The sequence below is a fragment of the Gordonibacter sp. RACS_AR68 genome (assembly GCF_030418485.1).
Lineage (GTDB): Bacteria > Actinomycetota > Coriobacteriia > Coriobacteriales > Eggerthellaceae > Gordonibacter > Gordonibacter urolithinfaciens.
This window is the reverse complement of record NZ_JAIPUP010000010.1, coordinates 1-44009: the sequence shown is the minus strand read 5'-3', so window position 1 is coordinate 44009 and position 44009 is coordinate 1. Positions and strand designations below refer to the sequence as shown.

General features: G+C 69.5%; 44 protein-coding genes and 1 rRNA gene. 41 read left to right on the top strand and 4 right to left on the bottom strand.

Features of this window, described 5'->3' with window-relative positions; all coding sequences use genetic code 11:
• The first annotated feature begins 38 nt into the window (after window positions 1-38).
• From rrf to K9U15_RS14310, 7 genes are all read left to right on the top strand, one after another.
• Window positions 39-153 (top strand): 5S ribosomal RNA (gene rrf / locus K9U15_RS14340).
• Between the two features lie 165 nt (window positions 154-318).
• Window positions 319-603, top strand: coding sequence for a type II toxin-antitoxin system RelB/DinJ family antitoxin (locus tag K9U15_RS14335; protein ID WP_161959788.1), 285 nt, complete (start codon window positions 319-321; stop codon window positions 601-603).
• On the top strand, window positions 596-1027 hold the full coding sequence (locus K9U15_RS14330; protein WP_096228389.1) for a PIN domain-containing protein: 432 nt from the start codon (window positions 596-598) through the stop codon (window positions 1025-1027). Before K9U15_RS14335 ends, K9U15_RS14330 begins: the two co-directional genes overlap by 8 nt.
• A 107-nt stretch (window positions 1028-1134) precedes the next feature.
• The gene (locus K9U15_RS14325) at window positions 1135-2574 is read left to right on the top strand and encodes a DUF512 domain-containing protein (protein ID WP_123674562.1); all 1440 of its coding nucleotides are present in this window, start codon (window positions 1135-1137) and stop codon (window positions 2572-2574) included.
• A gap of 9 nt (window positions 2575-2583) precedes the next feature.
• Complete coding sequence (gene der / locus K9U15_RS14320; protein WP_087192170.1) at window positions 2584-3900, top strand: ribosome biogenesis GTPase Der; 1317 nt, start codon at window positions 2584-2586, stop codon at window positions 3898-3900.
• Between the two features lie 8 nt (window positions 3901-3908).
• The gene (gene plsY, locus K9U15_RS14315) at window positions 3909-4568 is read left to right on the top strand and encodes a glycerol-3-phosphate 1-O-acyltransferase PlsY (protein WP_087192169.1); all 660 of its coding nucleotides are present in this window, start codon (window positions 3909-3911) and stop codon (window positions 4566-4568) included.
• A 7-nt stretch (window positions 4569-4575) separates the two neighbouring features.
• Window positions 4576-5577, top strand: a complete 1002-nt coding sequence (locus tag K9U15_RS14310) for an NAD(P)H-dependent glycerol-3-phosphate dehydrogenase (protein ID WP_096228392.1) — start codon at window positions 4576-4578, stop codon at window positions 5575-5577.
• A gap of 113 nt (window positions 5578-5690) precedes the next feature.
• On the opposite strand, the gene K9U15_RS14305 is transcribed toward K9U15_RS14310, so the two are convergent.
• Entirely contained in the window at window positions 5691-6515 is an 825-nt protein-coding gene (locus K9U15_RS14305; RefSeq protein ID WP_157780592.1) for a class I SAM-dependent methyltransferase, read from the bottom strand.
• A gap of 459 nt (window positions 6516-6974) precedes the next feature.
• On the opposite strand from K9U15_RS14305, the gene K9U15_RS14300 reads away from it, so the two are divergent.
• From K9U15_RS14300 to K9U15_RS14290, 3 genes are all read left to right on the top strand, one after another.
• Complete coding sequence (locus K9U15_RS14300; protein WP_087192166.1) at window positions 6975-7367, top strand: demethoxyubiquinone hydroxylase family protein; 393 nt, start codon at window positions 6975-6977, stop codon at window positions 7365-7367.
• Window positions 7368-7639: 272 nt separating this feature from the next.
• Window positions 7640-8080 carry a DUF3887 domain-containing protein gene (locus K9U15_RS14295; RefSeq protein WP_096228394.1) on the top strand — a complete coding sequence of 147 codons (441 nt, stop codon included), beginning with the start codon at window positions 7640-7642 and terminating at the stop codon, window positions 8078-8080.
• Window positions 8081-8107: 27 nt separating this feature from the next.
• Window positions 8108-8548 carry a DUF3887 domain-containing protein gene (locus K9U15_RS14290; protein WP_096228395.1) on the top strand — a complete coding sequence of 147 codons (441 nt, stop codon included), beginning with the start codon at window positions 8108-8110 and terminating at the stop codon, window positions 8546-8548.
• On the opposite strand, the gene K9U15_RS14285 is transcribed toward K9U15_RS14290, so the two are convergent.
• Complete coding sequence (locus K9U15_RS14285; RefSeq protein WP_301156449.1) at window positions 8545-10581, bottom strand: NAD(P)H-hydrate epimerase; 2037 nt, start codon at window positions 10579-10581, stop codon at window positions 8545-8547. The two genes, K9U15_RS14290 and K9U15_RS14285, sit on opposite strands and share 4 nt — an antisense overlap.
• 216 nt (window positions 10582-10797) lie before the next feature.
• Entirely contained in the window at window positions 10798-11310 is a 513-nt protein-coding gene (locus tag K9U15_RS14280) for a methylated-DNA--[protein]-cysteine S-methyltransferase (protein ID WP_087192162.1), read from the bottom strand.
• 301 nt (window positions 11311-11611) lie between these two features.
• Between K9U15_RS14280 and K9U15_RS14275 the strand changes: the two genes are divergently transcribed.
• The 10 genes from K9U15_RS14275 (at window position 11612) to queD (ending at window position 20623) form a co-directional block, all read left to right on the top strand.
• Complete coding sequence (locus K9U15_RS14275; protein WP_123674565.1) at window positions 11612-12571, top strand: helix-turn-helix transcriptional regulator; 960 nt, start codon at window positions 11612-11614, stop codon at window positions 12569-12571.
• 101 nt (window positions 12572-12672) lie between these two features.
• Window positions 12673-13428: an ABC transporter ATP-binding protein gene (locus K9U15_RS14270; protein ID WP_123674566.1), complete on the top strand. Its 756-nt coding sequence runs from the start codon at window positions 12673-12675 to the stop codon at window positions 13426-13428.
• Window positions 13425-14756, top strand: coding sequence for an FtsX-like permease family protein (locus tag K9U15_RS14265; protein WP_123674567.1), 1332 nt, complete (start codon window positions 13425-13427; stop codon window positions 14754-14756). The genes K9U15_RS14270 and K9U15_RS14265 overlap by 4 nt, the downstream gene beginning before the upstream one ends.
• A 7-nt stretch (window positions 14757-14763) precedes the next feature.
• On the top strand, window positions 14764-15435 hold the full coding sequence (locus K9U15_RS14260) for a putative ABC transporter permease (RefSeq protein ID WP_367316895.1): 672 nt from the start codon (window positions 14764-14766) through the stop codon (window positions 15433-15435).
• 232 nt (window positions 15436-15667) lie between these two features.
• Window positions 15668-16375 carry a ribulose-phosphate 3-epimerase gene (gene rpe / locus K9U15_RS14255; protein ID WP_123674569.1) on the top strand — a complete coding sequence of 236 codons (708 nt, stop codon included), beginning with the start codon at window positions 15668-15670 and terminating at the stop codon, window positions 16373-16375.
• Window positions 16376-16380: 5 nt separating this feature from the next.
• A complete protein-coding gene (locus K9U15_RS14250) occupies window positions 16381-17589 on the top strand; it encodes a cysteine desulfurase family protein (RefSeq protein ID WP_123674570.1) in 1209 nt (402 codons plus the stop codon).
• A gap of 5 nt (window positions 17590-17594) precedes the next feature.
• Complete coding sequence (locus K9U15_RS14245; RefSeq protein ID WP_123674571.1) at window positions 17595-18410, top strand: histidinol-phosphatase HisJ family protein; 816 nt, start codon at window positions 17595-17597, stop codon at window positions 18408-18410.
• Between the two features lie 40 nt (window positions 18411-18450).
• Window positions 18451-19347 (top strand): Nif3-like dinuclear metal center hexameric protein, encoded by an 897-nt coding sequence (locus tag K9U15_RS14240; RefSeq protein ID WP_241557764.1) that lies wholly within the window; start codon window positions 18451-18453, stop codon window positions 19345-19347.
• Window positions 19348-19397: 50 nt separating this feature from the next.
• Window positions 19398-20117 (top strand): zinc ribbon domain-containing protein, encoded by a 720-nt coding sequence (locus K9U15_RS14235; RefSeq protein WP_123674573.1) that lies wholly within the window; start codon window positions 19398-19400, stop codon window positions 20115-20117.
• A gap of 29 nt (window positions 20118-20146) precedes the next feature.
• Window positions 20147-20623 carry a 6-carboxytetrahydropterin synthase QueD gene (gene queD, locus K9U15_RS14230; protein ID WP_241557765.1) on the top strand — a complete coding sequence of 159 codons (477 nt, stop codon included), beginning with the start codon at window positions 20147-20149 and terminating at the stop codon, window positions 20621-20623.
• A gap of 116 nt (window positions 20624-20739) precedes the next feature.
• Here the strand turns inward: queD and rpmB are convergent, their stop codons facing one another.
• Complete coding sequence (gene rpmB / locus K9U15_RS14225) at window positions 20740-20931, bottom strand: 50S ribosomal protein L28 (RefSeq protein ID WP_041240000.1); 192 nt, start codon at window positions 20929-20931, stop codon at window positions 20740-20742.
• Between the two features lie 228 nt (window positions 20932-21159).
• Between rpmB and K9U15_RS14220 the strand changes: the two genes are divergently transcribed.
• From K9U15_RS14220 to K9U15_RS14120, 21 genes are all read left to right on the top strand, one after another.
• On the top strand, window positions 21160-21507 hold the full coding sequence (locus K9U15_RS14220; protein WP_015538882.1) for an Asp23/Gls24 family envelope stress response protein: 348 nt from the start codon (window positions 21160-21162) through the stop codon (window positions 21505-21507).
• A gap of 107 nt (window positions 21508-21614) precedes the next feature.
• On the top strand, window positions 21615-23246 hold the full coding sequence (locus K9U15_RS14215; protein ID WP_096228405.1) for a DAK2 domain-containing protein: 1632 nt from the start codon (window positions 21615-21617) through the stop codon (window positions 23244-23246).
• 176 nt (window positions 23247-23422) lie between these two features.
• On the top strand, window positions 23423-25612 hold the full coding sequence (locus K9U15_RS14210; RefSeq protein WP_096228406.1) for an ATP-dependent DNA helicase RecG: 2190 nt from the start codon (window positions 23423-23425) through the stop codon (window positions 25610-25612).
• 1 nt (window position 25613) lies between these two features.
• The gene (gene rsmD / locus K9U15_RS14205) at window positions 25614-26195 is read left to right on the top strand and encodes a 16S rRNA (guanine(966)-N(2))-methyltransferase RsmD (RefSeq protein WP_301156443.1); all 582 of its coding nucleotides are present in this window, start codon (window positions 25614-25616) and stop codon (window positions 26193-26195) included.
• 6 nt (window positions 26196-26201) lie between these two features.
• Complete coding sequence (gene coaD, locus K9U15_RS14200; protein WP_087192123.1) at window positions 26202-26681, top strand: pantetheine-phosphate adenylyltransferase; 480 nt, start codon at window positions 26202-26204, stop codon at window positions 26679-26681.
• Between the two features lie 205 nt (window positions 26682-26886).
• Entirely contained in the window at window positions 26887-27360 is a 474-nt protein-coding gene (locus tag K9U15_RS14195; RefSeq protein ID WP_015538879.1) for a hypothetical protein, read from the top strand.
• Window positions 27360-27914, top strand: coding sequence for a DUF177 domain-containing protein (locus K9U15_RS14190; RefSeq protein ID WP_096228408.1), 555 nt, complete (start codon window positions 27360-27362; stop codon window positions 27912-27914). The genes K9U15_RS14195 and K9U15_RS14190 overlap by 1 nt, the downstream gene beginning before the upstream one ends.
• Before the next feature lie 185 nt (window positions 27915-28099).
• The gene (locus K9U15_RS14185; protein WP_161959478.1) at window positions 28100-29035 is read left to right on the top strand and encodes a helix-turn-helix transcriptional regulator; all 936 of its coding nucleotides are present in this window, start codon (window positions 28100-28102) and stop codon (window positions 29033-29035) included.
• On the top strand, window positions 29032-31086 hold the full coding sequence (locus K9U15_RS14180; RefSeq protein ID WP_123674128.1) for an ATP-binding domain-containing protein: 2055 nt from the start codon (window positions 29032-29034) through the stop codon (window positions 31084-31086). Before K9U15_RS14185 ends, K9U15_RS14180 begins: the two co-directional genes overlap by 4 nt.
• 402 nt (window positions 31087-31488) lie before the next feature.
• Window positions 31489-32067 carry a TetR/AcrR family transcriptional regulator gene (locus K9U15_RS14175; RefSeq protein WP_096228411.1) on the top strand — a complete coding sequence of 193 codons (579 nt, stop codon included), beginning with the start codon at window positions 31489-31491 and terminating at the stop codon, window positions 32065-32067.
• Window positions 32068-32071: 4 nt separating this feature from the next.
• Window positions 32072-33676, top strand: a complete 1605-nt coding sequence (locus tag K9U15_RS14170) for an NAD(P)/FAD-dependent oxidoreductase (RefSeq protein ID WP_096228412.1) — start codon at window positions 32072-32074, stop codon at window positions 33674-33676.
• 189 nt (window positions 33677-33865) lie between these two features.
• Window positions 33866-34237 (top strand): GntR family transcriptional regulator, encoded by a 372-nt coding sequence (locus tag K9U15_RS14165; protein WP_123674130.1) that lies wholly within the window; start codon window positions 33866-33868, stop codon window positions 34235-34237.
• Window positions 34230-35087, top strand: coding sequence for an ABC transporter ATP-binding protein (locus K9U15_RS14160; RefSeq protein WP_123674131.1), 858 nt, complete (start codon window positions 34230-34232; stop codon window positions 35085-35087). Before K9U15_RS14165 ends, K9U15_RS14160 begins: the two co-directional genes overlap by 8 nt.
• Window positions 35088-35091: 4 nt before the next feature.
• Window positions 35092-35781, top strand: a complete 690-nt coding sequence (locus K9U15_RS14155; RefSeq protein ID WP_123674132.1) for a hypothetical protein — start codon at window positions 35092-35094, stop codon at window positions 35779-35781.
• Window positions 35782-35969: 188 nt separating this feature from the next.
• Window positions 35970-37253: a chloride channel protein gene (locus K9U15_RS14150; protein ID WP_227115449.1), complete on the top strand. Its 1284-nt coding sequence runs from the start codon at window positions 35970-35972 to the stop codon at window positions 37251-37253.
• Window positions 37254-37256: 3 nt separating this feature from the next.
• On the top strand, window positions 37257-38537 hold the full coding sequence (locus K9U15_RS14145) for a chloride channel protein (protein ID WP_123674134.1): 1281 nt from the start codon (window positions 37257-37259) through the stop codon (window positions 38535-38537).
• A gap of 17 nt (window positions 38538-38554) precedes the next feature.
• Window positions 38555-40414, top strand: a complete 1860-nt coding sequence (locus K9U15_RS14140) for an ABC transporter ATP-binding protein (protein WP_301156440.1) — start codon at window positions 38555-38557, stop codon at window positions 40412-40414.
• Window positions 40415-40588: 174 nt separating this feature from the next.
• Window positions 40589-40768, top strand: coding sequence for a 50S ribosomal protein L32 (gene rpmF / locus K9U15_RS14135; RefSeq protein ID WP_041238879.1), 180 nt, complete (start codon window positions 40589-40591; stop codon window positions 40766-40768).
• A 188-nt stretch (window positions 40769-40956) separates the two neighbouring features.
• Window positions 40957-41952, top strand: coding sequence for a phosphate acyltransferase PlsX (gene plsX / locus K9U15_RS14130; protein ID WP_123674136.1), 996 nt, complete (start codon window positions 40957-40959; stop codon window positions 41950-41952).
• Window positions 41953-42103: 151 nt separating this feature from the next.
• Complete coding sequence (rnc, locus tag K9U15_RS14125) at window positions 42104-42949, top strand: ribonuclease III (RefSeq protein ID WP_015538874.1); 846 nt, start codon at window positions 42104-42106, stop codon at window positions 42947-42949.
• A 3-nt stretch (window positions 42950-42952) separates the two neighbouring features.
• A partial coding sequence (locus K9U15_RS14120) for an AAA family ATPase (RefSeq protein WP_301156438.1) occupies window positions 42953-44009 on the top strand: 1057 nt, incomplete at its 3' end.

The following is a 44009-nucleotide window of genomic DNA, read 5'->3' as shown; positions in this document are numbered from 1 at the left end:
CCGGGCGGGGCTATAATGCCCGCGGGAGCATCCCCCGCGAGCGCGACCATGGAGGCGGGGATCACCCGATCCCATTCCGAACTCGGAAGTTAAGCCCGCCATCGCCGAAAGTACTGCGGAGTCAGTCCGTGGGAGGATAGGGCGTCGCGCTCGCGGAGGATGCTTTCTTTCTGCAGGCCCCCGGACCAGTCGCTGGTCCGGGGGCCTGCTGCGTGTTGGGGGCTCTCGGGGGATGCCCGGTGCTTGGCAACCTGTTGCTTCGGTTGTTGCATTACGGTAATGCATATGCTAAGATGCCTGGGACGGCGAAGGAGGAGCATGCAGGCGACGCTCAACATACGTATCGATGCGACGCTCAAGGAGCGCGGCGACCGTGTGCTGCGCGACAACGGAGTGAGCACCTCGACGGCAGTGCGATCCTTGTGGGCGCATATGGCGAGCACAAGGGAGCTCCCTGATTTTCTTCGCGCTGAACTCGATCGCCAGGATGGACGCGATCGAAAGAAAGCCTCCCTCAAGGCGTTTGCGGGCATCGCGGAGGGAGCGTGCTCGAACATGACAGACGCGGAGATGCGCGCGATGTATAGGAGCCGATATGAATAGCGTGCTCGTGGATACGAACGTGTGGGTGGATATCGCGCTCAAGCGGCCGGACTTCTTCGAGGACTCCCTCGGCTCCGTTATGGCGTGCGTCGAGGAGGGTGCGCAGATATTCGTCGTGGGCACGTCGGTGAAAGACGTGTTCTATTGGGCTGAGAGGTCGGCCGGTGCCGAGGCGGGCTATCGAGCCCTGAGCATGCTGTTCGATATAGCCGACGTGGCAGTTGTCGACGGTCCGGTGTGCAAGAACGCGGTTTCGCTCGAACGCCCCGATTACGAGGAAGGGATCATCTCCGCGTGCGCTCGGGCTGAGCAGGTGGAAGTCATCGTCTCGCGCGACGAGACGGCGTTCAAAGACGCCTGCGCGCCCAAGTTCACGCCGCGCGAGTTGCTCTCGCACCTCGGATACGAGATGGTCGACTTTTGATTGTATTGACGAAAGACATGGCTGCATTTTTGCACGGCGTCGGGTTTGGATTGAGTTTCAATGAGGCATAATGCGGAGAATCTCCTCGATAGAGCGAAGGCCCTTTCATGAGCACCTATCCCTCCAAGGACATTGAACGCGCAGCATGCACGGCGGCCGGTGAGGACGTACCACCGCGGGCGCTCGTGCGCGCGGTTGCGCCCCTAAGCCCCGCCGACGATGCGGGGTTCGAGCCGGGCTGCTCCGTGACCAGCGTGGACGGCCGTCCCGTGCGCGACCTCATCGACTGGCGGTGGCTCGCGTCGGACGATGTGATCGAGCTTGGCTACATCGACCTCGATGGCGAGGCGGGCGTCGTGGAGCTCGAGCGCGAGCCCGGCGAGGACTGGGGCCTCGAGTTCGAGGGCGTCGTGTTCGACGGTGTCAGACAATGCCGCAACGCCTGCACGTTCTGCTTCATGCGCCAGCTGCCGGGCGACGTGCGGCCCTCGCTCACGCTGCGCGACGACGACTTCCGCCTGAGCTTCCTCTCGGGCACGTTCGTCACGTTCACGAACCTCTCGGCCGCCGACGAGGCGCGCATCCTCGAGCAGCGCATCTCGCCTTTGCGCGTGTCGCTGCACGCCTCGAACCCCGAGGTGCGCAGCCGCATCATCGGCCGCCACGCGGCCCACGGGCTGGACGCGCTCGACCGGCTGCTGGCCGCGGGCATCGAGTTCCACGCGCAGATCGTGCTCATGCCCGACGAGAACGACGGCGACGTGCTGGCCGAGACGCTCGAGTGGGCCTACGCGCGGCCGGGCGTTCTGGACGTGTGCATCGTGCCGCTTGGGTTCACGAAGCACCAGACCCGCTTCAGCCGCAGCTTCAACGACCCGGCCGCCGCCCGCGCGGCGATGGAGCGCATCGTGCCCTTCCAAGAGCGCGCGCTCGCCGAGCGCGGCACGATGTGGGCCTTCGCGGCCGACGAGTTCTACCACAATGCCTACGGCCCTGCGCTGCTGGAGAACCTGCCACCGGCAGAGCACTACGGCGACTTCGGCATGTTCGAGGACGGCGTGGGCATCATCCGCTCGTTCGTGGACGACTGGGGGCAGGCCGCAGCCGCGGGCCTGCCCGCGCGCGCTGCGGACGCGCTGCGTGCGGCCGGGATACGGGCGCGCTATGTGGTCGGCTGCGCCACGCGGCACTTCCTGGGGCCGCTCGTGGCGGCGAGCCCCCTCGCCGGCGTGCTCGGACCCCTCTACGTGAAAAACGAGTTCTTCGGCGGCAACGTCGACGTGACGGGGCTCCTCTGCGGCTGCGACATAGCGGCGGCCGTGCGCGGGGCCGCGCGCCAGGACGACGAAACGCGCACCCTGTTCCTCCTGCCGAGCGTCATATTCAACGACGATTCGGTGACGCTCGATGACATGAGTTTGGAGGATATGGAAAAGGACGCGGGCGCTCCCCTTGCCGTGGTATCCTGTAACGCGTCCGATTTCCTGCGGGAGATCGTCGACTTGGCCGGGCGCGAGAGCCCGGCCCCTGACCGAACCAACCTGTGAGGTGCCATCATGCCCCTGCCACTCGTCGCGGTGGTCGGACGGCCGAACGTCGGCAAGTCCACCTTCGTGAACCGCATAGCCCAGGCCGACGAGGCCATCGTCCACGAGATGCGCGGCGTCACGCGCGACCGCTCGTACCATGAGGCCGACTGGAACGGCGTCGAGTTCAAGCTCGTCGACACCGGCGGTATCGAGATGGGCGACGACGACGCCTTCCAAGGCTCCATCCGCGCGCAGGCCATCGCCGGCGCGAACGAGGCCGACGTCGTCATATTCATCGTGGACGGCAAGACGGGGATCAACGCCGACGACGAGGCCGTCGCGCGCATCCTCCGCAAGGCGGGCAAGCCGGTGTTCCTGGTGGTGAACAAGATGGACACCCCGAACCGCACCGACGAGCTGTGGGAGTTCTACCAGCTGGGGGTGGGCGATCCCTGGCCGGTGTCCTCCACGCACGGCCACGGCACGGGAGACCTGCTCGATGCCGTGGTGGATGAGCTGCGCCGCGCGGAGGTGCCTGCCGACGAGGAGGAGGAACCCTCCATCAACGTGGCCATCATCGGTCGCCCGAACGCCGGCAAGTCATCGCTCACGAACAAGATGACGAAGGGCGACCGCTCCATCGTGTCCGACGTGGCGGGCACCACGCGCGACGCCATCGACACGGCCGTCGAGCACGACGGCACCCTCTACACCATCGTGGACACGGCGGGCCTGCGCCGCAAGAGCCAGATCGACCAGGACGTTGAGTACTACGGCTTCGTGCGCGCCATGCGCGCCATCGACCGTGCCGACGTGGCGCTGCTCGTCATAGACTCCACGCTCGGCCTGACCGACCAGGACCAGCGCGTGGCGGGCTATGCGGCCGAGCGCGGCTGCGCCATGGTCATCGTGCTGAACAAGTGGGACCTGGTGGAGGGCCCAGAGGCCAAGGCCGACATCCGCGAGCGCATTGCCGATCGCATGACGTTCGTGGGCTATGCGCCGGTGGTGGCCATCTCGGCGCTCACGGGCAAGAAAGTCGACCGCATCTGGGAGGCCATCGACAAGGCGTACGAGAACTTCAGCCAGACCATCCCCACGAACAAGCTGAACACGTGGCTCTCGGGCATCCGCGAGACGGGGCACACGGTAAGCAACGGCAAGGCCGTGCTGCGCATGAAGTACGTGACGCAGACGGGCACGTGCCCGCCGTACTTCACGTTCTTCGTGAACCGGCCCGACCTGGTCACGGACAACTACGAGCGCTTTTTGGAGAATCGCCTGCGCGAGGGGTTCGACCTCGTGGGCACGCCGGTGAAGCTGAAGTTCAAGAAGAAGGACTAAGGGGTACGATGCAGGATCTGCTAGTTGCGGCCGCGCTGTTCGTCGCGGCATTCCTCCTGGGCTCCGTCCCGTGGGGCCTCATCATCTCGAAGGTGTTCTACCATACCGATTTGCGCGAGCATGGCTCGGGCAACATCGGCACCACGAACGCCATCCGCACGATGGGCAAGGTGGGCGGCTACGCCGTGTTCGTGCTCGACTTCGGCAAGGGCCTGCTCTCGGGCGTGCTGGCCTGGTGGTTCAGCTGGCAGTTCCTGCCGGGCGGGGGGCTGGTGCCCGGCGCGCTCGTCAGCTACGACACCATGCTGGCTGTCGCGTTCCTCGGCTGCGTGTGGGGGCATATCTTCAGTCCCTGGCTGGGCTTCAAGGGCGGCAAGGGCATCGCGGTGGCCGTGGGCTGCCTGTTCGTCACGTTCGGCTGGGTGGGCGCCTGCCTGGAACTGCTCATATTCATCGTGCTGGTGGTGGCCACGAAGCGCGTGTCCATCGGCTCGATAGCTGCGGCGCTGTCCTGCCCATTCTTCTCGCTGTACTACTTCTGGGGCGACTGGATCGCCGTCGCCCTGTGCACGCTGGCGGGGCTGACGGTGGTGTGGGCGCACCGTGGGAACATCAAGCGATTGCGCGACGGCACCGAGAGCAGGATAGGCGACAAGAAGAAAGCGTAGGCGCAGGATGAAGATCGCGGTTATCGGGGCGGGGTCATGGGGAACGGCGCTGGCGCAGGTGCTGGCCGGCAACGGGCACGACGTGGGACTGTGGGCGCGCAAGCCCGAAGTGGCATCGGCGATCAACGCCGACCACCGCAACCCGCGCTACCTGGGCGATGTCACGCTGTCCGGGCGCATCGCGGCCGCTTCCGCGTATGAGGACGTGCTGGAGGGCGCAAGCGCCGCCGTGATCGTCACGCCTTCGAGCATCATGCGCGACGTGGCGGACCGGCTGGCCGGCCTCGCGGGCGAAGACTTTCCGGTGATAGTCTGCTCGAAGGGCGTCGAGGAGGGCAGCGGCCTTCTGCCGGTTGAGGTGTTCGAGGCGGAGATGGGCAACGCGGCTCGCCTGGCCGTTCTCTCCGGTCCTAACTTCGCAGCCGAGGTGATACGCGGCATCCCGTCGGGCACCGTGGTAGCCAGCCCCGACGCGGGGACGGCGGCATTCTTCCAGGAGCTGTTCGCCTCCGAGACCTTCCGCACGTACGCGAGCGACGACGTGGTAGGCGTGGAGCTGTGCGCCGCCTTCAAGAACGTCATCGCCATCGCGGTGGGCGTGTCCTACGGAATAGGGTTCGGCGACAACACGGCCGCCATGCTCATGACACGCGGGATCGCCGAGATGAGCCGCCTCGTTGTGCGCTGCGGCGGCCAGGCGCTCACCTGCATGGGGCTGGCGGGCACGGGCGACCTCGTGGCCACCTGCACCTCCGAGCACTCGCGCAACCGCCGCTTCGGCAGGCTTTTGGCCGAGGGCGACACGCTCGAGGGGTTCACGGGGCGCACGCACATGGTGGTGGAGGGCGCGCTGGCCTGCCGGACGCTCAAGACCCTGGCCGACGCAACCTGTGTGGAGCTGCCCATCACCGATGTCGTGCGCAGCGTGGTGTGGGAGGGTGCCGATCCTCGCGACGTGGCCAAGACGCTCACGAGCCGGCCCCTCACCACCGAGTTCTACGGGCTTTAGGGTTCCGTCGGCCTGCCGGCCGACGGAACGCAGCCATCGCCGCGATCTCGGGCCCCACGGCCGGCCTCGCTGACTTGCTACGCCAACCAGGGAGTTCGAGAGTCGTCGGGTCTTTACGAGCCAAGAACGCTCAACTGGGCCATGCCGCCGGCGCCGCGGACGGAGCGGACCTTGCGGGCGGTGAAGCGCAGCAGGCGGTAGTCGGCGACCCAGCAGCCGGCCCCATCATCCCAGAGGTCGTCCTCGCAGGCCTGCTCCAGATCGTCGAGGATGGCGGCGCGCTCGTCCTCGCGGTACAGGTTCAGGCTCTTCGCGAAGAATTGCTCGGCGAACCGCCGCAGGCCCTCCCTCCCGCCGGGGAGCGGGGTGGGGCGGTCGAACGCCTCCATCAGCTCGACCTCGAAGCCGGCGATGCCCAGCAGGCGGCGGTATGCCCCCTCCCTTGGGAAGCAGAACCGTCCCGAGTAATCGCCGCTGTGCTTGCGCAGGGCTTGGGTGTAGCCCTCCTCGATGCGCGCGATGTTGCCGTGGGCGCCCATCTCGGCCACGAGCAGGCCGCCGTCGTCGAGCACGCCCGCCACGCTCTTGAGGAGCGCCACCTGGTCGGGCACCCAGTGGAACACGGCGTTGGAGAACGCCACGTCGAATGCGCCCTCGAACGGCAAGGCGCAGGCATCGGCCTCGACGAGGGTGACGTCGGGATGGCCGCCGCGCGCCTTCTCCAGCATCTCGGGCGAGGAGTCGACGCCGGTGACGGGGCCGATCTCGGCGAGCGCGTCCAGGTGCGCCCCCGTGCCGCAGCCCACGTCGAGGATGCGCAGGCGCTCCGCACCCTCGCCGCGCCGGGCGGCCTCGTCGCGCACGAGCTGCACGAGCGCCGCGCCGTACGCCCCCACGTAGCCGTGCTGCCCGTCGTAGAGTTCCGCATCCCATTCCATGTTCGTCCCGCCCTCTCGATTCGGTTGCATTGCCGTCAAGTATAGCGCAGGCGGGGCGGTTTCCTTGCCTCGTGCAGCTGGGGGCATTCTCCTGGGCGCGGGGCTCGCGGTGGGCGCGAGGTTCGCCAGCCGGTTGCATGTCGCTTCCTTTTCGAGGCGGCGCGGCGTGCGCCGCCTGCCCTCGAGCGTGCCTCTCACCTTGCGGAAAGGGCGCGCCCTGCGTTGCACGCCGTCCTGCCCGGGCAGGGCATGCGGGATCCCCGCCCCTGCTCCGCCTTTTCTATGAGCGCGAGGGTGCGCTTTATCTAACGGGGCGGTGACAACGCGATGACCGGGGGCTTACCGTCGGGGGAATCGCGTTGCGGGACGTGCCGTGGTGGCTTAAGGTACCTCTTGTCCGAAACGACGACCCCCTCCGCTCCGGAAACGGCAGCGGACCGCATCGAGAAGGAGCACGCCATGCCCGAGCTAGCAAACCCGTTCGTCGCGAACGTTCCGCGCACGATGACGAAGCAGGAGCTCGTGCAGGCTGTGCGCGTGGAGCTGACCGGCGAGCTGGAGGCCCAGATGCTCTACGAGGCGCATGCGGCGGCCACCGATGACGAGGTGGCGCGCAAGGTGTTCCTGGACATCGCCGACGAGGAGAAGGAGCACATGGGCGAGCTGCTCGCACTGCTCCAGTACCTCGACCCGGCCGAGGCCGGGCACCTGGCGGAAGGCGTGGGCGAAGTTGAGGGCATGATGGCCGAGCTGGGCATCGACAAAAGCGTGGCCGACGATCTCATGGGATCGTCCATACGCAACGACACCGGTACCCAAGAGGAGCTGGAGTCGGGCAGGAACAGCAAGTAGAAGACAACCTATTCGAGTGACCCGTCGTCTCGTCTCTCGTGTGAACCCCCCCCCTCTCTCTCAAACCTTCGACGGGCACGTGAAGCATGCGCACCTTCCCCTTCTCCTCAGTGCGTACTGCATGGCCCTCCTCCGGACCCCCCATCCAGAGGAGGGTCTTTTTGCGCAGACGGGATGCGTTTCTGATATCCTTTGGGTAAGATCGGGCGGATAACGTGGATGGCGGGAATGGCCGGGGTTTCCGGCTGGGCTCGGAGGGAGAGGGATGCTCCATGAGGAAAAGGCTTCTGATTGTCGCCTTGCTGGCAGCCGTGACGCTGATGCTCGGCCTGGCGGGCTGCGGCTCGGGGGATACGGAGGGCCGGGAGGCCCAGCAGGATGTCGAGGGGCTGCCGGCGTGGGCGGACGAGGCCGCCGTCACCGCGCAGGCGCGCGACGCGATAGACCTGTTCGTTGCAGGTGACTACGAGGGCTTGGCGTTGCTGTTCGGCGATCCTGCGCCGGCTGCCTCGGATTTCGAGAAGGCTGCCCGGGCGGCCGAGGACGTCGGCGGCTTCGAATCGTACGGCGACGTGTCCTTCGCGCACTACGACGGAGGTGCGGACGGCATGGCGGCCATCGTGGTCCAGCAGGCGCATTGCGAGAACGACGACCTGGTCTACTCCGTCGGCATCGCCGAGGACGGCAGGCTCGTCGGATTCCGCCTCAGCTAGGTGCCTTGTCGTGGAAGGAGCGACTTTATGAAGAAGAGGATGCTGGCAGCGGCGGCGCTCATGGCTGCGCTGGCCGTGCTGTGCTTGGCGGGCTGCGGGTCGAGCGCCTCGGACGAGAACTACCGGGAGGGGCTGCCGGCGTGGGCGGACGAGGCTGCCGTCACCGAGCAGGCGCGCGAGGTCATCGAGCTGGTGAATGCGCGCGATTTCGACGAGGTGGCTGCCCGTTGGGACGACGGGAACGCGACCGCCGAGAAGCTGGAGCAAGGCCTGGGCGGCGCCCTCGACCAGTTCGGCTCGTTCGAGGGCTTCGCAGACGTGAGGTACGGCCAGAGCGAGCCAGGCGGCCGGTCGGCCGCCACCGTCGTCCAGCGTGCCGATTACGAGAACCAGAAAGCCCAGTTCAATGTGAGCTTCTACGAAGATGGCTCCCTGGCTGGGCTCTACGTGTACAAGGTGGAGGGCTAGGCCTCCGCATCGGCTCCCGCCCCGTCGCCGGCCGCGCTGCGGCGCAGCTCGTCCCGCAGGGCGGGTACGTCCGTGCCGAGCTTCGCCAGCTTCACGGCGCCGGTCCAGGGCGCGGCGACAGGCTCTACCAAGCCGGGTTTGAACGCGAGCATGGTCACGGTCAGGTCGGCGGCGAACGTCGGCCGGGCCGCGGTGCCGGTTTGGGCCGCAAGGCCGCTCGGCACGTCCACGGCCACGGCGAAGGGCGCCCCCTTCGCCTTCGCGGGCAGCGAGCGCCGGGGCCGTTCGTGCTCCCCGCGCTCGTGCGTGCGCTTGCGGTGGCGGCCGCGTCCCTTGCCGCGCGTGCCCTCGAAGCGACGGCGGTTGGCGGCGCGTATCCAGCTTGCATACGGCTCGCGCACCTCGTCGCCGCTGAAGCCGGTGCCCAAGAGCGCGTCCACCACGGCCTCGGCCCGGTCGACGGCATCTGCCAGCACGTCGGCGTCGGGTGCGATGAGCACCGAGAGCGGCAGGTCGCGCGCCGCCGCGTCGGAGAACGCCGCGAGCGCCGTCGTGCGCGCCGGCTCGGCATGCAGGCGCTCGGCCAAATCGGGCGCCACGAGGGTCACGGGGTAACCCGCCTCGGCCAGCGAGCGGGCGCACACCCAGCCGTCGCCGCCGTTGTTTCCCGAACCGGCGAGCACCACGACGGGGGAGGGGTCGGGCACCCAGGCGCGCACCTCGTCGGCCACGGCGGCTCCCGCGCGCTCCATGAGCGTGGCGAGCGGCGTGCCGTCCTCGGCGATGCGGCGCTCGAGAGCGGCCACCTCGGCCACGTCCATCACGGCCCGGCGCTCCCGTGCGACCTCGACGCCGGCCACGGTCATGACCCGCGTGTTCGACAGCACGCCGTTGAGCATGACGAACGGACGCTTCAGCGCCGCCGCGCGCACGGCGCGCACGCCGAGCGACGCGGCCCAGGCGGCCATGAACGCGAGCCAGATCCAGATGAGGGCTGCCCGGTTCTGCGCGACGAACGCCAGCACTGCGTTCGTCGCGCCCGCTTGCGACGCGTCGAGGCCCATCGTGCCGACCAGGAGCTTGAAAGGCATAGTGGCGAACAGGAAGAGCAGCCCGTAGCGGGCGACGATCTGGTACCAGCGCGCCGGCGAAGCATCGGAGCGCACGATGCGCAGCTTCAGCAGCTTCTGGCCGAGCGTCTGGCCGTGCAGGAGCACGGGGATCAGCATGAACACCGCCGCGAACGACAGCCACGCCACCCAGCCGGGGCCGAACCAGCCTCCGGCGGGAAGGGGCGCCTGCGTGACGACCATCAGCCGAACGGCGCCGGTGACCACCGTAGCGGCGCAGGCGATCGCGAAGTCGATGCCGAACGACAGCGCACGCTTCGTGACGCTCGCGCGTACGCCAGCCTCGCGCGCCTCCATGTTCACGAGCCGCATGTCGGGCAGCACGCGCATCGCGGGCCCCACCGCCCAGAAGCCCACCATGGCGCCGAGCGTGTTCAGCATGAGGTCGTCCACGTCGAACAGGCGGTACGGGTGCACGTAAAGGCCCCACAAGCCCGTGATCTGCGACATCTCGTAGAACAGCGTGGTGGCGAACCCGATGAGCAGCGTCTGCCACCACGTGCGCCTGAAGTAGTAGCGCAGGTACATGCCCAGGGGCACCAGTAGCAGCACGTTGAAGAGGGCCTCGTAGACGTTGGGGTTGCGCAGCAGGCCCGGCCAGGTGGAGGGGTCCGCGAGCGAGGCCGTGGAGCTGTCCGCGATGAGCTGGACGAAGTGGAACGGCACGAGCTGCGGGTGCGCCGCATAGGGCACCACGGCCGAGCGGTTCTCCGGCAGCGGCAGGATGACCATGTAATAGGCCACGAGCATATAGAACACGAACGAGTACACGACGAGCGTGCGCAGCCAGGGGATGGAGCCGAACTTGCGGTACTGGTAGACCATGTAGGGCAGCGTGATGGCGAAGGCGATCAGCGGGAAGGTCACAAGGCCGAACACGATGTTGCCGGTGTAGACGCTCATGGAACAGGCTCTCCTTGGGAGTCGGGTGCGCAGGGGCCGTGCGCAGGGTGTGTCCGCACGGCGCACGTGACGATTATAGGCGATGGCGCGCGAGCCGGCTCCCGCGTCATCGCCTCGACGCTTCGGTTGCGCGGCTTCTCTGCACCGCGGTCCGGCTCATGCGGTTCTGAACGGTCCTCCGCCTGGGAGCGGGCGTCGGGCCCCGCGCCCTCCCCCTTAGGCGCGCGCCGTCGGCTCCTTCGCCTGCGCCTCGGCCCGTAGGGTGCGTCGTTCCAGGTCCAGCAGGTACGCCTTGGCCTTCGCGTCGTCGCCGTGCCCCGAGGGGGCCCCGTTTGCGCCGATCACGCGGTGGCTGGGCACGATGACGGGCAGCGGGTTCTTGTTGCAGGCGCTGCCCACGGCCCGGCACGAGCGAGGGCTGCCGATGGCTGCCGCTAGGTCGCTGTAGGAGCGCGCCTCGCCGTAGGGCACCTCGCGCAGGGCCTCCCACACGCGCCGCTGGAACTCCGTGCCGGCGGGGGCGAGCGGCAGGTCGAACGCGCGGCGCTTGCCGGCGAGGTATTCCTGCAACTGGTTGGCGGCGCGGTTCGTGAGCTCGGTGGCGAGCTTGCGGCCCTCCAGCTCTCGCTCGCCGAATGCGAGGGCCGTGAGCGCCCGCCCGTCCGAGGCGATGGTCACGTGCCCGAGCGGCGTGCGGTAGGCGAAGTAGGTGGGGGCGGGGCCGGTCATGGCGCACCTTCTCTCGGTCGTGGACGGTCTCCATTATAATGCGCACGCGGTCCTCGCGGCGCGCCGGTGGTCCCTTCTGCATCAAGGCGTCACCTTCGGGGGGCGTGCGGCAACAGGATGCGCTCCCTCCCGCGTCCGCACGGCGGGAAATTTCCGTAGCTGCGGTATACTTGGCCTTGACCTGCGTTTCGATACCGGAAGTTGTCAGGAGCGCCGCAAAAAAGAAGCCGCAAGTTGGTTGAGCGGGCACCGGGGCGCCTGCATGATAGGTTCATCGATCGCGCGAACGAAGGACGGGTCTATGAGCTTTCGCGAAAACATGCAGCACCTGCGCGCCACGCGCAACATGACGCAGGAGCAGCTTGCCATGCTGCTGGGCGTCAGCCGCCAATCGGTGTCGAAATGGGAGGCCGAGCGCGCGTGCCCGGAGATGGACAAGCTGCTGCGCATGTGCGCCCTGTTCGAATGCACGCTCGACGAGCTGGTGTGCGGCGACCTGACCGGGCGGGCGGCCGCCGAGGCCTCCAGCGTGCCGGCGGGGAAGCCCCAGGACGTGACCGGCTACGACCAGGCTATGCGCACGTTCGCGTGGAAGCTCCCGCTCGGCATCGCCGTTGTCATCCTGGGCGCCGCGCTGGCGTTGCTGCTGTCCGATCCTGCGCTCATGCCGTCGCTTGAGGTGCGGAACTTCGCAACCGTGCTCGTGTTCGTCGGCGCGGCCGCCGGGCTCGCGCTCATCCTTCCCGCGTCGTTCGAGCGCAGCGCGTTCCGCAAGGCGCACCCCTTCGTCGGAGACTTCTACACGGCCGACCAGAAAACACAAGCCCGAGCGACCCTTTCGACGGGCCTCGTGGCGGGCATCGCCCTCATCTTGGCGGGGATGGCTGCGACCATCGTGCTGCAGGCGGACGTGTGGCTTGCAAGCGCGGTGTTCTTCCTGTGCGCTGCGGTCGGCGTGTTCGTCATCGTGCGCAGCTGCCTGCTGGGCTCGCGCTGCAACCTCACGCGCTACAACCGCAGATCGCTCGGAGGTATGAGCGAAGAGCAGATCGAGGCCATGTGTGACGATGGTCTTGCCGAGCGCGCCCGCCGTGCGAAGCGCGAGAGCGGCACCTACGCTGCCGTCATGTGCGCGGCAACGGCGGTCGGCCTCGTGCTGGCGTTCACGCCTGCGGCACCTCTCTTCCTGCTGGCATGGCCCGTCGGCGGCATCGTGTGCGCCGCGATCAAGGCGTTTCGTTCCTCGCGGAGCAGCCGCTAAGGCGTCTCGCACGCCATTCCAAACCGCTCGTTCATATGGTTCAACCCAGGGCGAAGGCTACTTCGCCCTGGTCGATGATGCCAAAATCCAAAGGAGAACGCATGAATGCTGTAGGAGAGCGCACGCGTGCCACCGTAGTAGCACGCGAGGTCAGGAAATCGTTCAGCGCGGGGAGGGGGAGCAGGCGGCGGGTCGTCGACGTGCTGCGCGGCGTCAGCCTGCGCGTCGAGCCCGGCGAGATGGTCGGCATCGTGGGGCCCAGCGGCTCGGGGAAGTCGACGCTGCTGTACTGCCTGTCGGGGCTGGAATCGGCCGACGCCGGCTCCATAGAGGTGATGGGCCGGCAGGTCGTGCGCGCAAGCCGCACCGCGCTGTTCAAGACGCGCCGCGACCACGTGGGCTTCATCTTCCAGTCGTACAACCTCGTGCCCTCGCTGAGCGCGGGGGAGAACGTGTCGCTGCCCGCGCGCCTTGCGGGCCGTCCGCTCACGACGGAGCAGACGGCCGCCGTGCTCGCGAGCGTGGGGCTGGAAGGACGCGCGAAGAGCCGGCCCGCGGATATGTCGGGCGGCGAGCAGCAGCGCGTGGCCATCGCCCGCGCGCTCGCGGGCGGGGCCGACGTGATCTTCGCCGACGAGCCCACCGGCGCGCTGGACTCGCGCAACGGCCGCGAGGTTCTGGGCATGCTGCGCGGCATCGCCGACGACCCGCAGCGCTCGGTGGTGATGGTGACCCACGACCTGGAGGCTGCTTCGCTGGCCGACCGCGTTCTCGTGCTGAAGGACGGCCAGGTACTGCGCGAGCTGGGACGCTCCGCCCCGGCGGAGATCCTCGAGGCGCTGGAGGCGGCACGATGATCCGGCTTGTGCTCTGCGACCTGCGCGACCATGCCGCCACGTGGACGGGCGCGTTTCTGGTGGCCGTGGCCTGCGGCTTCATCGGCGGCTTCGCGGCGTCGCTGATGGCCACGGCGAGAACGTACCCGAACACGGAACCGCTCGCGGCGTCGGTGCTCGTGTTCTCCTCGGTCGCGGCGGTGGCGGTGCTCGTGTCGGCGGCGGGCCTGACGGTCGCGGCGCAGCGTCGAAGCTACGCGCTCTGGCAGTTGGCGAACGTGGGTCCGCGCCGGGTGACCGCGGTGGTGCTAGCGCAGCTGGCCGTGGTGGCGATGCTGGGCGCGGTGGCCGGCACGCTCATCGAGGCCGTCTCGTTCGCCCCATTGTTTCCGCTCGTGTTCAGCTCGCCCCAGTACCAGCCTATCGACCACGTGGTTCCCGACGCAGGGCTGCCGTTCATGCCCGCGGTGTGGCTTGTGGTGGCGTGCGTGTTCCTCGTCGGGGGTTCGAAGGGGGCCCGCAGCGCGGGGAGGACGCCGCCTCTCGACGCGCTGCGCGAACCGGAGCCGGCGCGGAAGGGCATGACGTGGCTGCGCGTCCTGCTGTTCGCGGGGTTGGCTTTCGGCACAGGGCAGCTTGCCGCCTCCCTGCTCGGGAAAGACCTGGACGCTTTGGGCAATTCGCTGTTCCTTCCGCTTTTCATGGCGGCCACGCTCGTTCCGGTGGCTCCCGTGGTCTTCTCCTCCCTGCTGGGGGTTTGGACCTCGCTCGTTCCGCAGGGTCGCTCGTGCGCCTGGTGCCTGGCGCGGCACACCGCGCGCTTCGGCCTTTTGGCCAGCACGTCGGTGGAGACGCCCATAATGGTGGGGTTCGGGCTGGTGGCCGGGATTTTTTCGCTTAGCAGCTCATTGACGGCCGTCATACGGCAGCAGGGCTCGACCTTCAACGCTTCGCTCGACTTCACCTCGGCCATCCTGCTGCTCGGCGGCCCCATCCTCCTGTGCGCCGTGGGCGCGGCAGTGAGCGTGGTCATGTCGTCGAAGACGCGCACTCGCGACGTGGCCCTGCTCGTCGCGAGCGGCGCACGGCCGGGAACGCTGCTGGGGGCCGCCGTGTGCGAGGCGCTCATCCACGCCGTCACCGCCACGCTCGTGGGGGCTGCGGTCGTGGTCGCGTCCAACGCCGTTGTCGCCTACGCGGTGGGACTGCCCCTGTTCGCGAACCTCGCGTTCGGCGAGGGGCTCGTCGTCTCGCTCGCAGGATTCGCCCTCGTCTTGGCAGCGACCCTCGTACCTACGTGCGCTGCTCTCGGCCGAGCGCCTGCAGCCGTGCTGGCGGCGGGGGAGTGAGGCTCTCGTGTCTCCCCCCGGACAGCCGGTCGAGGCGGGAGCGCGGGCGAGGCTGTCCCGGCGCAAGCGGGCGGTCTTGGGGATTCTCGGTTCTCCGGGACGGTGCGGCTGCGGCCGGAGAGGGCCTTGGGCGTTCTGGCGGGACCTTGCCATCTACTTCTGCGTGTTCAGCGTGGCGGGGCATTGGATGGAGATCGGCTATTGCACGCTCATCCGCTTCGGGCTCGTCCCCGGCACCTATGACCCGGGCTCCCAGATATGGTCGGATTGGCTCTACCCGTTCTGCGTGTACGGCTTCGGCGCTGTTGCCTGCGTGCTCGTGCTGTTCCCCGTCAAGAACCGCCTTGAGCGGCATTTCGGGGGCCGTGTCGCGCCGCTGCTCGCGAGCTTCGCCGCGAACACGCTCGCGTGCACGCTCATCGAGCTGGCCATGGGCCTCGTGCTGAACCGGCCCGGTCCCGACGGCGTGCTGCCGCTGTGGGACTACAGCGACATGTTCTGCAACTTCATGGGCCAGGTGTGCCTGCAGAACGCCCTCGCGTTCGGTGCGGCAGCCACGCTCATGACCTGGGTCGTCCACCCGAAGCTTGCCGCTTTTCTACGGCAGGTGCCCGAAGGTGCCTTGAACCTCGTGTCCGCCGGCATGGGAGCCGGTTTCTGCCTCTTGCTTCTGCCATAGCCTTGCGTCGCGCCGCCGGCACTGCCCGTCGGCGGCGGGCGACCAGGGAGACACGCAATCGCCGATTCCTTGCAGGAGGCAATGCCGGTGCGTTCGGTCCTTCCAGGTGTTAGCCGTGCCGCCCACGTGTGGTTTTCTTCGCGTACCCCCTGCCGGGCATGCGGTGGCGCGGGGCGTTGCGCTAGAATGGGGACGGTCAAAGAGCCTGCAACGCCCGGATAAGGAGTCCCTCATGTTCGAACCGGTGAAGATCGCACCGTCCATCCTGTCGGCCGACTTCATGAACCTCGGGCGCGACATCGCCCTCATCGAGGAGGCGGGCGCGGGATACGTGCACGTCGACGTCATGGACGGGCACTTCGTGCCGAACCTCACCATGGGCGTGCCGATAGTGAAGCAGTTGAAGAAGGCCACGTCGCTGCTGCTCGACGTGCATCTTATGATAGACAACCCGTTGGAGCAGCTGCCATGGTTCCTCGATGCGGGCGCCGACCTCGTCACCGTGCATGCCGAGGTCCTGGACGCCGACGGGCTCGCCCGTGCCGTGGCCTCCATCCATGCGGCCGGGGCCAAGGCGGCCGTCAGCCTCAAGCCGCGCACGGCGCCCGGCGTGCTGGCGCCCGTCGTCTCCGATGTGGACATGGTGCTGGTCATGAGCGTGGAGCCTGGTTTCTCCGGGCAGAGTTACATCGAGGGAAGCGAGGACAAGGTGGCCCGCGTGGCCGCGCTCGCACGCTCCGTGGGCGCCTCGCCGCTCATCCAGGTGGACGGCGGCATCGGCGAGGCCACGGCGCCGCTCGTGGCCGGGGCCGGGGCCGACGTGCTCGTGTGCGGCAACGCCGTGTTCGCCGCCGAGGATCCCGCACGCGCCCTCGCCGAAGTCGCCGCGGCGGCCGAGGAAGCGCGCCTGGCCGCGCTCGCGGCACGGAAGGAGGCGTAGGCGGCATGCCTTCCTTCGACGCGAACGACTACGTCTACCTGGACTGGGCCGCCACGGCGCCGCTGTGCGAGGAGGCCGCCCTGGCCATGGCGCCCTACCAGGTGCCGGGCCGCGCCAACCTGGCCGTGGGGGGCAACGCGAACTCGCTGCACGCCCCCGGCCGCGCCGCATTCTCCGCCCTCGAGGACGCGCGCCGCTCGCTCGCCCGCGACCTGGGCGCCTCGCGGCCCGACGAGATCGTGCTCATGTCGGGTGCCACCGAGGCCGACGATGCGGCGCTGCTCGGCATTGCCCGCGCGGCCGCCGCCGAGCGCCGCCGCCGCGGCGGCGGCGACTTCGTGCCGCATGTCGTGACCACGGCCGTGGAGCACGACGCCGTGCTCGCCCCCGCCAGGCGCCTCGAGGCCGAGGGCTTCCGCGTGACGCGCCTGGCGCCGAACCGCCAGGGCTTCGTGGAGCCGGCCGCGCTCGAGGCCGTGCTGGACGAGGACGCCGTGCTGGTGAGCGTGCAGGCCGCGAACAGCGAGGTGGGAAGCATCCAGCCCATCGCGGCGCTGGCCCGCGCCGCGCACGGGGCGGGCGCGCTCTTCCACACCGATGCCGTGCAGGCGCTCGGGAAGGCGCCCGTGGACGTGGGGGCATGGGGCGTGGACGCCGCGTCGTTCTCGGCCCACAAGGTGGGCGGCCCCAAGGGCGTGGGCGCGCTGTACCTGAGGGCGCGCACCCCCTTCGAGCCGCAGGCGATCGGCGGCGGCCAGGAGTCGGGGCGCCGCAGCGGCACGCAGAACGTGGCCGGCGCCGCGGGCTTCGCCGCTGCGGTCCACGCGGCGTGCGGCCTGCAGGAGCGTGAGGCGGCGCGCCTGAGCGCGCTGCGCGACCGGCTCTATGCGGGATTGGCTGCCCACGACGCCGTGGAGGCCACGGTGGACGTGGCTCCGGGCAGCGTGGAATTCCTGCCGAACATCGTGCACGTGCTCGTGCGCGGGCTGGAGAGCGAGACGCTCATCCTGCGCTTCGACCTGCGCGGGTTCGGCGTGTCGGGCGGATCGGCCTGCTCGTCGCATTCGCTCGCGCCCAGCCACGTGCTGCATGCGCTCGGCATCGACGACGACCGCGCGCACGGGGCGCTGCGCATCTCGATGGGACGCTACACGACAGAGCGCGACGTCGACGCCTTCCTCGGAGCCGTCGCTGGCGTGCTGGATTGGAGCTAGGGAACATGGAGCTGGTGACCACGCACACGCACACCTCGTTCTGCGGGCACGGCGAGGGCACGGTGGAGGAGCTCGCAACCGCGGCCGAGGCGGCCGGCGTCACGACCCTCGCCGTGACGGAGCACTACCCGCTCTCCAAGGCGTTCGACCCGCGGGACTACCTGTCCATGCCGGCCGCGCGCATGGGGGAGTACCTGGCGGCGATCAGCGAGGCGCGCGAGCGGCACCCGGACCTCGAGATCATCGCGGGCTGCGAGCTGGACTGGCTCGGAGCCGACGACGACCGCACCATCGCGGCCGACGACCTGGCCCCGTTCCAGCTCGTGCTGGGCTCGGTGCATTTCGTGGACGCCTGGCCCTTCGACGACCCCTCGCAGCGCGGCCGCTGGGACGAGCCGGGCGCGCCCGACGCCATCTGGCGCCGCTACTTCGAGCTGTGGTGCGACGCCGTGTCCTCGGACGTGCCGTTCCACGTGATGTCGCATCCCGACCTGGCCAAGAAGTTCGCCTACTACCCGACCTTCGACGTGGCGCCGCTCTACGAGCAGGCCGCCGAGGCGTGCGCGGCCGCGGGGCGCATGGTGGAGGTGAACACGTCGGGGTCGTATTACGCCTGCGAGGAGATGTTCCCCGCGCCGGCGCTCCTGCGCCAGTTCTGCCGTGCGGGCGTGCCGTGCACCGTGGGCACCGACGCGCACCGTCCCGACCATGTGGCGCGCGACGTGGAGGCGGCCTACCGCCTGATGTACGAATGCGGTTATCGAACGGTAACGGTTCCCACCGCCACGGGCGACCGGCGCGAGATCGACCTCATACTGTGAAGCAAATGGTGAGCGACGTGCGGGAAGGAAGATGATCGACATGGCTGGATCGAAGAAGGACAAGGTGCAGAAGGGCCTCGCCCAGCGGGCTTCGGGGCCGCTCTCGAAGCAGCTGCCCACCATGACCGTGGGCGCGCTGGAGCGCGCGCTGCTCAAGGAGTTCCCGGCGGCCGACGCCGAGGCGTGGGACCGCACCGGCATGACGGTGGGCGACCCGGCGCGCCTCGTGGAGGGCGTGGCCGTGGCGCTCGACCCCACGGTGGACGCCGTGGAGGAGGCCGCTTCGATGGGGGCGAACGTGCTCGTGACGCACCATCCCGCCTTTTTGCAGCCGCCCGACTCGTTCTCGCCGGCCTCCTCGGTGGCGGCGAACCCCGGGGCGCTCGTATGGGCCGCCGTGGCGCGCGGCGTGGCGCTGCTGTCGTACCACACGGCGCTCGACGTGAGCGCGCAGGCCCAGCGCGTGCTGCCCGGCATGCTGAACCTGCAGTTCCGCAGCGTGGAGGTGCCGCTGGCCTCCTCGAAGCGCAAGGGCTACGGCCAGCGCTGCACCGTGAAGGCGGGCGACGGGCCGCTCACGCTCGGGCAGCTGGCCGCACGCTGCACCTCGGTGTTCGCGCGCCAGCCGCGCGTGTGGGGCGACTTCTCCCGCGAGCTGGAGCGCGTGGTGACCACGACGGGCTCGGCGGGCGACGTGGCGGCCACGGCGCTGCGCGACCAGGTGGACTGCCTGGTGTGCGGCGAGATAAAGTACCATGAGGCCCTGGCGCTCTCCCAGGCGGGGCTGACCATCGTGGAGCTGGGGCACGATACGAGCGAGCTGCCGCTGGCGGCCGTGCTGGCCGCGGCCGTGGAGGGCGCGGGGGTGCCCGGCGAGCTCATCACCATCATCGACCAGGGAGACAACTGGTCGTATCCGGAGACGACGCGCGTCTAGGCGCGTCGGGGGATTAGGCGCGCGAGCGCCGAACGAAGAGAAGGAAGCACATGCAAGCAACGACCGACGACCTGACCAACTTGCTGCGGATGCAGCAGATCGACCTCGACCTGATGAAGGCGAAGAAGAAGCTCGAGGAGCTGCCCCAGCGCGCGACCATCCTCGCGGCGCGCCAGAAGAAGCGCACCATCGAGCAGAAGCGCGAGCAGGTGGCCGAGATGCGCGCCAGGGCCGAGGGCATGGCCGCGAAGCTCGCGGCCGAAGATGCCGAGCTGGCCGAGAAGCAGCGCCGGGTGCAGGAGGCCATCGACGGATCGCTCGGCAACTACCGCAACGTGGAGGCGCACACCAAGGAGCTCAACGGCTTCGCGAAGCGCCGCAACGCGCTGGAGGTGGAGCTCACGCGCCTGGGCGAGGAGCTGGCGAAGATCGAGGGCGTGCAGAGCCAGGTGTCCCAAGCGCTCGCCGAGGTCGATAAGCAGGAGGCCGCCGCCATCGTGTCGTTCCAGCGGGAGGGCGGCGCGCTGCAGGCCGAGATCGCGCGCATGAGCGCCGATCGCGAGGGCATGTCCGCCGAGCTGTCCCCCGAGCTGCGCGATACCTACAACCGCACGGCTTCCCGCACGGGCGGCGTGGCCGTGGGCCTTCTGACCGAGGGGCGCTGCGGCGTGTGCCGCACCGTCATCGACGGCGGCCGCCTCATCGACCTGAAGGCGGAGGCGCCGCTCGGCACGTGCCCGCACTGCAAGCGCCTGCTGGTGGTCATGTGATGGAGGGGCCGACGGTGGAAGGCGGAGCCATGGAGCCCGACCGGGATACGGCGCAGGAAACCTGCGCCGTGCAGAGAAATGCCCCCTACGACGGCCCTGGCAAGCTTTCGGGCAGCATGCACCTGCACGTGGGCGGGGGCCACTACGAGCTCACGGTGAAGGACCATTTCGACGCGGCCCATGCGCTGCCGGGCTACGATGGCCCCTGCCAGTATCTCCATGGACATACCTGGGAGGTGGAGGCGACCATCGAGGGGCAGCATCTCGACGAGGTGGGCATGCTCTACGACTTCAAGGACGTCAAGCGCGACCTGCATGGCGTGCTGGAGAACTTCGACCACCGCTGCCTGAACGACGTGCCGCCCTTCGACGAGATCAACCCCACGGCCGAGCACCTGGCCCGTGTGGTGTTCTACGAGCTGGAGAAGACGTTTCCCGCGCATATCTCGCTTGTGGAAGTGGCCGTCTGGGAGAGCCCGGCAGCGAAGGTGGTCTACCGGCCGTAGGATGGGCCCCTCTTCAGCCGCCCCCCGGGAGGGGGCGGCTGAAGGCGAGAAAAGGCGTCCAACGCAAAAAAGCCCGCGGTTGCGGGCTTTCGCTTGCAGGGCGGGAGACGAACCGGTTAGGCGCGCTCGACCTTGCCGGCCTTCATGCAGCTCGTGCACACGTTGGCCTTGCGGACGCGGCCTTCCTTGTCCTTGATGGTGATCTTCTGAATGTTCGGACGGAACACGCGGTTCGTCACGCGGTGCGAGTGGCTGACGTTGCGTCCCGCAACCGGATGCTTACCGCAAACTTCGCAAACTTTAGACATCGTTATCACTCCAGGTTCGTCTTGTTTCCGCACGGCTAAAATACCGTTGATGACAAAAAAGCCTTCATACTATAGCACATAAAACGAATGCCTTACAAGAATTTTTCGTGTAGTATGGACGGCGCCCAGAACAGGCCCGACGCACAGCGTTTCGCCCATGCGGTATACTTCGTCCATAGCCTGCGTACGTCCGCGCGGATTCGCGCCCGCGCTTCGAAAGGAAGAGCCATGAGCACTGTGATACCCGGCAACCTGCACGTTGCCAACGACGTCTTGGCCGACATGGTCGGCAACGCTGCGCTCGAATGCTACGGCGTCGTCGGCATGGCCGCCCCGTCCGCGGCCGACGGCATCGCGAAGATCCTGCCCACGTCCCGCCTGCGCCGCGGGGTTGTGGTCACCACGACCGATGCCGGCGTCCACGTGGAGCTCTACGTGGTCATAGAGTACGGCACGAACATCAACACCGTGTCGCAGAACCTCGTGGACCAGGTGACGTTCGCCCTGAAAGAGTACGCCCGCGTGCCCATCGACGGCGTCGAGGTGCACGTCCAGGGCGTCAAGGTGCGCAAGTAGCCGCGCGAAGAGAAGCGTATAGAGACGAGCCCCGCGCCTGCGGGCGGCCCGCCCCGAGGCGGCCGAGGGGGCGCGGGGTTTACCGCCGAGAGAGAGACAGACCTACCATGCCAGAATCCTATACCGCGAACGACCTGCTCAACGCCATAGCTGCCGCGAGCAAGACGCTGAGCGAGCGCAAGGACGAGATCAACCGCCTGAACGTGTTCCCCGTGCCCGACGGCGACACGGGCACGAACATGTCGCTGACGCTGGAAACCGTCGTCGAGAACCTGGCGAACCTGCCCATCGGCGCTGGCGGCACCGAGATCCGCAAGGCCATCACCACGGGCGCCCTCATGGGCGCGCGCGGCAACTCCGGCGTCATCACGTCGCAGATCCTGCGCGGCCTGTGCGAGGGCAGCGTCGGGCACGAGGCCGTGAACGCCGAGAGCATCGACTCCGCGTTCTCCCATGCCGTCGACGTGGCGTTCCAGGCCGTGCGCAAGCCGGTGGAGGGCACCATCCTCACCGTGCTGCGCGACAGCGCGGCGGCCGCCAAGCGCGCCCGCAAGAAGAAGCTCTCCACCGACGAGGCGCTGGAGGCCGTGGTGGCCGAGGCCTACGCGTCGGTGCAGCGCACGCCCGACCTGCTGCCCGTTCTCAAGGACAACGGCGTGGTCGACGCGGGCGGCTACGGCCTGGCCATCTTCTTCGACGCGTTCGCCGCGGCTCTCACCGGCAAGGAGGGCCCGCTGGGCGACGAGCTGGCCTTCGCGCGGGGTACGGCCCCGAAGGTGGAGATCGAGCAGATCAACGACTGGGAGGGCTCGGCTTACCGCTACTGCACCGAGTTCCTGGTGAACTCCGACACGCTGGACGCGGAGGAGGGCCTGGATTTCCTGGGCACCATGGGCGACTGCGAGCTGCTGGTGGGCCAGAACCCCAACTTCAAGGTGCACGTGCACACGAACACGCCCGACAAGGTGCTCGCCTACATGCTGGAGCGCGGCCAGATCGCCGAGGTGCACATCCACAACATGCAGCTGCAGAGCGCCGCTCGCACCGACGCGCTGGCGGCCGAGGGGGAGGCCGCGCGCAAGCCGATCGGCTTCGTGGCCGTGGCCGCGGGCGAGGGCAACGCGAAGATCCTCAAGAGCCTGGGCGTGGACGTGGTCGTCTCGGGCGGCCAGACCATGAACCCCTCGACGAAGGATCTGCTGGATGCCGCCAACGAGGTGAATGCGGACGCCGTGATCATCCTCCCGAACAACAAGAACATCATCATGGCCGCGCAGAGCGCGTGCGGCCTGTCCGACAAACCGTGCGCCGTCGTGCCCACCACGAGCGTGCCGCAGGCGTTCTCCGCGCTGTTCGGCCTGGACGAGGACGCGAGCCTCGAGGAGAACGTGGAGGCCATGACGGAGGCGTACGCCGACGTGCGCACCGGCGAGGTGACGCGCGCCATCAAGGACGCCAAGGATGCTCACGACAACCCCATCCGCGAAGGGGACGTCATCGGCATCGCCGACGGCTCCATCGAGGCCGTGGGCTCGGCCGTGGAGGACGTGGTCATGGACCTTCTGGCCCGCATGGACGCCGACGAGGCCGACACGCTCACGCTCCTGGCCGGCGAGGACTTGGACGACGCGGCCTTGGGCGCCCTCGTGGCGCGCATCGAGGAGGCGTACGACGAGTTGGAGATCGACGCGCACCGTGGCGAGCAGCCGCTGTACCCGGTGGTCATGTCGGTTGAGTAAGGAGTTCCGCCGTTCTGCCGAACGGCGGAACGGGCCGACGCTGCGGGGCGTCCTTGTGCCGGATCTCGGCCCTTGTGCACCGCGCGGCGCGTACCGAAGTACGCTTGGCAGTGCGGCGGGCCGATCTCCGGCACGAGGACGCCCCTCGCTGACTTTCGAACGACCTGGAGACGCACATGGACGCACCTGACCGCTTGGCAGCCACCCTCGCGCTCGACGAATCCGTCGGGCGCGTCCGTTTGGTGAGCCCGGCGCGCGCCCGTGCGCTCGAGGCGCTGGGCGTGCGCACGGTGCGCGACTTGGTGACGCACTTCCCCCGGCGCTACATCGACCTCTCGCGGCGCGAGACGGTGGCCTCGGCCGCCATCGGGGAGCAGTGCACGGTGGAGGGCACGGTGCACGAGATAAAGCTGAAGCGCCCCAAGCCGAAGCTGCCGCTTGTGGAGATAACGCTCGTGGACGGCACGGGCACGCTCATGGTGACGGCGTTTCGCCAGCCGTGGCTCATGGACCAGGTGCGTGCCGGCATGCGCATCGCCGTGGCGGGAAAGCTGGAGTTCAACTACGGCTTCAAGCGCATGACGAACCCCTACCTCGAGGCGCTGGAAGGCGCCGAGGGCGCGGCTGCCGGCATGGTCATACCCGTGCACCCCGCCACCGAGAAGCTGTCGGCCGCCTGGGTGCGCCGGCTCGTGGGCAACGCGCTTACGCAAGTGGCGGGGCTGTACGACCCGCTGCCGCTGGAGCTGCGCGCGAAGTACCGCCTCATGAGCCGCGGCGCGGCGCTCGCGGCCATCCACTTCCCCCGCAGCATGGACGAGGCTTCCGAGGCGCGGCGGCGCCTCGTGTACGAGGAGCTGCTGTTCCTGGAGCTCATGCTCATGGAGGAGGGCCGGGAGCGCGCCGAGGGGTGCGAGCCCGTGCGCCACGTGACGGACGGCCCGCGCCTGACGGCGCTCGCCGCAGCGCTGCCCTGGGAGCTCACCGACGAGCAGAAGGCCGCGCGCGACGACATCCTGGCCGCGCTCGCGGCGCCCGCCACGGCGAACCACCTGCTTCTGGGCGACGTGGGAACGGGCAAGACCGTCGTGGCCGCGCATGCGCTGGCCGCCGCGGCCGACACGGGCGGCCAAGCGCTGCTCATGGCCCCCACCGAGGTGCTGGCCCGCCAGCATGGCAAGAGCCTGGGGCCGCTGTTCGACCAGGCGGGCATCTCATGGGGGGTGCTCACCGGATCCACGCCCCCCGCCGAGCGCGAGGCGGTGCTCGCGCGCGTGGCGGCGGGAGAGGTGGACGTGCTCGTGGGCACGCACGCCCTCTTGGAGGACGACGTGCGCCCGAGGCGGTGCACGCTCGCGGTCATCGACGAGCAGCAGCGCTTCGGCGTGGACCAGCGGGCGAAGCTGCTGGCGAAGGGCGAGGCGCCCGACGCGCTCTACCTCACGGCCACGCCCATCCCGCGCTCGCTGGCGCTGGCGCTCTTCGGCAACCTCACGCTCTCCTACATCAGGCACCGCCCGCACGACACGTCGGCGCGCACGACGAAGGTTGTGGCGAAGCAGGAGCGCGGGCGCGCCTACGACGCCGCGCTCGCCGCGCTCGCGCGCGGGGAGCAGGTGTACGTGGTGTGCCCGCTCGTGGGGGCGAGCGCCGAGGAGCGCGACGCGAAGGCCGGCAAGCGCGCGGGGCGCGAGGGCGACGAGGACGAGTACGCCTACGCCGCCATCAGCATCGAGGACGACGCCGACCTGGACGGCGGCAACGTGGCGGCCGCCGAGCGCGAGGCCGCCTTCCTGCAGCAGAAGACGTTCGTGGACTGGAAGGTGGAGCTTCTGCACGGGCGGCTGCCCGCTGCGGAGAAGCAGGACGTCATGGCCCGCTTCCGGGCAGGCGAGACGCAGGTGCTGGTGGCCACGACCGTCATCGAGGTGGGCGTGGACGTCCCGAACGCCACGGTCATGATCGTGGAGGACGCCGACCGCTTCGGCCTGTCGCAGCTCCACCAGCTGCGCGGCCGCGTGGGGCGCGGGGAGAAGCCCGGAGAGGTGTACCTGGTGAGCGCGTCGCGCACGGATGCGGCGCTGCGCCGTCTGGCGGCCATGGAGACCACCGACGACGGCTACGAGCTGGCGGCCTACGACCTGTCGCTGCGCCGCGAGGGCGATATCCTGGGCAACCGCCAGCACGGCGCCTCCGCGCTCAAGCTGGTGAACGTGGTGCGGGACGGCAAGGTGATCGAGGCGGCGCACGCCGACGCGCGCGCCCTGCTGGAAGAGGATCCGCGGCTCGAGGCGCCCGCGCACCGCGCGCTCGGGCGCGAGGCGCGGCTCGCGTTCAAGCGCGCCGGAGAGGTTCAGGGGGGCTGACATGCGCATCATTGCAGGAGAGTTCAAAGGGCGTACGATCAAGGCGCCGAAGGGGGACGGCACGCGCCCCACGACCGACCGCGTGCGCGAGTCGCTCATGAGCGCCGTGAACAGCGCCTGCGGCGGCTTCGAGGGCGCGACGGTGCTGGACGCGTTCGCCGGGTCGGGTGCGCTCGGGTTGGAGGCGCTCTCGCGCGGCGCCGCCTGCGCGCACTTCTTCGAGCGCGACGGCGCGGCGCAGCGCGTGCTGTGCGGCAACGTGCGCGCGCTCGGGTTGGAGGCGCGCCGCGCGCGCATCCACCGCGGCGACGTGCTGAGGGACCCGCCCGCCCATGCGCGCCCCCCGTTCAGCCTCGTGTTCCTGGACCCGCCCTACGCGCTCGCCGCGCAGGGTGCGCTCGGCCTGGCGGCAACCCTCGCGGCCGACGGCGCCCTCGCGCCGGACGCGCTCGTGGCGTACGAGCACGGGGCGGGCACCTGCGGCGAGGCCGACGCGGCCGCCGCCGCCTGCGGGCTCGCCCTTGCATCGCGCAAGAAGTACGGCGATACTGTCGTGGACCTGTTCAGACCGAAGGAGCTTTGACCTGTTATGAGACGAGCACTCACGCCCGGAACGTTCGACCCCATCACCAGCGGGCACCTCGACGTCATCACGCGCGCGGCACAGCTGGTGGACGAGGTGGTGGTGGCCGTAGCCGCCTCCCCTAAGAAGAACCCGCTGTTCTCGCTCGAGGAGCGCGCCGAGCTCGTGCGCCAGGCCACGAGCCACCTGCCCAACGTGCGCGTGGAGCCCTTCGACGAGCTGCTCGTGGACTTCGCTGCCCGCATGGAGGCCACCGTGGTGGTGAAGGGCCTGCGCGCCATCACGGACTTCGAGTACGAGTTCCAGATGACGGCGCTCAACTACCAGTTGAACCAGGAGCTGGAGACGCTGTTCATCATGTCGCCCCCGCAGTACATGTACCTGTCTTCGTCCATCGTGCGCGAGATTGCCAGCCTGCACGGCGACGTGAACGGCTTCGTGCCCCCGTGCGTGAAGGGCGCCCTCGAGGCCAAGTTCGCGGAGTAGGCCCAAGGAGGGCCGCGCGGGTTCCGGTATGGCAACGAGAATACGACAGGGGCCTTCCGACCGGGTAAAATGTGCACGGTTTGTGCAGTGACGTTGGGTTATGGGTTCAAACCTGCTAGAATACTTTGACGCATGCGCGCAGGAAGACTCAAACCCCGTGCGCCGACGCACTTGAAACGCAGCACGCTTGGGTGGAAGGACAATCATGGACGAAACAGGAGTCTTGGGGCTGCTCGAGGAGCTCTCGATTCTTCTCGAGGACTCGAAGCCGGTCTTCGGCAAAAGCAACTTGCGCCAAGTCGACATAGCCGCGGCGTTCGAGATCATGGACGAGATCCGCGACACGTTCCCGAGCGAGTTCGCGCAGGCGCGCCAGATCGTTCGCGAGCGCCAGAGCCTGCTCGACGACGCCGAGGCCGAGGCCAACCGCATGATCGAGGACGCGCGCAGCCAGGCCATGACCATCGCCAGCGAGCAGGAGATCGTGCGCATCTCCCAGCAGCAGGCCGACCAGATCCTCGCGGACGCCCGCGAGCTGGAGCGCCAGACGCGCGCCGGCGCCGAGGATTACGCCGACGAGGTGTTCGGGCACGTGGAGCAGAGCCTCGACACGCTGCTGAACAACGTGCGCCGCTGCCGCGACCGCCTCAACGCCAACTCGCTCGCCGCGGGCCGCTGATGGAAACGACGCGCATCCCCATACCCTCGGAGCTCTTCGCACCTGCGGAGAGCTCGCATTTTGAGGGATCGTACACGGTGCCCGTCGTGAAGGCGGGGCCCGACCTGTACGATTTCGCCGAGCCGCTGTCCTGGCAGGTGGACGTGACGAACACGGGCGACGCGCTGCTCGTCACCGGCACCGTGGAGGGAGAGGCGAGGACGTCGTGCGCGCGCTGCGTCGACGACTTCTCGTTCCCCGTGACGGGCGAGGTGGAGGGCTACTTCCTGCTCGGCGCCGACAAGGAGGCGCCCGAGGACATGGACGACGACGAGTTCGACGTGCTGCCCGAGGACAACGTCATCGACCTGGAGCCGCTGCTGAACGCCGCGCTGCTGCTGGAGTTCCCGCTCGTGCCGCTGTGCGACGACGAATGCAAGGGCCTGTGCCCCACGTGCGGCGCGAACCTCAACGAGGGGCCGTGCGGCTGCGCGCCCGCCGAGGGCGACGGGGGCGACGACGTGCCGCCCAACCCGTTCGCCGTGCTGAAGGACTTCCCGTTCGAGCAGAACTGACCTCCTTTCCGCCATCGTGGAAGGTCTGTCCCTGCTATTTTCGATGAACCTGCCCGCGCCATTTTGAAACGCCCGCCCCCGGCGGGCGTTTCCTTTTCCCGACAGAGCAAGAAAAGTAGAGACGTGCGCCTCGTCGTTCTGGTTCAATGGAGCATCCGGGCCGAAAGGGAGGAAGGGAGGCTGGCATGGAGCCGGAGCACCTGCGCGCGGTGGAGCGGGCGGTGGCGTGTATCGAGGCGCACCGGGGCGGGCGGCTCGACCTGGACGCCATTGCGCGCGCTGCCGGCTACTCGAAGTTCCATCTGCATCGCCTGTTCGGCGAGGCGACGGGCATGACCGTGCATGCGTACGCATCGCGCCGACGGCTCACCGAGGCCGCCCGCGCGCTCGTGGAGACGGAGCGGCCCGTAGCCGACATCGCCCGCGACGCCGGCTACGACAGTCAGCAGACGTTCTCGGCGGCGTTCGCCGCGCTGTACAAGTCGCCGCCTGCGCGCTTCAGGGCGTGCGGTGCGTTCTACCCCCTGCAGCTGCCGCTGAAGCTGGACGCACTTGCCGACGGGCTGAGCGGCCCGGCGGCAGGTGCGGCTGATGGTCGGGCAGGCGAGGCGGGCGGCTGGGCCGACGGGGCCGGCCCCTGGGAGGCCAGGGCCGCGACGCCCGCCGACGTGCCGGCCTGGATGGATCTCATGCGGCTCGCCGTGGACGGCTTCCCCTGCCTTGACGAGCGCCGGCACGAGGCCTGGCTGCGCGAGGCCGTGGCCCGTGGGCAGGCGCTCGTCGCCCGCGGCGCGGGACCGGCGGCCCTCGCGGGCGCGGCGGCCTTCGACCCCGGGCGGGCCCGCATCGACGTGCTGGCGGTGCATCCGCGGCAGCGGCGGAGCGGAGGCCCGGCCCGCGTGCTCGTCGCGGCCGTGCAGGCCGCGGTGCCGGGGCGCGACCTGGCCATCGCCACGTACCGCGCGGGCGACCGCGCCGACACGGGGTACCGGCGCGACCTCGCGGCTCTCGGGTTCGAGGAGGCGGAGCTGGGCACCGAGCTCGGCTATCCCGTGCAATGGTTCCTGCTGCGTGCGGAGCCGCAGGATGAAGGCGGGAACGGGAGGAGGAATATCCTATGAGCGAAGGGCGCGACGCCGTCAGGGCGGAGGAGGAGGCGCGGCTTGCCGAGACGCTCGGTCTCGTGCGTGCAGCCCTCGGTGAGGCCGAGGCCCTGCATGGGCGGATAGAGGACGGCTACCGCGAGGCCAAGCGCTACCAGGTGGCGTACCGCGGAGAGATCGACCCTGCGGAGGCCTTCCAGAACGAGCTGGCGCTGGCCGAGGTCGACCGGCGTGCCGCACGCTCGCACGAGGCGGCCGCGCAGCTGCGCAAGATGCTCGATGCGCCGTACTTCGCGCGCGTGGATTTCGCGGCCGGCGGGGAAGGGGGGCCGGAGACGTTCTACCTAGGGCGTTTCTCGTTCGCAGCGGAAGGCCGCACCGTGGTGTCCGACTGGCGCTCGCCGGTGGCGGGCCTGTTCTACGAGCACGACGAGACGGGCCCGGCGGCCTACGACGCGCCCTCGGGCCGCGTGGAAGGCCTGCTTTCGCTCAAGCGCCAGCTGGGGGTGGAGCGGGGCGAGCTCGTGTACGCGGCGGACAGCGCCTCGAGCGTGCGCGACGAGGTGCTGGCGCGCGAGCTGGGGCGCGCCTCCGACCGGAAGATGCGCGCCATCGTGGCGTCCATCCAAGCCGAGCAGAACCGCATCATACGCGACGAGGAGCCGGGCACGCTGGTCATCCAGGGCGCGGCAGGCTCGGGCAAGACCTCCATCGCGCTGCACCGCGTGGCGTACCTGCTGTACCGGCGCCGTGGCGAGCTTTCGTCGCGCCAGGTGGCCCTCCTCTCGCCGAACCGCGTGTTCGCCGACTACATCGCCGGCGTGCTGCCAGAGCTCGGCGAGGAGCCCATCGAGGCATTCGACCTGCGCGGCGTCGTGGAGCGGGCGCTCAACGGCTCCGTGCGCGTCGCGCCCGCGCGCTCGAGCGTGGACGCGGCGGACGAGGCATGGCGCGAGCGCGCCCGCTTGAAGGGGACGGCCGCGTTCGCCGACGCGGTGCTCGCGTTCCTCGAACGGGTTCCCGAGGCGGCGTTCGCGGCCGAGGACCTGACGTTCGGCCGACGCGTCGTCGAAGCCGCGTGGATCGATGCGCGGTTCCGCGCGCACGGGGGCCTCGCCTTGGAGGAGCGGCTCGACCTCGTGGCCGCGAGCGTGGTCTACGAGCTGGAGTCCACGAGCGTCGGGCGCGACCGCCACGCCGTGCCGACGAAGCGGGAAGCGCGTCGGCGCCTGGCCGGCATGCTGCGCGCTAAGGACGCGCTTTCGCTCTACCGCCTGTTCCTCGCCGACCAGGGCTGGGAGGGTGCGCTCAAGATCGGGCCGAAGCGCACGGTGGAGTGGGAGGACGCCGCGCCGCTCGCGCTCTTCAAGGGCACGTTCTCGGGCTTCGAGGCCTACGACGGCGTCAAGCACCTCGTGGTGGACGAGATGCAGGACCTGACGCCGGTGCAGCATGCGCTCGTGGCGCGGCTGTTCCGTTGCGGCAAGACCGTGCTGGGCGACTGCTGCCAGGTGGTGGACGAGTGCGGCTCTGCCGCGCTCGAGGACGTTGCCCGGGCCTATGGCGCCGCGCGCGTCGTGCGGCTCACGCGCAGCTACCGTTCCACGAGCGAGATCGTGGCGCTCGCGAACCGCGTGAAGCCCGCCGCCGGCCTCGAGGCGGTGGAGCGGCATGGCGACGTGCCGCGTATCATCGACTGCGCGGACACGGCCGAGGTGCTCGCGCGGACGCTCGAGGCCGCCCAAGCCTTCCGCGCGAGCGGGCGCAAGACGCTCGGGATCCTGCACGCTTCCGACGAGCTGGCCGCGCGCTACGCCGAGCTGCTCTCCCGCGACGTGGACGTCCACCTGCTGACCGAGCGCACGGAGACCTTCGAGGAAGGCGTGTCGGTGGCGTCCGTCAAGATGGCGAAGGGCCTCGAGTTCGACGAGGTGGTCGTGCTCGACGCCGACGAGCGCTTCTTCTCCGGCGAGCTCGGACGCTCCCTCCTCTACGTCGCGGTCACGCGTGCCCTTCATCGGCTGACCGTCCTGCACCGGGGAAGGCCGAGCAGGTTCCTGGCGGAGTAGGGGCGTCCGCCGTCCTGGGGCAGCGACGAGGGCGCGACGCGAGGCGCGAGGGCCGTCCGAGATTCGCGGACGAGAACGAAGGCCCTGGCAACGGGAGCGGTGCCCGAAGTCGTTCGCGCAGCAAAACGTTCCGCATATCGCCGGCTCGTGCGTTGCGGACGCTTCCCCTGTGGAACTTATGCTCCCGCAGGTTCCCTATTCGTCCATGACGATGCAGGCAAGGGAATCGAGCGGCACGGTCGTGGGGCGGTCCCTGCCTGCGAGGGCGTGTTGCGGGCATTCTGGGAAACCGCATGAACATCCTATGTGAAAGAGGCTGAAGCGATTTTGCGTTCCCACGCCTCGAGCTCGCTCTCCATGTGCTAATATTGAATTCTAATTCAATGAAAGGAAGTTCAACAAATGGTGTCGAGGCAGGAGCAGCGGGAACGGCGGCGCGAGGAGATACTCCGGGCGGCGCTGCGCCTGTTCGTGCGCAAGGGCTACGCGGGCACGAAGGTGGGCGACATCGCCGAGGCGGTGGGCATGAGCACGGGGCTCATGTTCCACTACTTCGAGTCGAAGGAGGCGCTCTACGAGGAGCTGATAGGCTTGGGCGTGGGCGGGCCGATGGCGATGATGGACGGCGGTGCCGGGGGCGACGCGATCGCGTTCTTCGAAGGGGCCGCCGCGAGCATCCTGGCCTTTTTGCGCGAAGACCCCTTCATGGCCGACATGTTCGTGCTCATGGGCAACGCGCTTATGGACGACGCCATCCCCGAGCGCGCGAAGGAGCTGCTCGCGGGCTTCGACATGAACACGCCCACGGCCGAGATGGTGCGTCGCGGCCAGCGCGAGGGCACCGTCCGCGCGGGCGACCCGACGGCGCTCTCCATCGCGTTCTGGGCGGCCATCCAGGGCATCGCCGAGGAGCTGGCCGTGTATCCCGATATGCCGTGCCCGGAACCGGAATGGATCGTCGACATCGTGAGGAAGAGGTAGGGGAATGGATCAGCTGAAGAGCGAGCACGCAGGCGGGGGCACGGCCAAGAGAACGGATGTTTCACGTGAAACATCGGAGGAGCGATCGTCGCGCGCGACGGGCGCGGCGGGGGCGGGAGCTTCGTCGAAGCGCGTCGCCGTCGTGGGCGCCGGCATCGCAGGGCTCGCGGCCGGGGTGTACGCGCGCCAAAGCGGCTTCGACGTCACCGTCTTCGAGTCGCACGCCATCCCCGGCGGCGCATCGACCAGTTGGAGCCGCAAGGGGTACCTGTTCGAGGGCGGCATGCATTGGCTCACGGGATCGTCGCCGAAGACGGCGCTCAACGCGGTGTGGAACGAGATCGGCGCGCTCGATGCGGACGTGCCGATATACGTGCGCGACCCCTTCCTCGCCTACGAGTTCGAGGGGAGGACCGTCTACCTGTACCGCGACGTCGACCGCCTCGAGGAGCACCTGCTCGACGTCGCGCCCGAAGACGCGCGCCAGATACGGCGCCTCGTCAAGGACGTGCGCGCGTTCATGAAGGTGAGCATGCCCGTCTTCGACCTCAAGGGCGTGAAGGCGGCCGTGCCGCGCAAGGCGGGCATGGGGGAGATGCTTGCCATGCTGCCGGCGATGACGCGCATGCCCGCCTACGCGAACCAGACCGCCCGTGCGTTCGCGGATCGCTTCTCCAACCCGCTGCTGCGCACCCTGTTCGCGAGCATGGTCGGCGAGGACATGAGCGCGATGGGACTCGCGTTCACGCTCGCGACGCTCGCTGCGGGCGACGGCGGGTACCCGCTCGGCGGCTCGCTCGCCATGGCCCGGCGCGTCGCTGAGACGTTGGAGCGGCTGGGAGGTCGGATCGAGTACCGGAGCCTCGTCGAGCAGGTTGCCGTGCGGGACGGGCGAGCGGTGGGCGTGGTCGTGGACGGCGAAGAGCGGGCGTTCGATGCCGTCATCGTGACGCAGGATCTGCGCATGGCCGTCGACGAGCTCTTCGACCCGCCGATCGTCGAGCCTTGGGCGGAGCATTTGCGGGAGCACGTGCATCCGATCCTCGACACGTTCGTCAGCCTCGGCATCCGAAGCGACCTCTCGGACGTGCCGGAATGCGTCGGGTTCCCCCTCGACGAGCCCGTTTTCTGCGGAGGGCAGCGACACGACGCGCTTTCCTTCAACAACTACGCCGCCTACGAGGGCTACGCGCCCGAGGGCTGCACGGCCATGACGCTGTTCATGAACGGCGACACGTACGACTGGTGGGCCGCGCGCAAGGCCGACGGCACCTACGCGCAGGAGAAGCGCAAGCTCGCCGAGGCAGTGATCGCCGCGGTGTCGAAGAAGTGCCCGCAGGTGGAGGGCAAGGTGGAGGTATGGGACGTGGCCACGCCGCTGACCTACGAGCGCTACCTGCGCTCGTACAAGGGCTCGTGGATGTCGAACATGCTCCCCGGCGAGAAGGCGCGGAGCTACCCGGCGAAGCCCGAGGGCATCGCGGACGTGTACTTCGCCGGCCAGCGCCTCGTCGCCCCCGGCGGCCTGCCCACCGCGGTCGACACCGCCCGCACCGCCGTCCAGCACCTCTGCCGCGACACCGGCACGGTGTTCCAAGGGGCGCTCTGACAGGTCGCCCCGCGGCGGCCCCCGGATGTTTCACATGAAACATCCGTTCGCTTCAATTTGCGGCGCGCCGGGTCAAGGACCCGGCGCGTTTTTTCATCTTGACATACGCATGCCGCGGCCTTAGACTGCTAGTTAGTTACTTAAGTAACTAATCGACAAGCAAGGCGACTGAAGGAGGCGGGAGGCATCGTGATCATCGATCCGGGGCGCGACGTGCCCTTGTTCATCCAGGTCGCCGAGCAGATAGAGGACGACGTCTTCACGGGCGCCTACGCCGAGGGCGACCGCGTACCCTCGACCAACGAGCTCTCGGCGCTGCTCGGCATCAACCCGCACACCGTCCTCAAGGGCATGAACATCCTCGTGGACGACGGCATCATCTACAAGAGGAGGGGAATGGGCATGTACGTGCAGGACGGGGCGGCCGAGAAGGTGCGCGCCAAGCGACAAGGCGCCTTCGACGAGCGCTTCGTGGCTGCGCTCGTGGCCGAGGCGAAGAAGCTGGGCCTTACGAAGCAGCAGGTCATCGACCTCATCGAGAAAGGATACGACCATGCGTGAGCTGCGAGCCGAGCATCTGACGAAGCGGTTCGGCAAGACGACGGCGCTCGACGACGTGTCGCTGTCCTTGGATTACGGCAAGATCCACGCGCTTCTGGGCCGCAACGGCGCGGGCAAGACGACGCTTCTGGGCATCGCGTCCAACCGCCTCGTGCCCACGGCCGGCCACATCCTGGTGGATGGTGAACCGGTCACAGACAATTCCCGCGCGCTCTCGAAGGTGTTCTGCACGGGCGATGTGCGGATGATCCCCGAGGCCATGTACGTGGACGACCTCGTCGCGCAGATGGGCCGCTTCCATGCGGGATTCGACGCGAAGCGCGCTGTCCGGCTTGCGAAGGCGTTCGATTTGGACGTGAAGGCGAAGGTGGGCAAGCTCTCCACCGGCTACCGTTCCATCTCTCAGCTGGTCATGGCGCTCTCGCTTGACGTGGACTACCTGCTGCTCGACGAGCCGGTGCTGGGCCTGGACGCCGCGCACCGTGATCTGTTCTACCGGCTGCTGATGGAGGACTACCTGGAGCGGCAGCGCACGGTGGTCATCGCCACGCACCTCATCGAGGAGGTGGCGACCTTCGTGGAGCGGGTGACCATCATCGACGAGGGCCGTGTGCTGATGCAGGCCTCGGCCGACGAGCTGCGCGCGAGCGGCTACAGCGTGTCGGGCCGCGCGGCGGACGTGCGGGCGTACTGCGAGGGCCTCGAGGTGCTGGGGATCGACGAGATCGGCGGCGTGGCGGTGGCGTACCTGCTGGGCGCGCCGGACGCCGCGCGGCTGACCGACCGTCTGGACGCGGCGCCGGTGAACCTGCAGAAGCTGTTCGTGAAACTGACCGAGAAGGGGGAGTGACCTCATGAAGCTCAAGGCGGCCACCCGCTACCAAGCTGTCGAGCTCGTCCAGAGCGCGGCGGCGTTCTGCCTGATCATCGGCGCTATCATCGCCGCCGTGGCCCTGTTCGGCCTCATGAAGGGCGCTTATCTGTCGATGCCGAACCTGGGTTTCCTGCCCTACTTCCTCATGCCCCTGCTCGCCCTCTCCACGTTTCAGGGCGATGTTCGGTTTCTCATGCAGATGGGGCTCACGCGTCCCCAGGTCATCGCGAGCACGGCGGCGTCTCTGGGGGCGGCCTGCCTGTTCCTCGCCCTCGTCGAAGCTGCGTGCGCGATCCTCGTGTCGTTCTGGCCGCAGATGCAGTCGCTGTACTTGATGTCGTACGGGCTCGGCAACGGCCCCGCGCTCGACTTCCTGTTCATGTTCCTGGGGTGCGCCGCGGCCTCGGGCGCGGGGCTCGCGTTCGCCGCGCTGCAGATGCGCTTCGGCACGCGGCGCGTCGTGCTGGCGTGTGCTGCGGCGGTCTTGGCGGGGCTCACGATTCTGACCAACGTCGAAGGCGCGGCCTGGGCGTTTGCCGGGACCATGTCGTGGCTGTTCGGCTTCGGCGAAGGGGCGAGCCCGGCGAACCCGTTCATCACGTTCGCCGCCGTCGCGGCCCTTGGCGTCCTCGTCGCCTGGGCGGCCGTCCGCCGCATCGAGGTGCGCTGAGCGTGAGGCGTTGCGCCAGAGGGGCCTTCCCCTCCGGCGCACGCTGACGGCCTTCGCCCCCGTTGCCGGCAACCGGGCGGTGCACGGGGGGTGGCGGGTTGCTGACGCCGTCGCCCCGCGCCGCGCCCCGCGCCCATCGTCGCCTACCATATGCGGGATAGGCAAGGCGACGAGGCGGGGAGGCGGACATGGCGAAGCGCGAAGCGGAGGGCGGCGGCGTGGATCCCTCCCAGGTCGTGCGCCACTTCCTGTTCGCGCTCGCGGCCGGCGGGGCCGGCGCGGCGGCCTCCATCGCGCTCTCGCTCGCCGTCGACCTCGCGGCGCGGCTCTCCGGGCGCTTCCCGTGGCTGCTCCTCGCGCTGCCGGCGCTCGGCGCGGCGTCGGTCCTGCTCTATCGCGTGCTGAAGCTGCCCGCGCACCTGGCCACCGACACGCTGGTGGACCGCCTGCGCCGCAACGACCGCGTGCCGCCCGCCCTCGCGCCGGGCATCCTCGCGGGCACGTTCCTCACCGTGCTCGGCGGCGGGTCGGTGGGCAAGGAGGCCGCGGCGCTGCAGATGGGGGCGTCGCTCGGCGCGCTCGTCGGCCGCCCCTTCAAGCTGGCCCCCGTGCGCCGGGGCGCGCCGGCCATCCCCCAGGGCTACGCGGCGGCCACCGGCATGGCGGCGTGCTTCGGGGCGCTCTTCTTCGCGCCGCTCGGCTCGACGATGTTCGTGCTCGAGCTCGCCCGCTTCGACCGGGCGGTCGCGCGCCACGTGCCCACGCTGCTGCTCGCGTCGTTCGCGGCGTTCGGAATCGCGCGCATGACAGGCATCGGCGACGTGATCCCGCGCGTCGCCGTGCCCGCCTTCTCGTGGCCGCTCGTCGCGCAGTGCGTGCTCGTGGGCCTGGCGTGCGGGGCGGCGGGCACCGTGTTCGGCACGGGGCTGCGCCTCGCGCGCCGCGTCGTGCGCCGGCGGGTGGGCCGGCCGCTGGTGGCCGCCGTCGCGGGCGGCCTCCTGTTCGCGGGCATCGTGCTCGCGTTCGGGTGGCAGGGCTTCGAGGGCACGGGCATGCCGCTTCTGCGCGGCGCGCTCGCGGGGCATGCGGGCGGCGCCGATTTCGCCGTCAAGGCGGGCCTCACGGTGCTCGCGCTCGGCTTCGGGCTCAAGGGCGGCGAGATCATGCCCATGTTCACGGTGGGCGCGCTTTTGGGCTGCGCGCTCGGCGGCCTCACGGGGGCGGCGGCGCCGTTCTCGGCCGCGCTCGGGCTTGCGGCGTTCTTCGGGGCCGCGAGCCGCTGCCCCTTGGCGGCACTCCTCATGGGCGCGGAGATATTCGGCCTGGCCGCCGCGCCGTACGTGGCGCTTGCGGTGGCGGTGGCCTACGCGGGCAGCCGCGACGTGGGCGTGTTCGGGCACGGCACGGCGAGCGAGCTCGCGCGCCTGCGCGCACGGGCCCGCGATCTCGCGCGGCGCCGGGAAGGGCGCTGAGGCATGGGGCGCGCGACGGGCCGCCTTCCCGGCCAGCTGGCTCGCCACGCCGCGTTCGCGCTCGCGGCCGGAACGGCCGGGGCGCTCGCCGCGTCGCTCGCCACCCTCGCGCTCGACGCGGCCTCGGCGCTCCCCGCGCGCTTCCCCTGGCTGCTGTTCGCGCTGCCGCTTCTAGGGGCGGCCTCCATCGGGCTCTTCAAGCTGCTCGGCCTGCCGCTCGGCGCGCAGCCCGGATCGGTGGTGGAGGACGTGCGCGACGATGGCCGCGTGCCGCTCGCCCTGGCGCCCGCGGCGCTCGCCGGCACGCTCTTCACGGTGGCGGGCGGGGGGTCGGCGGGAGCGACGGCAACCTCGCTCGCCATGTCGTCCTCGGCGGCGTCGGCGCTCGGCAGGCTCGCGCGGGTCGAGCCCCTGGCGGCGCCCGGCGCGCGGGCGCCCCGCCGCGGCTGGACGGCGGCCTGCGGGATGGCGGCGGCGTTCTCGGCCCTGTTCGGCGCGCCGCTTGCGGGCGCCGCGTTCGCGCTCGAGCTCGTCCGGTTCGACGGCGCCGTCGCGCGCCATCTGCCCGCCGTGCTCACGGCCTCCCTCGCCGCTTGGATCGTTTCGCTGCCGCTCGCCGGCGGTTACGCGCTCCCTGCGGCGGCTCCCCCGGACGCGTCGTGGCGCGCGGGCGCGCTCTGCTTGCTGGTGGGCCTCGCGAGCGCTGCGGCCGGCACCGTGTTCGGCTGGTCGCTGCGCGCGCTCAGGCGGGCCTTCGGCCGGGCCCGCGCCCATCCGGCCCTCGTGGCGGCTGCGGGAGGCGCGCTCATCTGCGCGCTCGTGCTCGCCTTCGGCTGGCAGCGCTTCGAGGGGTCGGGCCTCGCGCTTCTCGCCGACGCCTTCGCCGGGGACGCCGGCCCCTTCGACTTCGCCGCGAAGGCGCTGCTCACCGTGGTCACGCTCGGCTTCGGCTTCAAGGGCGGCGAGGTGATGCCCGCGCTTTCCGTGGGCGCGCTTTTGGGGGCCTCGTGCGCGGGGCTCATCGGCGCCGCGCCGCCGTTCGCAGCGGCCATGGGGGCCGCGGCCTTCCTCGCGGCCGCCGCACGCTGCCCGCTCGCCGCGGTGCTCCTGGCCGGCGAGGCGTTCGGGTGGGCCGCCGCGCCGTGGGCCGCGCTCGCCGTGCTGCCCGCTTATCTGGGCAGCGTGGACGTGGGCATGTTCGGCCGCGGGATCACGGCGTGGCGGACGCGCTCGCGCGCTGCCCGCGGGCAACGAGAGGATCGACGACGCGGGAGAGGACGGTAAGCGCTACAATGGCAGCCATGGACACCAAGAAGAATCCCCCAGCCCCCGCGGTCGATCCCGCGGCCCCTTCGGGCGCCGACGAGCCGCGCGTTTTCGCGCGCCAGGTGCTCGCGCGCTTCGTCGCCTATTACAAGCCCTACAAGTTCCTGTTCTTCTTCGACCTCGTGTGCGCCTCGGTGCTCGCGGCGGTCGATCTGGCCTTCCCGCAGTTCCTGAACTTCTTCACGAGGCAGTTCTTCCTGGAGCCGCCCGAGGTCATCCTCTCCACGCTCGGGTGGATAGCGCTCGGGTTCGCCGCGCTGTACGCCCTGCGCACGGCCTGCCAGTACTTCATCACGGCGTGGGGCCACATCATGGGCGCGCGCATGGAGGCCGACATGCGCATGGACCTGTTCAGGCAGTACCAGCGCCTGTCGTTCAGCTACTACGACCGCAACAACACCGGCGAGATGATGAGCAAGCTGCTCACCGACCTGTTCGACATATCGGAGCTGGCGCACCACGGGCCGGAGAACCTGTTCATCTGCATTCTGAAGATCGCAGGCTCGTTCGTGCTGCTGTTCATGATAAACGTGCCGCTCACGGCCATCATGCTGGCGGCCACGGCGGTCATGGCGGCCTACGCGTTCTGGCGCAACTACAAGAAGCGCGTCATCTTCACGGAGAACCGCAGGAAGATGGCCGACATCAACGCGCGGCTGCAGGACTCGCTCGGCGGCATCCGCGTGGTGAAGTCGTTCGGCAACGAGGGCGTGGAGATCGGCAAGTTCAGCGGCACGAACAAGCGCTTCGTGGACACGAAGGAGAGCTCGTATAGGTTCATGGGCGCGTTCCATGCGGTGAACTCGGTGTTCACCGGCGTTCTGTACACCGTGACCATCGTGGGCGGCGGCTACTTCGTGGCCACGGGGGGCCTGGCGCCCGCCGAGCTCGCCATCTACGCCCTGTACATCGGCATCTTCCTGTCGCCTATCGAGCAGCTCATCAACTTCACCGAGCAGTTCCAGAAGGGCTACGCGGGCTTCCGACGCTTCATGGAGGTGCTGGCCGTGAGGCCCGACGTGCGCAACCGGCCCGGCGCCCTGCCGCTTGCGGCCGCCGAGGTGGAGCGCGGGCGGGCGGACGGGTTCGTGGCCGGAGAAGTGCGCTACCGTGGCGTGCGGTTCGGCTACGACGGCGAGCACGAGGTGCTGCGCGGTCTGGACCTGGCCATACCGGCCGGTACGACCGTGGCGCTCGTGGGGCCGTCGGGCGGCGGCAAGACCACCACGTGCTCGCTTCTGCCCCGGTTCTACGACCCGGGCGCGGGCTCGGTGGAGATCGACGGCATCGACGTGCGCGACGTGACGGTGGAGACGCTGCGCGAGGCCATCGGCATCGTGCAGCAGGACGTGTACCTGTTCGGCGGCACCGTGCGCGAGAACATCGCCTACGGGCGCCCCGATGCCTCGGACGACCAGATCGTGGAGGCGGCGCGGCGCGCGAACATCCACGAGTTCGTCATGGGCCTGCCGGAGGGCTACGACACGTTCGTGGGCGAGCGCGGGGCGCGGCTGTCGGGCGGGCAGAAGCAGCGGATCGCCATCGCGCGCGTGTTCTTGCGCAACCCGCGCATCCTCATCCTGGACGAGGCCACGAGCGCGCTCGACAACGAGAGCGAGCGGGCCATCCAGGCGTCGCTCGAGGAGCTGTCCGAGGGCCGCACCACGCTCGTCATCGCGCACCGGCTGTCCACCATACGCGGCGCCGACCTCATCGCGGTGGTTGAGGACGGCCGCGTGGTGGAGCAGGGCACCCACGACGAGCTGCTGGAGCTGGGCGGCACGTACGCGCGCTATTACGAGATGCAGTTCGGTCGCCCGTCGGAAGGGCTCTGAGCGGCCCTTCGCGCCCTCGGGGCCCCGCCGTGTGGAGCACGTGTGGCATGTCGAAGAAAAGCGCAGATGGGGCCTTGCGCGGCGCATGAACCTTTGGTACTATACCGTTTCGCATGTTTACTAAGCGAGGACGGGCGGCACGGGTTCGCCCGGCTTACAGAAGGAGCATAGATCATGGCAGTACCTAAGCGCAAGATGGGCCGTATCCGCACCCATAACCGTCGCAGCAGCAACGATAAGATCGGTGCGCCCGCCCGTTCCGTGTGCCCGCAGTGCGGCGAAGTGAAGCTTCCGCACCGCGTGTGCCCGAACTGCGGCTTCTACAAGAACCGCGAGGTTATCGAGACGGAATAGCGCATCCGCGCTTTGGCGCGCGCTCTTCGGCCGCGTTGAAAAGCCTCCCCGCACGTCAGCGCTCGCTGATGCATGGGGAGGCTTTTTCAGGTTGGTTGAGCAAGACGCGTGCGGTCGGGGCCCGGCAGGGCCGCGGTTCGCGCAGGAGGCCGGCCTCGCGGGAGGCCGTCGGCAGGAGGAGGCAATCAATGTCCGAGGAAGTCACGATAGCGGTCGATGCCATGGGGGGCGACGATGCCCCGGGCGTCGTGCTCGACGGCGTGGCGCAGGCGCTCGAGGCCGACGGGGCCCTGCACGTGGTGCTGTGCGGCCCGGCCGAGGTGGTAGAGCCGTTCGCGGCGGCGCACGAGCGCTGCGAGGCGCGCGCGACGACCGAGGTCGTCGGCATGGGCGAGCACCCGGCCGAGGCCGTGCGCAAGAAGAAGGACTCGTCTGTCGTGGTGGGCTGCCGCCTGGTGAAGGAGGGCGCCGCGCAGGGCTTCTTCTCCGCCGGCTCCACAGGCGCCTGCCTGGCGGCGGGGACGCTCGTCATGGGCCGCATCAAGGGCGTGTCGCGGCCGGCGCTGGCCACGGTCATCCCGTCGCCCGTGCGCCCGGTGGTCATGTGCGACATCGGCGCGAACGCCGACTGCAAGCCCGCCTACCTCGTGCAGTTCGCCCAGATGGCCACCATCTACGCCGAGCGTATCGTGGGGATAGAGAACCCGCGCGCGGCGCTGCTGAACATCGGCGAGGAGGAGGCGAAGGGCTCCCAGTTCGCCCAGGAGGCCTACGCGCTGCTGAAGGAGCAGCTGCCGAACTTCGCCGGCAACGCCGAGGGCGGCGACATCCTCCCCGCGAAGTTCGACGTCATCGTGACGGACGGCTTCACGGGCAACGTGTGCCTCAAGACCATCGAGGGCACGTCCAAGACGCTGTTCAAGACGCTCAAGGGCGTTATGATGAAAACCCCCGTCACGAAGCTGGGGGCTCTTGCCATCAAGGGCGGCCTGAAGGAGCTCATGGCGCAGGTGAGCCCGGACACGTACGGCGGTGCGCCGCTCCTGGGCGTGAAGGGGGCGCTGCTGGTGGGCCACGGCTCGTCGAATGCCTTCGCCGTGAAGAACGGCGTGCTCACCACGGCCGGCGTGGTGCGCGCGGGGGTTTCTGAAATAATCGCGCAGACCGTGGCGAAGGGCGCGTAGTCGGCTACAATGAACCGAACGGCAAGGTGGCCCCGGCGCGTCCGCGTCCGGGGCCTTCCTTGCGCCCGGCCCCCCGTCCTGCCGGGGGCGCGGGGCGGCGCCGACGGACCGGAACACACGAGAGAAGCGACCAGCAGAGGGCCGAACCTTCATGATATTGACCGAAGAGCAAGAACAGAAGCTCGCCAGAGCGCAAGAGATACTCGACTACCGCTTCGATAGCGAGCACCTCCTGCTCTCTGCCATCACCCACCCCTCGGCAACCGAGGGCAAGTCCGTCAAGTACTCCTACGAGCGCCTGGAGTTCCTGGGCGACAGCATCCTGGGCGCCATCGTTGCGGCCATAGCGTTTCACCGCTTCCACGACCTGGACGAGGGCGGGCTCACGCGCATCAAGGTGGCGCTCGTGTCGGGCGCGAGCCTGTCGGACGTGGCCGACCGCCTGGGCTTCGCGGACGTCATCGTGTTCGGCTCGTCGGAGACGGGCACCGGCAAGCGCGGCCTGCACTCCGCGCTGGAGAACGTGTACGAGGCCGTGGTGGCGGCGCTCTACCTGGACGGCGGCATCGGCGCCGCGCAGGAGTTCGTGGAGCGCACGCTCATCCCGCGCATGTCGCTGGACATGGCGCGCGAGCCGGAGAACCCCAAGAGCGCCCTGCAGGAGAAGCTGCAGGAGGACGGCATAACGCCCACGTACAAGCTCGTGGAGACGCAGGGGCCGCCGCACGACCGCACGTTCGTGGCGCAGGTGTTCGCCGGCACGCAGGGCCTGGCCCGCGGCACCGGCCGCACGAAGAAGGAGGCCGAGAGCCAGGCTGCCAAGAGCACGCTCGCGCGCCTCGGCGAGTTCTTCGGGCTGGGCGTGGACGAGGAGACGCGTGCCGAGAAGGCCGAGGCCGCGAAGCTGGCCAAGGCCGAGAAGGCGGCGGCGCGCGCCGAGGAGAAGGCGCGCAAGAAGAGCGAGCGCGCCCAGGCCAAGCAGCGCAAGCAGGGGTAGGCCGTGTACCTGAAGTCGCTCGTCCTCAAGGGTTTCAAGTCGTTCGCCGACCGCAGCGCGCTCGCGCTCGAGCCGGGTATCACGGCCGTGGTGGGCCCGAACGGCTCGGGCAAGTCGAACATCTCGGACGCGGTGCTGTGGGTGCTGGGCGAGCGCAATGCGAAGAACCTGCGCGGCCAGGCCATGGAGGACGTCATCTTCGCGGGCTCGTCGGCGCGCAAGGCCACGGGGCTGGCCGAGGTGGACCTCGTGCTGGACAACTCGGACGGCACGCTTCCCGTGGATTTCGCCGAGGTGGCCATCACGCGCCGCATGTACCGCTCCGGCGAGAGCGAGTACCTGATAAACGGGGTGGTGGCGCGCCGCATGGACGTGCTGGACATCTTGCACGACACGGGGCTCGGCACGGGCACGCACTCCATCATCAGCCAGGGCTCGCTCGACTCCATCCTGCAGTCCAAGCCGGAGGACCGCCGCGCGCTCATCGAGGAGGCCGCGGGCGTGCTCAAGCACAAGCAGCGCAAGGCCAAGAGCGAGCGGAAGCTGGAGCACATGGACCAGCACCTCGCGCGCGTGAAGGACGTGGCGGCCGAGGTGGAGCGCCAGCTGGGGCCGCTCGAGCGCAAGGCGAAGCGCGCGCGGGCCTACCAGGGGCTGTCCGCCGAGCTCTCCGAGCTCACGCTGGCGCTGGCCGTGGACGACCTGCGCGTGCTGCAGCGCGCCTGGGACGAGGCTGTGGAGCGCGAGCGGGCCTTGGACGAGGAGCTGGCGCAGAAGAAGGCCGCCATCGCCGAGGCCGAGGCGCGCGCCGAAGAGCTGCAGGAGCGGATACGCCGCGAGAGCGCCGACGCGGGCGAGCTGGCCAAGACCCATCGCCGTGCGTCGTCGGCCGTGGAGCGCTTCGACGGCGCCACGCTGCTGTTGCATGAGAAGCGCCGCGCTGCGCAGGCCCGCGAGGCCGAGCTGCGCGTGGCGCTGGAGGCGGGCAAGGCGCGCCGCGCCGCGGCCGAGGCCGAGCGCGCGCAGGCGGCGGCTCAGGTGGGCGAGGTGCGCGCCGAGC

Bases quoted from the DNA above. Each gene is read 5' to 3' on its own strand.
- K9U15_RS14145 (WP_123674134.1), top strand. From the start codon at position 37,257: ATGGGGCGCGCGACGGGCCGCCTTCCCGGCCAGCTGGCTCGCCACGCC.
- rpmB (WP_041240000.1), bottom strand. From the start codon at position 20,931: ATGTCTAAAGTTTGCGAAGTTTGCGGTAAGCATCCGGTTGCGGGACGC.
- K9U15_RS14310 (WP_096228392.1), top strand. From the start codon at position 4,576: ATGAAGATCGCGGTTATCGGGGCGGGGTCATGGGGAACGGCGCTGGCG.
- K9U15_RS14275 (WP_123674565.1), top strand. From the start codon at position 11,612: ATGAGCTTTCGCGAAAACATGCAGCACCTGCGCGCCACGCGCAACATG.
- K9U15_RS14220 (WP_015538882.1), top strand. From the start codon at position 21,160: ATGAGCACTGTGATACCCGGCAACCTGCACGTTGCCAACGACGTCTTG.
- K9U15_RS14300 (WP_087192166.1), top strand. From the start codon at position 6,975: ATGCCCGAGCTAGCAAACCCGTTCGTCGCGAACGTTCCGCGCACGATG.
- K9U15_RS14155 (WP_123674132.1), top strand. From the start codon at position 35,092: ATGAAGCTCAAGGCGGCCACCCGCTACCAAGCTGTCGAGCTCGTCCAG.
- rnc (WP_015538874.1), top strand. From the start codon at position 42,104: ATGATATTGACCGAAGAGCAAGAACAGAAGCTCGCCAGAGCGCAAGAG.
- K9U15_RS14240 (WP_241557764.1), top strand. From the start codon at position 18,451: ATGGCTGGATCGAAGAAGGACAAGGTGCAGAAGGGCCTCGCCCAGCGG.
- K9U15_RS14305 (WP_157780592.1), bottom strand. From the start codon at position 6,515: ATGGAATGGGATGCGGAACTCTACGACGGGCAGCACGGCTACGTGGGG.
- K9U15_RS14215 (WP_096228405.1), top strand. From the start codon at position 21,615: ATGCCAGAATCCTATACCGCGAACGACCTGCTCAACGCCATAGCTGCC.
- K9U15_RS14245 (WP_123674571.1), top strand. From the start codon at position 17,595: ATGGAGCTGGTGACCACGCACACGCACACCTCGTTCTGCGGGCACGGC.
- K9U15_RS14285 (WP_301156449.1), bottom strand. From the start codon at position 10,581: ATGAGCGTCTACACCGGCAACATCGTGTTCGGCCTTGTGACCTTCCCG.
- coaD (WP_087192123.1), top strand. From the start codon at position 26,202: ATGAGACGAGCACTCACGCCCGGAACGTTCGACCCCATCACCAGCGGG.
- K9U15_RS14235 (WP_123674573.1), top strand. From the start codon at position 19,398: ATGCAAGCAACGACCGACGACCTGACCAACTTGCTGCGGATGCAGCAG.
- K9U15_RS14170 (WP_096228412.1), top strand. From the start codon at position 32,072: ATGGATCAGCTGAAGAGCGAGCACGCAGGCGGGGGCACGGCCAAGAGA.
- K9U15_RS14280 (WP_087192162.1), bottom strand. From the start codon at position 11,310: ATGACCGGCCCCGCCCCCACCTACTTCGCCTACCGCACGCCGCTCGGG.
- queD (WP_241557765.1), top strand. From the start codon at position 20,147: ATGGAGCCCGACCGGGATACGGCGCAGGAAACCTGCGCCGTGCAGAGA.
- K9U15_RS14335 (WP_161959788.1), top strand. From the start codon at position 319: ATGCAGGCGACGCTCAACATACGTATCGATGCGACGCTCAAGGAGCGC.
- K9U15_RS14195 (WP_015538879.1), top strand. From the start codon at position 26,887: ATGGACGAAACAGGAGTCTTGGGGCTGCTCGAGGAGCTCTCGATTCTT.
- K9U15_RS14265 (WP_123674567.1), top strand. From the start codon at position 13,425: ATGATCCGGCTTGTGCTCTGCGACCTGCGCGACCATGCCGCCACGTGG.
- K9U15_RS14140 (WP_301156440.1), top strand. From the start codon at position 38,555: ATGGACACCAAGAAGAATCCCCCAGCCCCCGCGGTCGATCCCGCGGCC.
- K9U15_RS14270 (WP_123674566.1), top strand. From the start codon at position 12,673: ATGAATGCTGTAGGAGAGCGCACGCGTGCCACCGTAGTAGCACGCGAG.
- K9U15_RS14330 (WP_096228389.1), top strand. From the start codon at position 596: ATGAATAGCGTGCTCGTGGATACGAACGTGTGGGTGGATATCGCGCTC.
- plsX (WP_123674136.1), top strand. From the start codon at position 40,957: ATGTCCGAGGAAGTCACGATAGCGGTCGATGCCATGGGGGGCGACGAT.
- plsY (WP_087192169.1), top strand. From the start codon at position 3,909: ATGCAGGATCTGCTAGTTGCGGCCGCGCTGTTCGTCGCGGCATTCCTC.
- K9U15_RS14295 (WP_096228394.1), top strand. From the start codon at position 7,640: ATGAGGAAAAGGCTTCTGATTGTCGCCTTGCTGGCAGCCGTGACGCTG.
- K9U15_RS14150 (WP_227115449.1), top strand. From the start codon at position 35,970: ATGGCGAAGCGCGAAGCGGAGGGCGGCGGCGTGGATCCCTCCCAGGTC.
- der (WP_087192170.1), top strand. From the start codon at position 2,584: ATGCCCCTGCCACTCGTCGCGGTGGTCGGACGGCCGAACGTCGGCAAG.
- rsmD (WP_301156443.1), top strand. From the start codon at position 25,614: ATGCGCATCATTGCAGGAGAGTTCAAAGGGCGTACGATCAAGGCGCCG.
- K9U15_RS14325 (WP_123674562.1), top strand. From the start codon at position 1,135: ATGAGCACCTATCCCTCCAAGGACATTGAACGCGCAGCATGCACGGCG.
- K9U15_RS14185 (WP_161959478.1), top strand. From the start codon at position 28,100: ATGGAGCCGGAGCACCTGCGCGCGGTGGAGCGGGCGGTGGCGTGTATC.
- rpe (WP_123674569.1), top strand. From the start codon at position 15,668: ATGTTCGAACCGGTGAAGATCGCACCGTCCATCCTGTCGGCCGACTTC.
- K9U15_RS14210 (WP_096228406.1), top strand. From the start codon at position 23,423: ATGGACGCACCTGACCGCTTGGCAGCCACCCTCGCGCTCGACGAATCC.
- K9U15_RS14190 (WP_096228408.1), top strand. From the start codon at position 27,360: ATGGAAACGACGCGCATCCCCATACCCTCGGAGCTCTTCGCACCTGCG.
- K9U15_RS14160 (WP_123674131.1), top strand. From the start codon at position 34,230: ATGCGTGAGCTGCGAGCCGAGCATCTGACGAAGCGGTTCGGCAAGACG.
- rpmF (WP_041238879.1), top strand. From the start codon at position 40,589: ATGGCAGTACCTAAGCGCAAGATGGGCCGTATCCGCACCCATAACCGT.
- K9U15_RS14290 (WP_096228395.1), top strand. From the start codon at position 8,108: ATGAAGAAGAGGATGCTGGCAGCGGCGGCGCTCATGGCTGCGCTGGCC.
- K9U15_RS14180 (WP_123674128.1), top strand. From the start codon at position 29,032: ATGAGCGAAGGGCGCGACGCCGTCAGGGCGGAGGAGGAGGCGCGGCTT.
- K9U15_RS14250 (WP_123674570.1), top strand. From the start codon at position 16,381: ATGCCTTCCTTCGACGCGAACGACTACGTCTACCTGGACTGGGCCGCC.
- K9U15_RS14175 (WP_096228411.1), top strand. From the start codon at position 31,489: ATGGTGTCGAGGCAGGAGCAGCGGGAACGGCGGCGCGAGGAGATACTC.